This is a genomic window from Pseudomonas saponiphila (genome assembly GCF_900105185.1).
Taxonomy (GTDB): domain Bacteria; phylum Pseudomonadota; class Gammaproteobacteria; order Pseudomonadales; family Pseudomonadaceae; genus Aquipseudomonas; species Aquipseudomonas saponiphila.
Map to the genome: position 1 here is coordinate 1,369,906 of NZ_FNTJ01000002.1, position 53,827 is coordinate 1,423,732.

The 53,827-nt window shown below is 62.6% G+C and carries 58 protein-coding genes and 2 pseudogenes (2 of these 60 running past the window's edge); 32 read left to right on the forward strand and 28 right to left on the reverse strand.

Annotated features, from left to right (window positions below; all coding sequences use genetic code 11):
• The 3 genes in view from BLV47_RS28055 to tldD are tightly spaced (at most 58 nt apart) and all read left to right on the forward strand, a layout consistent with a single transcriptional unit that may run on beyond the window.
• Nucleotides 1–3,387: the 3' portion of a YhdP family protein gene (locus BLV47_RS28055; RefSeq protein ID WP_092319616.1), read on the forward strand. 417 nt of this gene lie to the left of the window's left edge; the window shows 3,387 of its 3,804 coding nt (coding positions 418–3,804); its start codon lies beyond the left edge, outside the window; its stop codon occupies nt 3,385–3,387.
• A gap of 58 nt (nt 3,388–3,445) precedes the next feature.
• Nucleotides 3,446–4,285 (forward strand): carbon-nitrogen hydrolase family protein, encoded by an 840-nt coding sequence (locus BLV47_RS28060; protein WP_092319618.1) that lies wholly within the window; start codon nt 3,446–3,448, stop codon nt 4,283–4,285.
• A gap of 26 nt (nt 4,286–4,311) precedes the next feature.
• On the forward strand, nt 4,312–5,754 hold the full coding sequence (tldD, locus tag BLV47_RS28065) for a metalloprotease TldD (RefSeq protein WP_092319620.1): 1,443 nt from the start codon (nt 4,312–4,314) through the stop codon (nt 5,752–5,754).
• 48 nt (nt 5,755–5,802) lie between these two features.
• On the opposite strand, the gene yjgA is transcribed toward tldD, so the two are convergent.
• Nucleotides 5,803–6,324: a ribosome biogenesis factor YjgA gene (yjgA, locus tag BLV47_RS28070; RefSeq protein ID WP_016966626.1), complete on the reverse strand. Its 522-nt coding sequence runs from the start codon at nt 6,322–6,324 to the stop codon at nt 5,803–5,805.
• Between the two features lie 108 nt (nt 6,325–6,432).
• Here yjgA and pmbA point away from each other — a divergent pair, with 108 nt between their 5' ends.
• The 9 genes and pseudogenes from pmbA (at nt 6,433) to BLV47_RS28115 (ending at nt 14,446) form a co-directional block, all read left to right on the forward strand.
• Nucleotides 6,433–7,779 carry a metalloprotease PmbA gene (pmbA, locus tag BLV47_RS28075; protein WP_092319622.1) on the forward strand — a complete coding sequence of 449 codons (1,347 nt, stop codon included), beginning with the start codon at nt 6,433–6,435 and terminating at the stop codon, nt 7,777–7,779.
• A 237-nt stretch (nt 7,780–8,016) separates the two neighbouring features.
• The gene (locus BLV47_RS28080) at nt 8,017–8,412 is read left to right on the forward strand and encodes a FagA protein (protein ID WP_092319623.1); all 396 of its coding nucleotides are present in this window, start codon (nt 8,017–8,019) and stop codon (nt 8,410–8,412) included.
• Nucleotides 8,405–8,569 (forward strand): annotated as a pseudogene (gene aspA, locus BLV47_RS28085) (aspartate ammonia-lyase); the annotation flags it as partial. The gene BLV47_RS28080 and the pseudogene aspA, both read left to right, overlap by 8 nt.
• Before the next feature lie 225 nt (nt 8,570–8,794).
• Complete coding sequence (gene istA / locus BLV47_RS28090; protein ID WP_062838241.1) at nt 8,795–10,480, forward strand: IS21 family transposase; 1,686 nt, start codon at nt 8,795–8,797, stop codon at nt 10,478–10,480.
• A complete protein-coding gene (gene istB / locus BLV47_RS28095) occupies nt 10,368–11,117 on the forward strand; it encodes an IS21-like element IS1474 family helper ATPase IstB (protein ID WP_062838242.1) in 750 nt (249 codons plus the stop codon). The genes istA and istB overlap by 113 nt, the downstream gene beginning before the upstream one ends.
• A gap of 90 nt (nt 11,118–11,207) precedes the next feature.
• A pseudogene (locus tag BLV47_RS28100) lies at nt 11,208–12,428 on the forward strand (class II fumarate hydratase); the annotation flags it as partial.
• A gap of 27 nt (nt 12,429–12,455) precedes the next feature.
• Nucleotides 12,456–12,905, forward strand: coding sequence for a hypothetical protein (locus tag BLV47_RS28105; protein WP_092319627.1), 450 nt, complete (start codon nt 12,456–12,458; stop codon nt 12,903–12,905).
• A 1-nt stretch (nt 12,906) separates the two neighbouring features.
• Entirely contained in the window at nt 12,907–13,518 is a 612-nt protein-coding gene (locus BLV47_RS28110; protein WP_092319629.1) for a superoxide dismutase, read from the forward strand.
• A 34-nt stretch (nt 13,519–13,552) separates the two neighbouring features.
• Nucleotides 13,553–14,446, forward strand: coding sequence for a ZIP family metal transporter (locus tag BLV47_RS28115; RefSeq protein ID WP_092319630.1), 894 nt, complete (start codon nt 13,553–13,555; stop codon nt 14,444–14,446).
• A 29-nt stretch (nt 14,447–14,475) separates the two neighbouring features.
• On the opposite strand, the gene BLV47_RS28120 is transcribed toward BLV47_RS28115, so the two are convergent.
• The 10 genes from BLV47_RS28120 to BLV47_RS28165 form a co-directional block, all read right to left on the reverse strand.
• The gene (locus BLV47_RS28120) at nt 14,476–14,748 is read right to left on the reverse strand and encodes an HPr family phosphocarrier protein (protein ID WP_092319632.1); all 273 of its coding nucleotides are present in this window, start codon (nt 14,746–14,748) and stop codon (nt 14,476–14,478) included.
• Nucleotides 14,749–14,764: 16 nt separating this feature from the next.
• Complete coding sequence (gene rapZ, locus BLV47_RS28125; RefSeq protein WP_016966640.1) at nt 14,765–15,622, reverse strand: RNase adapter RapZ; 858 nt, start codon at nt 15,620–15,622, stop codon at nt 14,765–14,767.
• A 2-nt stretch (nt 15,623–15,624) separates the two neighbouring features.
• Nucleotides 15,625–16,089 (reverse strand): PTS IIA-like nitrogen regulatory protein PtsN, encoded by a 465-nt coding sequence (ptsN, locus tag BLV47_RS28130; RefSeq protein ID WP_011059267.1) that lies wholly within the window; start codon nt 16,087–16,089, stop codon nt 15,625–15,627.
• Nucleotides 16,090–16,101: 12 nt separating this feature from the next.
• A complete protein-coding gene (gene hpf, locus BLV47_RS28135) occupies nt 16,102–16,407 on the reverse strand; it encodes a ribosome hibernation-promoting factor, HPF/YfiA family (RefSeq protein ID WP_016966642.1) in 306 nt (101 codons plus the stop codon).
• A gap of 128 nt (nt 16,408–16,535) precedes the next feature.
• On the reverse strand, nt 16,536–18,029 hold the full coding sequence (locus tag BLV47_RS28140) for an RNA polymerase factor sigma-54 (protein WP_092319634.1): 1,494 nt from the start codon (nt 18,027–18,029) through the stop codon (nt 16,536–16,538).
• A gap of 182 nt (nt 18,030–18,211) precedes the next feature.
• Entirely contained in the window at nt 18,212–18,937 is a 726-nt protein-coding gene (gene lptB / locus BLV47_RS28145) for an LPS export ABC transporter ATP-binding protein (protein ID WP_011059270.1), read from the reverse strand.
• Nucleotides 18,937–19,482 (reverse strand): lipopolysaccharide transport periplasmic protein LptA, encoded by a 546-nt coding sequence (gene lptA, locus BLV47_RS28150; protein ID WP_011059271.1) that lies wholly within the window; start codon nt 19,480–19,482, stop codon nt 18,937–18,939. The genes lptB and lptA overlap by 1 nt, the downstream gene beginning before the upstream one ends.
• Nucleotides 19,469–20,041, reverse strand: coding sequence for an LPS export ABC transporter periplasmic protein LptC (gene lptC, locus BLV47_RS28155; RefSeq protein WP_016966644.1), 573 nt, complete (start codon nt 20,039–20,041; stop codon nt 19,469–19,471). Before lptC ends, lptA begins: the two co-directional genes overlap by 14 nt.
• Nucleotides 20,042–20,050: 9 nt before the next feature.
• A complete protein-coding gene (locus BLV47_RS28160) occupies nt 20,051–20,575 on the reverse strand; it encodes a KdsC family phosphatase (protein ID WP_092319636.1) in 525 nt (174 codons plus the stop codon).
• Nucleotides 20,576–21,550, reverse strand: coding sequence for a KpsF/GutQ family sugar-phosphate isomerase (locus tag BLV47_RS28165; RefSeq protein ID WP_060837553.1), 975 nt, complete (start codon nt 21,548–21,550; stop codon nt 20,576–20,578).
• A 264-nt stretch (nt 21,551–21,814) separates the two neighbouring features.
• Between BLV47_RS28165 and BLV47_RS28170 the strand changes: the two genes are divergently transcribed.
• The 10 genes from BLV47_RS28170 (at nt 21,815) to hisC (ending at nt 29,803) form a co-directional block, all read left to right on the forward strand.
• Entirely contained in the window at nt 21,815–22,624 is an 810-nt protein-coding gene (locus BLV47_RS28170; protein WP_092319638.1) for an ATP-binding cassette domain-containing protein, read from the forward strand.
• Nucleotides 22,624–23,421, forward strand: coding sequence for a lipid asymmetry maintenance ABC transporter permease subunit MlaE (mlaE, locus tag BLV47_RS28175; protein WP_092319640.1), 798 nt, complete (start codon nt 22,624–22,626; stop codon nt 23,419–23,421). Before BLV47_RS28170 ends, mlaE begins: the two co-directional genes overlap by 1 nt.
• Entirely contained in the window at nt 23,421–23,888 is a 468-nt protein-coding gene (gene mlaD / locus BLV47_RS28180; protein ID WP_092319642.1) for an outer membrane lipid asymmetry maintenance protein MlaD, read from the forward strand. The genes mlaE and mlaD overlap by 1 nt, the downstream gene beginning before the upstream one ends.
• Nucleotides 23,889–23,899: 11 nt before the next feature.
• Nucleotides 23,900–24,553 (forward strand): MlaC/ttg2D family ABC transporter substrate-binding protein, encoded by a 654-nt coding sequence (locus tag BLV47_RS28185; RefSeq protein ID WP_092319643.1) that lies wholly within the window; start codon nt 23,900–23,902, stop codon nt 24,551–24,553.
• Entirely contained in the window at nt 24,550–24,855 is a 306-nt protein-coding gene (locus BLV47_RS28190) for an STAS domain-containing protein (RefSeq protein WP_092319645.1), read from the forward strand. The genes BLV47_RS28185 and BLV47_RS28190 overlap by 4 nt, the downstream gene beginning before the upstream one ends.
• A gap of 117 nt (nt 24,856–24,972) precedes the next feature.
• Nucleotides 24,973–25,212, forward strand: coding sequence for a BolA family protein (locus BLV47_RS28195; protein ID WP_016966651.1), 240 nt, complete (start codon nt 24,973–24,975; stop codon nt 25,210–25,212).
• Between the two features lie 22 nt (nt 25,213–25,234).
• Nucleotides 25,235–26,500 carry a UDP-N-acetylglucosamine 1-carboxyvinyltransferase gene (gene murA / locus BLV47_RS28200; RefSeq protein ID WP_011059281.1) on the forward strand — a complete coding sequence of 422 codons (1,266 nt, stop codon included), beginning with the start codon at nt 25,235–25,237 and terminating at the stop codon, nt 26,498–26,500.
• Nucleotides 26,501–26,629: 129 nt separating this feature from the next.
• Nucleotides 26,630–27,265 carry an ATP phosphoribosyltransferase gene (gene hisG, locus BLV47_RS28205; protein WP_016968619.1) on the forward strand — a complete coding sequence of 212 codons (636 nt, stop codon included), beginning with the start codon at nt 26,630–26,632 and terminating at the stop codon, nt 27,263–27,265.
• 154 nt (nt 27,266–27,419) lie between these two features.
• Nucleotides 27,420–28,748 (forward strand): histidinol dehydrogenase, encoded by a 1,329-nt coding sequence (gene hisD / locus BLV47_RS28210; protein WP_092319646.1) that lies wholly within the window; start codon nt 27,420–27,422, stop codon nt 28,746–28,748.
• Between the two features lie 2 nt (nt 28,749–28,750).
• The gene (gene hisC, locus BLV47_RS28215; protein ID WP_092319648.1) at nt 28,751–29,803 is read left to right on the forward strand and encodes a histidinol-phosphate transaminase; all 1,053 of its coding nucleotides are present in this window, start codon (nt 28,751–28,753) and stop codon (nt 29,801–29,803) included.
• 102 nt (nt 29,804–29,905) lie between these two features.
• Here the strand turns inward: hisC and BLV47_RS28220 are convergent, their stop codons facing one another.
• The 3 genes from BLV47_RS28220 to algW all read right to left on the reverse strand — a co-directional run bounded on the left by BLV47_RS28220 (nt 29,906) and on the right by algW (nt 33,992).
• Complete coding sequence (locus tag BLV47_RS28220; RefSeq protein ID WP_092319650.1) at nt 29,906–30,634, reverse strand: DUF4198 domain-containing protein; 729 nt, start codon at nt 30,632–30,634, stop codon at nt 29,906–29,908.
• A gap of 12 nt (nt 30,635–30,646) precedes the next feature.
• On the reverse strand, nt 30,647–32,752 hold the full coding sequence (locus BLV47_RS28225) for a TonB-dependent siderophore receptor (protein ID WP_092319652.1): 2,106 nt from the start codon (nt 32,750–32,752) through the stop codon (nt 30,647–30,649).
• An 85-nt stretch (nt 32,753–32,837) separates the two neighbouring features.
• Nucleotides 32,838–33,992, reverse strand: a complete 1,155-nt coding sequence (algW, locus tag BLV47_RS28230) for a Do family serine endopeptidase AlgW (RefSeq protein ID WP_092319654.1) — start codon at nt 33,990–33,992, stop codon at nt 32,838–32,840.
• 102 nt (nt 33,993–34,094) lie between these two features.
• Here algW and BLV47_RS28235 point away from each other — a divergent pair, with 102 nt between their 5' ends.
• The 4 genes from BLV47_RS28235 (at nt 34,095) to cysN (ending at nt 38,337) form a co-directional block, all read left to right on the forward strand.
• On the forward strand, nt 34,095–34,853 hold the full coding sequence (locus BLV47_RS28235; RefSeq protein ID WP_092319656.1) for a Nif3-like dinuclear metal center hexameric protein: 759 nt from the start codon (nt 34,095–34,097) through the stop codon (nt 34,851–34,853).
• Between the two features lie 169 nt (nt 34,854–35,022).
• The gene (cysD, locus tag BLV47_RS28240; protein ID WP_060837559.1) at nt 35,023–35,940 is read left to right on the forward strand and encodes a sulfate adenylyltransferase subunit CysD; all 918 of its coding nucleotides are present in this window, start codon (nt 35,023–35,025) and stop codon (nt 35,938–35,940) included.
• A 103-nt stretch (nt 35,941–36,043) separates the two neighbouring features.
• Entirely contained in the window at nt 36,044–36,385 is a 342-nt protein-coding gene (locus tag BLV47_RS28245; protein ID WP_092319658.1) for a four helix bundle protein, read from the forward strand.
• A gap of 53 nt (nt 36,386–36,438) precedes the next feature.
• Nucleotides 36,439–38,337, forward strand: a complete 1,899-nt coding sequence (cysN, locus tag BLV47_RS28250; RefSeq protein WP_092319660.1) for a sulfate adenylyltransferase subunit CysN — start codon at nt 36,439–36,441, stop codon at nt 38,335–38,337.
• A gap of 120 nt (nt 38,338–38,457) precedes the next feature.
• On the opposite strand, the gene BLV47_RS28255 is transcribed toward cysN, so the two are convergent.
• Genes BLV47_RS28255 through BLV47_RS28265 form a run of 3 tightly spaced genes read right to left on the reverse strand, consistent with a single transcriptional unit; the run spans nt 38,458 to nt 41,859 of the window.
• Nucleotides 38,458–39,363 carry an acyltransferase gene (locus BLV47_RS28255; RefSeq protein WP_092319662.1) on the reverse strand — a complete coding sequence of 302 codons (906 nt, stop codon included), beginning with the start codon at nt 39,361–39,363 and terminating at the stop codon, nt 38,458–38,460.
• Nucleotides 39,364–41,463, reverse strand: coding sequence for a phosphate acetyltransferase (gene pta / locus BLV47_RS28260; RefSeq protein ID WP_092319664.1), 2,100 nt, complete (start codon nt 41,461–41,463; stop codon nt 39,364–39,366).
• Between the two features lie 57 nt (nt 41,464–41,520).
• Nucleotides 41,521–41,859 (reverse strand): DUF3565 domain-containing protein, encoded by a 339-nt coding sequence (locus BLV47_RS28265; protein ID WP_092320581.1) that lies wholly within the window; start codon nt 41,857–41,859, stop codon nt 41,521–41,523.
• On the opposite strand from BLV47_RS28265, the gene BLV47_RS28270 reads away from it, so the two are divergent.
• The 3 genes from BLV47_RS28270 (at nt 41,828) to BLV47_RS28280 (ending at nt 44,234) form a co-directional block, all read left to right on the forward strand.
• Nucleotides 41,828–42,313 carry an FKBP-type peptidyl-prolyl cis-trans isomerase gene (locus BLV47_RS28270; protein WP_016964800.1) on the forward strand — a complete coding sequence of 162 codons (486 nt, stop codon included), beginning with the start codon at nt 41,828–41,830 and terminating at the stop codon, nt 42,311–42,313. The two genes, BLV47_RS28265 and BLV47_RS28270, sit on opposite strands and share 32 nt — an antisense overlap.
• A gap of 121 nt (nt 42,314–42,434) precedes the next feature.
• Nucleotides 42,435–42,917: a glutathione peroxidase gene (locus BLV47_RS28275; protein ID WP_092319666.1), complete on the forward strand. Its 483-nt coding sequence runs from the start codon at nt 42,435–42,437 to the stop codon at nt 42,915–42,917.
• Between the two features lie 213 nt (nt 42,918–43,130).
• Nucleotides 43,131–44,234, forward strand: a complete 1,104-nt coding sequence (locus BLV47_RS28280) for an NADH:flavin oxidoreductase (protein ID WP_092319668.1) — start codon at nt 43,131–43,133, stop codon at nt 44,232–44,234.
• On the opposite strand, the gene BLV47_RS28285 is transcribed toward BLV47_RS28280, so the two are convergent.
• Together BLV47_RS28285 and cysZ are read right to left on the reverse strand one after the other, a co-directional pair.
• A complete protein-coding gene (locus BLV47_RS28285) occupies nt 44,231–45,511 on the reverse strand; it encodes a glycosyltransferase family 4 protein (RefSeq protein ID WP_092319670.1) in 1,281 nt (426 codons plus the stop codon). The two genes, BLV47_RS28280 and BLV47_RS28285, sit on opposite strands and share 4 nt — an antisense overlap.
• 45 nt (nt 45,512–45,556) lie before the next feature.
• The gene (gene cysZ, locus BLV47_RS28290) at nt 45,557–46,306 is read right to left on the reverse strand and encodes a sulfate transporter CysZ (RefSeq protein WP_092319672.1); all 750 of its coding nucleotides are present in this window, start codon (nt 46,304–46,306) and stop codon (nt 45,557–45,559) included.
• Between the two features lie 310 nt (nt 46,307–46,616).
• On the opposite strand from cysZ, the gene trxB reads away from it, so the two are divergent.
• A complete protein-coding gene (trxB, locus tag BLV47_RS28300) occupies nt 46,617–47,579 on the forward strand; it encodes a thioredoxin-disulfide reductase (protein WP_060837566.1) in 963 nt (320 codons plus the stop codon).
• Between the two features lie 146 nt (nt 47,580–47,725).
• Here trxB and BLV47_RS28305 read toward each other — a convergent pair whose 3' ends face one another.
• The 6 genes from BLV47_RS28305 to BLV47_RS28330 form a co-directional block, all read right to left on the reverse strand.
• The gene (locus tag BLV47_RS28305) at nt 47,726–48,064 is read right to left on the reverse strand and encodes a HopJ type III effector protein (RefSeq protein WP_092319674.1); all 339 of its coding nucleotides are present in this window, start codon (nt 48,062–48,064) and stop codon (nt 47,726–47,728) included.
• On the reverse strand, nt 48,057–48,353 hold the full coding sequence (locus BLV47_RS28310; RefSeq protein ID WP_060837568.1) for a DUF1244 domain-containing protein: 297 nt from the start codon (nt 48,351–48,353) through the stop codon (nt 48,057–48,059). Before BLV47_RS28310 ends, BLV47_RS28305 begins: the two co-directional genes overlap by 8 nt.
• 94 nt (nt 48,354–48,447) lie before the next feature.
• Nucleotides 48,448–48,819 carry a dihydroneopterin triphosphate 2'-epimerase gene (gene folX, locus BLV47_RS28315; RefSeq protein WP_060837569.1) on the reverse strand — a complete coding sequence of 124 codons (372 nt, stop codon included), beginning with the start codon at nt 48,817–48,819 and terminating at the stop codon, nt 48,448–48,450.
• Nucleotides 48,820–48,821: 2 nt separating this feature from the next.
• Nucleotides 48,822–49,382: a GTP cyclohydrolase I FolE gene (folE, locus tag BLV47_RS28320; RefSeq protein ID WP_092319676.1), complete on the reverse strand. Its 561-nt coding sequence runs from the start codon at nt 49,380–49,382 to the stop codon at nt 48,822–48,824.
• Nucleotides 49,383–49,404: 22 nt separating this feature from the next.
• Nucleotides 49,405–50,115, reverse strand: coding sequence for a dihydromonapterin reductase (gene folM, locus BLV47_RS28325; RefSeq protein ID WP_092319678.1), 711 nt, complete (start codon nt 50,113–50,115; stop codon nt 49,405–49,407).
• A 136-nt stretch (nt 50,116–50,251) separates the two neighbouring features.
• Nucleotides 50,252–50,821, reverse strand: a complete 570-nt coding sequence (locus BLV47_RS28330; protein ID WP_092319680.1) for a putative antibiotic biosynthesis monooxygenase — start codon at nt 50,819–50,821, stop codon at nt 50,252–50,254.
• Nucleotides 50,822–51,033: 212 nt separating this feature from the next.
• On the opposite strand from BLV47_RS28330, the gene BLV47_RS28335 reads away from it, so the two are divergent.
• Nucleotides 51,034–51,993: a MerR family transcriptional regulator gene (locus BLV47_RS28335; protein ID WP_092319682.1), complete on the forward strand. Its 960-nt coding sequence runs from the start codon at nt 51,034–51,036 to the stop codon at nt 51,991–51,993.
• A gap of 18 nt (nt 51,994–52,011) precedes the next feature.
• Here BLV47_RS28335 and BLV47_RS28340 read toward each other — a convergent pair whose 3' ends face one another.
• Together BLV47_RS28340 and BLV47_RS28345 are read right to left on the reverse strand one after the other, a co-directional pair.
• On the reverse strand, nt 52,012–52,617 hold the full coding sequence (locus BLV47_RS28340) for a hypothetical protein (RefSeq protein ID WP_092319684.1): 606 nt from the start codon (nt 52,615–52,617) through the stop codon (nt 52,012–52,014).
• 69 nt (nt 52,618–52,686) lie between these two features.
• Nucleotides 52,687–53,145 (reverse strand): PAS domain-containing protein, encoded by a 459-nt coding sequence (locus BLV47_RS28345; RefSeq protein WP_092319686.1) that lies wholly within the window; start codon nt 53,143–53,145, stop codon nt 52,687–52,689.
• Nucleotides 53,146–53,300: 155 nt separating this feature from the next.
• Between BLV47_RS28345 and BLV47_RS28350 the strand changes: the two genes are divergently transcribed.
• On the forward strand, nt 53,301–53,756 hold the full coding sequence (locus tag BLV47_RS28350) for a flavodoxin (RefSeq protein WP_092319688.1): 456 nt from the start codon (nt 53,301–53,303) through the stop codon (nt 53,754–53,756).
• On the opposite strand, the gene BLV47_RS28355 is transcribed toward BLV47_RS28350, so the two are convergent.
• Nucleotides 53,737–53,827, reverse strand: partial view of a LysR family transcriptional regulator gene (locus tag BLV47_RS28355; protein WP_092319690.1) — the end only. It continues 806 nt past the right edge of the window; only the last 91 of its 897 coding nucleotides appear in the window; its start codon lies beyond the right edge, outside the window — the gene reads right to left on this strand; its stop codon occupies nt 53,737–53,739. The genes BLV47_RS28350 and BLV47_RS28355 overlap by 20 nt on opposite strands.

A 53,827-nucleotide genomic window follows, 5' to 3' on the forward strand; every position in this document is an offset into this window, starting at 1 on the left:
CAGGACCAGCCCATGGATCCGGAGCAACTGCTGACCCGCTTGCAGCAAGTCGCCGAACTCTCCTTGCTGGACAGCCAGGTCACCTTGCTGCCGCAGGATCATGCGCCGCTGGCCCTGACCTATGTCGGCCTCAACCTGCGCACCGGCCCCAGTCGCCAGCGTCTTGACCTGCGCCTGACCCTGCCGGATGGGCAGCCCCTGGCCGTCAACCTGCGCACGCGGATTCAGGCGCAGGCATGGCGCGACGCCCAGGCCGAGCTGTACCTGAGCCTGCCGCAAAGCGACTGGTCGCGCTGGCTGCCGGCGCGTGTCACTCAGCAATGGAAACTCTCCGAACTCAAGGCCGGCGGCGAGCTGTGGCTGAACTGGGCCAAGGGTGGCGTGCAGAGCGCCGCGCTGCGCCTGAACGCGCCCCAGCTCACTGGCGCCTATGCCGAGCGGACGCCGGTCACCCTGAAGAACCTGGCGTTGAACGCCTTCTTTCAGCGCAGCGATCAGGGCCTGCAGGTGCAACTCGACTCCCTGGCGCTGAGCCTTGGCGAGACTCGTTGGGAATCGCGCCTGCAACTGCAGCAAACCCAGGCCGGCGACAACCGCGAAGAACTCTGGCATCTGCAGGCCGATCGCCTGGACCTGACGCCGCTCACGCCGATCCTCAATGCCCTGGCCCCTCTGCCGGAAGGCCTGGCCACCACCATCGAGCGCTTGAAGGTCAGCGGCGGGCTGCGCAACGTGCTGCTCGACTATCGTCCGCAGAACACCGGCGACCAGCGCCTGAGCTTTGCCGCCAACCTGGATCGGGTCGGCTTCGACGCCTATCACGGCGCTCCGGCGGCCCGCAATGTCAGCGGCAGCATCAGCGGCGACCTGGGGCAGGGCGAGCTGCGCATGGACAGCAAGGATTTCTCCTTGCACCTGTATCCGATCTTCGCCAAGCCCTGGCAGTACATCCAGGCCAACGCGACCTTGACCTGGAAACTGGACCAGCAAGGTTTCACCCTGATCGCTCCGTACCTCAAGGTGCTGGGGGAAGAGGGCAAGATTGCCGGCGATTTCCTGATCCGGCTGCACTTCGACCACAGCCAGGAAGACTACATGGACCTGCGGGTCGGCCTGGTGGAGGGCGATGGCCGCTACACCGCCAAGTACCTGCCCCAGGTGCTCAGCCCAGCGCTGGATGAATGGCTGCGCACGGCGATTCTCAAGGGCGCGGTGGATGAGGGCTTCTTCCAGTACCAGGGCTCGCTGAACCATGACGCCATCGAAGCGGCCCGTAGCATCAGCCTGTTCTTCAAGGTGCATGACGCCGAATTGGCCTTCCAGCCAGGCTGGCCGCACCTGAGCAAGATCAGTGGCGATGTGTTCGTCGAAGACAGTGGCGTGCGCATCGTCGCCAGCAAGGGCCAGCTGTTGGATACCAAGGTGCGGGATGTCTTCGTCAACATTCCTCATGTGGCCAGCGGGCACAGCAGCCACATGCTGATCGACGGCAGTTTTGCCGGCGGCCTGGGCGACGGAGTGAAGATCCTGCAGGAGGCGCCGATCGGCACCGCCTCGACCTTTGCCGGCTGGCAGGGCGAGGGCGATCTGCAGGGCAAGCTGAATCTGGACATCCCGCTGGTCAAGGGCGAAGAGCCGAAGATCGTGGTGGATTTCAAGACCGACAAGGCGCGCCTCAAGCTCAGTGAGCCGTCGCTGGAGTTGAGTCAGCTCAAGGGCGACTTCCGCTTTGACAGCAGCAAGGGGCTCAGTGGCGAGGGCATCAGTGCCCAGGCCTTCGACCGGCCGGTGACCGCGCAGATTTTCGCCGATGGCAAGCCTGGCAAGCCCAATACGCGGGTGGTGGCCAAGGGGCAGGTGGCAATCAAGAAACTCACCGATTGGCTGCAGGTCAGCCAGCCGTTGCCGGTATCTGGCGAGCTGCCCTATCAGTTGCAACTGAACCTCGATGGCGCCGACAGCCAGTTGATGGTCAGTTCCAGTCTCAAGGGGGTGGCGGTGGACCTGCCGGCACCGTTCGGCATGAGCGCCAGTACTGGCCGCAACAGTGTGTTCCGCATGACCCTGCAAGGGGCCGAGCGTCGCTACTGGTTCGATTACGGCGAGCTGGCCGACTTCACCTTCGCCGCCCCCAGCGGCAAGTTCGGCGAGGGCCGTGGCGAACTGTTTCTCGGTGACGGCGCGGCCTTGCTGCCCACCAGCAAAGGGCTGCGGGTGCGGGGGATCTTGTCCGAGCTGGATGTCGAGCCCTGGAAGAACCTGGTGGACCGCTATGCGGGGAAGGACCCGGGGGGCAGCGCCAAGCAGTTGCTCAGCAGTGCTGACTTCAAGGTCGGAACCCTCAGCGCCTTTGGCACTCGCCTGGATCAGGTCAACCTGCAGCTGACCCGGCAGCCCGCCGCCTGGACGTTGCAGATTGACAGCCAGCAGGCCAAGGGCAATGTCGGCATCCCCGATGCCAAGGCGGCGCCGATGGCGATCAATATGCAGTACGTGCGTTTGCCGGCCGCGGACCCTACGGCGCAAGCCGACGAGAATGCACCCGATCCGCTGGCTTCGGTGGACCCCAAGAATGTGCCGCCGCTGGATATCGCCATCGAGCAGCTGTTCCAGGGCCCGGACCTGATCGGCCGCTGGGCGCTCAAGGTGCGTCCTACCGCCAAGGGCATGAGCTTCAACAGCCTGGACCTGGGGCTCAAGGGCATGCAGCTGCAAGGCGAAGGTGGTTGGGAAGGCCAGGCCGGTGCCAGCAATAGCTGGTACCGCGGGCGCATTGGTGGCAAGAACCTGGCCGACGTGCTCAAGGGCTGGGGCTTTGCACCCACGGTGACCAGCGAAGACTTTCATCTGGATGTTGACGGGCGCTGGCCCGGCTCGCCGGCCTGGGTCGGCCTCAAGCGCTACTCCGGCAGCCTGGACGCAACATTGCGCAAGGGCCAGTTCGTTGAAGTCGAGGGCGGCGCCCAGGCGCTACGGGTATTCGGCCTGCTGAACTTCAACTCCATCGGCCGGCGCCTGCGCCTGGACTTCTCCGATCTGTTCGGCAAGGGGTTGAGCTACGACCGGGTGCGTGGCGTGCTGGTGGCAAGTAACGGTGTCTATGTCACCCGCGAACCCATCACGCTGACCGGGCCGTCGAGCAATCTGGAGCTCAATGGCACCCTGGACATGGTGGCCGATCAGGTGGACGCCAAGTTGCTGGTGACCTTGCCGGTGACCAACAACCTGCCGATCGCCGCACTGATTGTCGGCGCGCCGGCGGTGGGTGGGGCGCTGTTCCTCATCGACAAGCTGATCGGTGACCGCGTGGCGCGCTTCGCCAGCGTCAAGTACAACGTCAAGGGGCCGTGGAAAGAGCCGAAAATCACCTTCGACAAGCCGTTTTGAGAATCCTCGATGCGTGCCCATGGAGTAGCATGGCGGCCTACCCAACACGGAGTGCGCCATGTCTCTTGCGGTGATTCAAATGGTCAGCCAGAGCGATGTTCTGGCCAATCTGCAGCAGGCCCGCAGCCTGCTCGAACGCGCCGCCGAAGGTGGCGCCAGGCTGGCGGTGCTGCCGGAAAACTTCGCCGCCATGGGCCGCCGCGACATGGCCGCCATCGGTCGCGCCGAAGCCCTGGGCGAGGGACCGATCCTGCCGTGGTTGAAACAGACCGCCCGCGACCTCAGGTTATGGATTGTCGCCGGCACCCTGCCGCTGCCACCCGAGCATCAGCCCGATGCCAAGTCCAACGCCTGTTCGTTGCTGGTGGATGACCAGGGACAGTGGGTGGCGCGCTACGACAAGTTGCACCTGTTCGACGTCGACGTGGCCGACAATCGCGGCCGCTATCGCGAATCCGATGACTATGCTCATGGAAACCGCGTGGTGGTGGCGGATACGCCAGTAGGACGGGTAGGGCTGACGGTTTGCTATGACCTGCGCTTTCCCGAGCTGTACAGCGAGCTGCGCGCTGCCGGTGCCGAGTTGATTACCGCGCCTTCGGCGTTTACCGCGGTCACCGGTGCAGCCCACTGGGAGGTGCTGATCCGGGCCCGGGCCATCGAGACCCAGTGCTATGTACTGGCGGCAGCCCAGGGCGGCGTGCACCCGGGCCCGCGGGAAACCTACGGCCACGCGGCGATCGTCGACCCCTGGGGGCGAGTGCTGGCGCAGCAGGATCAAGGTGAGGCTGTGCTGTTGGCCGAGCGCGACAGCAGTGAACAGGCGTCCATCCGGGCGCGGATGCCGGTGTTCAGTCACCGGCGCATTTTCTCGCAAGGCGTTCAACGGCTTGCATAAGTACGACGAATTTAAGGCCAAAGCATATGAGCGGGTTGTTGTCCTCAGTCAGTGAACATCTTCTAGCCCCTGGCGGCGTGACCATCGAAAGCCTGCAGGGCGTGCTGGGGGATCTGGCCGGCCCGGGCATCGACGCCGCCGACCTGTATTTCCAGGGGCAGATTTCCGAGTCCTGGTCCCTGGAAGACGGGATCGTCAAGGAAGGCAGTTTCAACCTTGATCAGGGGGTTGGGGTGCGCGCGCAGTCCGGTGAGAAGACCGGCTTTGCCTACAGCAACGCCATCACCCTGGAAGCCCTGGGCCTCGCCGCCCGAGCGGCGCGTTCGATTTCCCGGGCCGGGCAGAACGGCACGGTGCAGGCGTTCTCGACCCAGGACGTGGCTCAGCTGTACGCGCCGGACAATCCGCTGGAGGTCATCAGCCGCGCCGAGAAGGTTGAGCTGCTCAAGCGTGTTGACGCCGCGACCCGGGCCCTGGATCCGCGTATCCAGCAGGTTAGCGTGAGCATGGCCGGGGTCTGGGAGCGAATCCTGGTGGCTTCCACCGACGGCGGCCTGGCGGCGGATGTACGGCCGTTGGTGCGCTTCAACGTCAGTGTCATCGTCGAGCAGAACGGTCGCCGCGAGCGCGGTGGCCACGGTGGTGGCGGGCGGACCGATTACCGCTATTTCCTCAGCGAGGACCGGGCCATGGGCTATGCCCGTGAAGCGTTGCGCCAGGCCCTGGTCAATCTGGAAGCGATTCCGGCACCGGCCGGCACCTTGCCGGTGGTGCTGGGCTCCGGCTGGTCCGGAGTGCTGCTGCACGAAGCCGTGGGCCATGGCCTGGAGGGCGACTTCAACCGCAAGGGCAGTTCGGCGTACAGCGGGCGCATGGGCGAAATGGTGGCCTCCAGGCTTTGCACCATCGTCGACGACGGCACCCTGGCCGGGCGCCGTGGTTCCCTGAGCGTGGACGACGAAGGCACCCCGACCGAATGCACCACGCTGATCGAGAACGGCGTGCTCAAGGGCTACATGCAGGACAAGCTCAACGCCCGCCTGATGGGCGTGGCCCGTACCGGCAACGGGCGGCGCGAATCCTATGCCCACCTGCCCATGCCGCGCATGACCAACACCTACATGCTGGGGGGCGAAAGCGACCCGGCGGAAATCATTGCTTCGGTGAAGAAGGGCATCTACTGCGCCAACCTCGGCGGCGGCCAGGTGGACATCACCAGCGGCAAGTTCGTGTTCTCCACCAGCGAGGCCTACCTGATCGAAGATGGCAAGATCACCGCACCGGTCAAGGGCGCGACCCTGATCGGCAACGGACCCGAGGCCATGAGCCGGGTGTCGATGGTGGGCAATGACTTGTCCCTGGACAGCGGCGTCGGTACCTGTGGCAAGGATGGGCAATCGGTGCCGGTGGGCGTCGGCCAGCCAACCCTGAAGATCGATGCGATCACCGTGGGTGGCACTGGGGCATAGGGAAGGAGGGCGTCGGGTGAGCTGCCGGGCAGCTCACCCGTGGAAGGCTCAGCGCAGGCCGCGTTGAGTCTCGTCCAGTTCGCGGATGTACTTGAAGATTTTACGGCTGGAGGCCGGCGCCTTGTTATGGGCCACCTCATGCTGGGCCTGACGGATCAGGGAACGCAGCTGTTGGCGATCGGCATCCGGGTACTCGTTGACGAACTTTTCCAGGACGTCATCGCCGCCACCGATCAGGCGATCACGCCAACGTTCCAGGTTATGGAAGCGTTCGTTGTACTGCCGGGTGGAGGCATCGAGTTGGTCAAGCAGTTGCAGAATCGCGTCGGTGTCCTGGTCCCGCATCAGCTTGCCGATGAATTGCAGGTGGCGTTTGCGGGCGATATGGGCGACGTGCTTGGGCGCATCCGCCAGAGCCCGGCGCAAGGCGTCGGTCAGAGGCAGTTTGTTCAGCAGGTCGGGCTTGAGGGTGGTAAGGCGCTCGCCGAGATCAACCAGAGCATGCAGCTCGCGTTTGACCTGGGATTTGCTTTTCTCCCCATCGAGGGAGTCGTCGTAAGAATCAACCATGGTGGCAGTCCGCAAAGAAACGCCGCCATGATAACCAGTCGAGGGCCGCTTGTCCGGCTCGGTCGCTCGCCGGCCTTAATCGAAAGCAGAATTTGAGTGGAGAACAGCATGAGTGCAGCACAAAGCGTCGGCCCACAGGCTTTGCCGGCCCTGCAGGAGCAAGTCGAGCAGATTGTTGCCGAGGCCAAGCGCCAGGGGGCCAGTGCCTGCGAAGTGGCGGTGTCCCTGGAGCAGGGGCTGTCGACGTCGGTGCGCCAGCGGGAAGTGGAAACCGTGGAGTTCAACCGCGACCAGGGCTTTGGCATCACCCTTTATGTGGGGCAGCGCAAAGGCTCGGCCAGCACGTCCGCCAGCGGTCCGGAGGCCATTCGTGAAACCGTGGCCGCGGCTCTGGCGATTGCCAAGCACACTTCGGAAGATGAAGCTTCGGGCCTGGCCGATGCGTCCCTGATGGCCAAGGATCTGCCGGACTTCGATCTGTTCCATGCCTGGGACATCACCCCCGAGCAAGCCATCGAGCAGGCCCTGGCCTGCGAGGCGGCAGCCTTTGCCGCCGACAGCCGGATCAAGAATGCCGATGGCACCACCTTGAGCACCCACCAGGGGTGCCGGGTGTATGGCAACAGCCATGGTTTCATCGGCGGTTACGCCTCGACCCGCCATAGCCTGAGCTGCGTGATGATCGCCGAGGCCAACGGCCAGATGCAGCGTGACTACTGGTACGACGTCAATCGCCAGGGCCAGTTGCTGGCGGATCCGCAGAGCATTGGCCAGCGTGCGGCCCAGCGCGCGGCGAGCCGGCTGGGTGCCCGTCCGGTGCCGACCTGCGAAGTGCCGGTGCTGTTTTCCGCCGAACTGGCCGGCGGGCTGTTCGGCAGTTTTCTCGGGGCAATCTCCGGCGGCAACCTGTACCGCAAATCTTCGTTCCTTGAAGGCGCTCTGGGCCAGCAGCTGTTTCCCCAGTGGCTGACCATCGACGAGCGGCCGCACCTGATGCGCGCCATGGGCAGTTCGGCGTTCGATGGCGATGGCCTGGCCACCTATGCCAAGCCCTTCGTCAAGGACGGCGAGTTGGTGTCTTATGTGCTCGGCACTTATTCCGGGCGCAAACTGGGCATGCCCAGCACCGCCAATGCCGGCGGCGTGCACAACCTGTTCGTCACCCATGGCGATGAAGATCAGGCTGCGCTGTTGCGGCGCATGGGACGCGGCCTGCTGGTAACCGAGCTGATGGGCCATGGCCTGAACATGGTCACTGGCGACTACTCCCGTGGCGCGGCGGGCTTCTGGGTCGAGAACGGCGAGATCCAGTTCGCGGTGCAGGAAGTGACCATTGCCGGGAATTTGCGCGACATGTTCAAGCAGATCGTGGCCGTGGGCAGCGACCTGGAACTGCGCAGCAACATCCGCACCGGCTCGGTGCTGATCGAACGCATGACCGTCGCCGGCAGCTGACCGGTTCTGTGCCAGCCAAACGCGCCACCTTCCCCGGGTGGCGCGTTTTTTTATGCGCGCAATTCTCGTAGGAGCTGGCTTGCCAGCGAAGGCGTCCTGACGCTCGATACCAGGCTCAAGGGCTCATTCGCCGGCAAGCCGGCTCCTACGAGAGCTGGGCAAAAATCGTACAAGTCAGATTGATTTGATTCTCAATATCATTTAATAATGAAAATCATTATTCAATGAGCCCAGGTCATGAGTTCTGCCTTGCACGAGCAGCCCTACCTCGAAAGCTGGCGCTGGATGAGTCGCCAGATCCGTTGCGCGCTGGAGCCGGATGAGCCGCGTCTGATTGAGCACTACCTGGCCGAAGGGCGATATCTGGCGTGCTGCACCTCCATGTCGGCGTGGACCGTCGCTGAAACTTCCTTCCGTTTATTGATCGATACCGCCACCGATACCGCCTTGCCCTGGCACTGGCGCAGCCTGTGCCTGGACCAGGCCTGGCGCCCATTGCGCGATCTGGAGCGGTTGTCGTTGTGCAAGTGCCGGCTCAAGCGCTGGCAAAGCCATGCCTGGCAGTTGGCGACGGTGTCGCTGCTGCCTTCCATTCCCCTGATTGAACTGATGCAAGGATTTCCCGATGAGTAACTTTCGTATCGAACGTGACAGCATGGGCGAACTGCAGGTCCCGGAGCAGGCGCTGTACGGCGCGCAGACCCAGCGGGCGGTGGATAACTTTCCCATCAGTGGCCAGCGCATGCCGGCAGCCTTCATCCGTGCTCTGATCCTGGCCAAGGCCGCTGCGTGCGGATTTCGGAGCACCGTGACCGGCCGTTTCGGTTGATCGTGACCGGTCATTTCGCTAACGCGTGACCGCTCATTTCGGTAGCAACGTGACCGATTTTCCGCCTGTTCCGAAACAGGTGGTCACGGCTTACCGAAATCGCCGGTCACGACTTAGCGAAAGCCTTCCCCTTCGTTGCGCATGACCTGATGCGCCGCCATCCTCGACCGATTTCGGGAGAGGAAGATGGCGGCGCCGCGAGTAGCCATGCGAAACATCAAAGAATGTCTGCGCCTCAAGTTTGAGGCCGGCTTGTCCCACGAGAAGATTGCCCGTGCCTTGCAGCTGTCCAAGGGCGTGGTTAGCAAGTACATCGCGGCGGCGCGGGTGGCCGGGCTGGACTGGCCGGCGCTGGTGGCCATGGACGAGGCCGCGCTGGCGGCCGCCTTGTTTGCACCGACGTCGACGAACAAGCCGCGCGGTGAGCGAGTGCTGCCCGATGTGCTGAGCATCCACCGCGAGTTGCGACGCAAGGGCGTGACCTTGCAGCTGCTGTGGGAGGAATATCTCGCCGCGCATGCGGGCCAGCCGACCTACCGCTACACCCAGTTCGTCGAGCACTACCGGCGCTACGCCCAGACGCTCAAACGTTCGATGCGTCAGCTGCACCGTGCGGGCGAGAAGCTATTCATCGACTATGCCGGGCCGACGCTGCCGGTGGTCGACCCGGCCACCGGCGAAGTGCGCCGGGCGCACATCTTCGTCGCCGCCCTGGGCGCCTCGAATTACACCTATGCCTGCGCGACGCCAGGCGAAACCCAGGTGGACTGGCTGACCTCGCTGGGCCAGGCTCTGACCTACTTTGGCGGCGTGCCGGAAATGGTTGTGCCGGACAATCCGCGCGCCCTGGTCGCCCAGCCGGATCGCTACGAGCCGGGCCTGAACCGGGCCACGCTGGAGTGCGCGCGTCATTACCAGACGGTGATCCTGCCGGCACGGCCACGCAAGCCTCAGGACAAGGCCAAGGCCGAGGTGGCGGTGCAGGTGGTCGAGCGCTGGATCATGGCGCGGCTGCGCCATCGGCAGTTCTTCAGCCTGCATGCGCTTAACCAGGCCATCGCCGAGCTGCTGGAGGATCTGAATCGGCGCCCGTTCAAGCGGCTCGATGGCTGCCGGCGCGACTGGTTCGAGCGCCTGGATCGCCCGGCCTTGCGAGCGCTGCCGGTGCATCCCTACGAGGTCGCCACCTTCAAGCGCTGCAAGGTCAGCATCGACTACCACATCGAGGTCAATGGCAGCTTCTACAGCGTGCCCTCCGCCCTGGCCCGGCAGAACGTGGACGTGCGACTGACGGCACACACCCTGGAAGTGCTGCATGGCAACCGGCGGGTGGCCAGCCACCTGCTGCTGGGGCGACGCGGCGCTTACAGTACCCAGCGCGAGCACATGCCCGCGGCGCACCAGGCGCATCGCGAATGGACGCCACAACGCCTGCTCGACTGGGGCGCGCGGATCGGCCCCTACACGCGCCAACTGATCGATCACCAACTGACCCACAAGCCGCACCCGGAGATGGGCTACCGCGCCTGCCTCGGCCTGCTCTCGCTGGCCCGGCGCTATGGCAATGCACGCCTGGAAGCCGCTGCCGAACGTGCCGTACACCTGCGCGCCTTCACCGGGCGCAGCGTGCGCAACCTGCTCCAGCAAGGCCTGGATCAACAGCCGCTGCCCCAGCGTGCCGCCGAAACGACCTTACCCGGCGACCACGAGAACGTCCGTGGCGCCGACTACTACCAACCCCCGCAACAGGAGCTGTTCGATGATGCCGCAACACACCCTGAATCAACTGCACCAGCTACGCCTGGACGGCATGGCCCGCGCCCTGGAAGAGCAATGGACGCTGCCGGCCAGCCACAGCCTGAGCTTCGATGAACGCCTCGGCCTACTGCTCGACCGCGAACTGGCCTGGCGTGACAACCAGCGCCTGGTACGGCTGCGCAAGAAGGCCAAGCTCAAGTACGCCAACGCCTGCCTGGAAGATCTCGACCGCCGCACCGGACGCGCCCTGGACGAGCGTCTGATCGCCACCCTGGCCAGTGGCGACTGGATCCGCCAGCAGCACAACCTGCTGCTGACCGGCCCGACCGGTGCCGGCAAAACCTGGCTGGCCTGCGCCCTGGGCAACCAGGCCTGCCGCCAGGGCTATAGCACCCTGTACCTGCGCACCCCGCGCCTGCTGGAACAACTGCGCATCGCTCATGGCGACGGCAGCTTCGGCCGTACCCTGCAACAGCTGGCAAAGGTCGACGTCCTGGTGCTGGACGACTGGGCGCTAGCCCCGCTGGAGGAAGGAGCCCGGCATGACCTGCTGGAGGTGATCGACGACCGCGCTGGCAGCCGCTCCACCATCCTGACGAGCCAACTGCCCATCGAGCACTGGCACGGCTGGATCAACGACCCGACCCTGGCCGATGCCATCCTCGACCGCCTGGTGCACAACGCCTACCGACTGACGATGAAAGGCGAGTCGCTGCGCCGAAAAAAAGCCGAGGAACAAGCCGCATCGTGACCGATGCGATTACAATCCAGAACCCGCGCAACCGGGGTGGAAGCACCGGTCACGTATTAGCGAAACGCTCGGTCACGTTCACCGAAATCCGCAGCTGCGGCCCGGGCCAACGTCGAACTGGGTCAACTCAGCCAATCCCAGGGCAAGGCCATTGTCGATGCCGCTCAGGGCCTCCTGGAAGGCGACTTCATGCAGCACTTCCCGGTGGATGTCTTCCAGACCGGTTCAGGCACCAGTTCCAACATGAACGCCAACGAAGTGCTGGCGACCCTGGCCGGCCGCCTGTTGGGCGAGCCGGTCAATCCCAACGACCACGTCAACTGTGGTCAGAGCAGCAACGACATCATTCCCACCACCATTCACGTCAGCGCCGCCCTGACCCTGCACGAGCGCTTGTTGCCGGCACTGGTGCATCTGGTGGAGGTCATCGAACGCAAGGCGGTGCAGGTGCATCCCTTCATCAAGACCGGACGTACTCACCTGATGGACGCCATGCCGGTACGCATGAGCCAGGTGCTGGACGGCTGGGCGCAACAGCTCAAGGCCAACATCGCTCACTTGCAGGATCTGTTGCCGAGCCTGCAGGCCCTGGCCCAGGGCGGCACTGCTGTGGGCACAGGGATCAACGCCCACCCCGAGTTCGCCGCGCGCTTCTGCCAGCAGTTGAGCCACCTGACCCAGGTGCAGTTCACCCCGGGCAAGAACCTGTTCGCCCTGATCGGTTCCCAGGACACCGCGGTGTCGGTATCCGGCCAACTCAAGACCACCGCGGTGTCGTTGATGAAGATCGCCAACGACCTGCGCTGGATGAACTCCGGCCCGCTGGCGGGGTTGGGCGAGATTGAGCTGCAAGGGTTGCAGCCGGGTTCGTCGATCATGCCGGGCAAGGTCAATCCGGTGATTCCGGAGGCGGTGGCGATGGTTGCCGCCCAAGTCATTGGCAACGACAGCACCATCACCGTGGCTGGCCAGTCGGGCAACTTCGAGCTCAACGTGATGCTGCCGATCATTGCCCAGAACCTGCTGGGCAGTATCGAGCTGCTGGCCAGTTCCAGCCGGCTGCTGGCGGACAAGGCCATTGCCAGCTTCAAGGTCAATGAGCCCAAGCTCAAGGAGGCGCTGTCGCGCAATCCGATCCTGGTCACCGCCCTGAACCCGATCATCGGTTACCAGAAGGCCGCGGAAATTGCCAAGACCGCCTACAAGCAGGGACGGCCGGTGATCGATGTGGCGTTGGAGCTCACCGATCTGCCGCGTAGCCAGCTCGAAACTCTGCTGGATCCGGAAAAACTCACCGCAGGCGGCCTGTAACCCTCGACACCGTTTTGGAGGCGCACCATGGAGCACTGGAAACGCACGATCGAAAGGGCAAATCGTCTCTTTATGCGGGGTGAACTGGTGGATGCTCGCGAGTTCTACCTGCAGGCGCTGGCGCTGGCCCAGGTGTTGTTCGAGCGCTGGGCGGATGCCGACGAAGCGGTGGCGGCCTGCGTGATTTCCCATCACAACCTGGCGGACCTGCATCTACGCCTGAACCAGCCGGAGGAGAGCGCGCAATACCTCTGCGCCATCCATCAGCGCCTGCTGCAGACCATGCAGGACAGTCGCCTGACCCCGGCCTTGCGCGAAGCCGCCTGGCGCCAGAGCAGCAAGACCTACGTCGAGCTGCTGAATTTCATCGGCGAGCACGGTGAATACCCCCGCACCCATCGTCTGCTGGGCGGTAACGCCGCGGGCCTGTCGACCGACAGCCCGCGCGCCGGCGGCGCCATTTTCGGAGTTCATTGATATGTCCTTTACCTTGCCTGCACTGCCTTATGCCTACGACGCCCTGGAGCCGCACATTGATGCGCAGACCATGGAGATTCACTACAGCAAGCATCACCAGACCTACATCAACAACCTGAATGCCGCAGTGGAAGGCACCGAGTGGGCCGGTTGGGAGATCGAGAAGCTGGTGGCCAGCGTCCAGCAACTGCCCGAGCAACTGCGTGCCGCGGTGATTAATCAAGGTGGTGGTCATGCCAACCATTCCCTGTTCTGGGCGGTCATGACCCCGGCCGGCGGTGGCAAGCCCGAAGGTGCCTTGGGGCACGCCATCGAGCAGCAACTAGGCGGTTTTGAACGCTTCAAGGAGGCCTTCACCAAGGCCGCGCTGACCCGTTTCGGTAGTGGCTGGGCCTGGCTCAGCGTGACTCCGGAGAAAAAGCTGGTGGTGGAAAGCAGCGGCAATCAGGACAGCCCGCTGATGAACGGCAATACGCCCATTCTTGGTCTGGACGTGTGGGAGCACGCCTATTACTTGCGATATCAGAACCGGCGGCCGGAGTACATCAACGCGTTCTACAACGTGATCAACTGGCCGGAAGTGGCTCAGCGCTACCGGGCCGCGATGGTTTGATCCCTTCTCCTGAATACAAGATCTAAGGCCGATTATGGGCACTGAAACACTGGCGATCAGCAGCGGGCGAATGTTTCGTTATGCCTTCGGTTCGCTGTTGCTGTTGGCGGGTACTGCTTTGCTGGTGGCTCAAGGGCTGAGCTGGCTGAGCCTGGAGCCGCGCCTGCTGCGCGCCTTGCAGGGCGGTTCCATTTGCGCCCTGGGCACGGCATTGGGGGCGGTTCCGGTGCTGGTGATCCGGCAGATGCCGGTGGCGGTGAGCGACACCCTGTTGGGTTTTGGTGCCGGAGTGATGCTGGCGGCGACGGCGTTTTCACTGGTTGTCCCCGGCATTGCCGCAGCCCAGGATCTGGGCTTGTCTGCCTGGGGCTCCAGTGGCCTGATCTGTGCCGGCATCATGCTGGGGGCCTTTGTCCTGTTCCTGGTGGATCGCAAGATTTCCGGGGGCAGTCCGGAGCTGCTGGTGGGCACGTCGGAGCATCCGGTGATTGCCCCGCGTATCTGGTTGTTCGTCTTCGCGATCATTGCCCACAACATTCCTGAAGGGATGGCGGTGGGGGTGTCGGCCGGAGGCGGCATGCCCGATGCGGACGGTCTGGCCATGGGCATTGCCTTGCAGGATGTGCCGGAAGGGCTGGTGATTGCCCTGGTGTTGGCGGGGGCGGGGATGTCGCGGGTCAAGGCGTTCCTGATCGGCGCCGCTTCAGGCCTGGTGGAGCCGGTCTTTGCCTTGCTCTGTGCCTGGCTGGTGAGCCTGGCGCAGGTGCTGCTGCCCTTGGGGCTGGCCCTGGCAGCGGGGGCGATGCTGCTGGTGGTCACTCATGAAGTGATTCCGGAGTCGCGGCGCAATGGCCATGACAAGCTCGCCAGTCTCGGCCTGTGTATCGGTTTTTGCCTGATGATGGTGATGGACACGGCGCTTGCCTGAATGCCGCGTGGCGAGCGGCTCGCTCGTGTCTACTCGCCTTCGTCGAAGTAGTTGTTGATCAGGGCAACCAGCGCATCCATTGCTTCCTGTTCCTGCTCGCCTTCGGTCTTGAGGTAGATCTTGGTGCCCTTGCCGGCGGCGAGCATCATCATGGCCATGATGCTTTTGCCGTCGACCATGGATTCCGGGGTTCTGCCGGCGCGGATCTGGCAGGGGAACTGGCCGGCCACGCCGACGAACTTGGCCGAGGCGCGAGCGTGCAGGCCCAGTTTGTTGATGATCTCGATTTCCAGAGCTGGCATCGCGGGGTAGATCCTTTCAGCTAAGGTCGCGGTGGCGAACCTGGACGTTCTTCAGGGTTTTTTGCAACACCTTGCCCAGGCGCTCGGTCAGGTACACGGAGCGGTGGTGCCCGCCGGTGCAGCCAATGGCAATGGTCACGTAGGCGCGGTTGCTGGCGGCAAAGCGCGGCAGCCACTTGAGCAGATAGCTTTCGATGTCCTGGAACATCTCTTCGACATCGGGTTGCGCAGCCAGGTATTCCGCCACCGGGGCGTCCAGTCCGGATTGGGCACGCAGTTCGGGTTTCCAATACGGGTTGGGCAGGCAGCGAACGTCAAACACCAGGTCGGCGTCCACCGGCATGCCGCGCTTGAAACCAAAGGACTCCACCAGGAACGCGGTACCCGGTTCCGGCTGGTTCAACAGGCGCAGCTTGATGGTGTCTCGCAGTTGGTAGAGGTTCAGGTTGGTGGTGTTGACCTTGAGGTCGGCCAGATCGACGATCGGGCCCAGCAGTTGGGTTTCATCGTGGATGGCTTCGGCCAGCGAGCGATTGGCGCTGCTCAGCGGGTGACGACGACGAGTTTCCGAGAATCGCTTGAGCAGGGTTTCCTCGTCGGCATCCAGATAAAGAACGTCACACTGGATATGCCGGCTGCGCACTTCTTCCAGCAGTTCGGGGAAGCGTGAAAGGTGGCTGGGCAAGTTGCGGGCATCGATGGACACCGCTACCAGCGGTTGCGCCAGTTCAGTGTGAATCAATGCACGTTCGGCCAGCTCGGGCAGCAAGCCGGCGGGCAGGTTGTCGATGCAGTAGTAGCCGTGATCCTCGAGAACATCGAGGGCGGTGCTTTTACCTGAGCCGGATCGGCCGCTGACGATGATCAAGCGCATGATTACTGACCGTTTTGCTCGTCCAGGACAACCTGATACAAGGCTTCGTTGCTGGTGGCACTGCGCAGGCGATCGCGGACTTCCTTGCGATCGAGCATGCTGGCGATCTGCCGCAGCAGTTCCAGATGAGCATCGGTGGCGGCTTCCGGGACCAGCAGGACAAACAGCAGGTCGACCGGGGCGCCGTCGATGGCGTCGAAATCGATGGGAGCGTCCAGATGCATCAGTGCACTGATGGGCGACTCGCAGCCTTTGAGGCGGCAGTGAGGAATGGCGATGCCGTTGCCAAAACCGGTGGAGCCGAGTTTCTCACGGGCGATCAGGCTCTCGAAGACGTCCTGCATCTCCAGATCAGGCACTTCACGGCTGATCAGGTTGGCAATTTGTTCGAGGGCGCGTTTTTTACTGCCGCCCGGCACGTTCACCAGGGAACGGCCGGGGGTCAGGATGCTTTCAAGTCGGATCATGGGAGGGGAGTGTTAGCGACCCGTGCCTTGGAGAAGGTGGAGTTGCTTTTCCTTATGCTTTTTCAGTTGGCGGTCAAGCTTGTCCGTGAGCAGGTCGATTGCGGCATACATATCGTCATGTTCTGCATTGGCGACAACCTCCCCACCGTGGATGTGCAAGGTGGCTTCGATTTTCTGCTTCAATTTCTCGACAGCCATGGTGACCTGCACATTGGTAATCTTGTCGAAATGCCGCTCCAGCCGGTCGAGTTTTTCGCCGATGTAAGCGCGCAGAGGTTCAGTCACTTCGAGTTGGTGTCCACTGATGTTGACTTGCATACAGCTTCTCCTTCGTTGCCAGTGCATAACGCGGCAGGCTGAGATGCCTGCCACCTAGACCATGCCTGCAACCGGCTGGCTCAGCCAGCTTGCAGGCACACTCCGAAACGCTGTGGCCAGCCCGGCGGTTACATCAACCGCTTGCGTTCGCTGGAAGGCGCGATCCCAAGGGATTCGCGGTACTTGGCGACGGTCCGACGGGCTACCTGAATGCCTTGTGCCTCCAGTAAACCAGCGATCTTGCTGTCACTCAACGGCTTTTTCTGATTTTCCGCAGCCACCAGTTTTTTGATGATCGCGCGGATTGCCGTGGACGAGCATTCGCCGCCTTCCGAGGTGCTGACATGGCTGGAGAAAAAGTATTTCAGTTCATATATGCCCCGAGGGGTATGCATGAATTTTTGTGTGGTCACCCGGGAAATCGTTGATTCGTGCATGCCTACCGCTTCGGCAATGTCATGCAGAACCAGGGGTTTCATGGCTTCGTCGCCATATTCGAGGAAGCCCCGTTGGTGCTCGACGATCTGAGTGGCAACTTTCATCAGGGTTTCGTTGCGGCTCTGCAGGCTCTTGATGAACCAGCGGGCTTCCTGCAACTGATTGCGCATGAAGGTATTGTCGGCGCTGGTGTCGGCGCGGCGTACAAAACCGGCGTACTGGGCGTTGACCCGCAGGCGTGGCACGGATTCCTGGTTCAGCTCCACCAGCCAGCGTTCGTTGTCCTTGCGCACGATGACGTCTGGAACCACGTACTCGGCTTCGCTGGATTCGATCTGCGAGCCAGGACGCGGGTTGAGACTCTGCACCAGTTCGATGACCTGGCGCAGTTCGTCTTCCTTGAGCTTCATGCGACGCATCAACTGGCTGTAGTCGCGACTGCCCAGGAGGTCAATGTAGTCGCAGACCAGGCGCTGGGCCTCGCTCAACCAGGGAGTTTTCGCCGGCAACTGGCGCAATTGCAGGAGCAGGCATTCACCCAGGTTGCGTGCGCCGATACCGGCAGGTTCGAATTGCTGGATGCGATGCAGTACGGCTTCGATCTCGTCCAGTTCGATGTCCAGCTCCGGATCGAAGGCCTCAAGGATCTCCTCAAGGGTTTCGTCCAGGTAGCCCTGATTGTTGATGCAATCGATCAGGGTCACGGCGATCAGGCGATCGGTGTCCGACATCGGGGCCAGGTTCAGTTGCCAGAGCAAGTGGCTCTGCAGGCTTTCACCGGCCGATGTGCGGGTGGTGAAGTCCCACTCGTCGTCATCGCTGCTGGGCAGGCTGCTGGCGCTGGTCTGGTAGACGTCTTCCCACGCGGTATCCACCGGCAACTCGTTGGGGATGCGTTCGTTCCATTCGCCTTCCTCGAGGTTGTCCACCGTGGGGGCGGTTTCCTGGTAGGAGGGTTCCTGGATTTCGGTATTGGGTTTGGACTCGGTGTTGTCGGCCAGGGGGTCGCTGTTGTCGAAGTCGTCGCCGTCTTCCTGGCGCTCGAGCATCGGGTTGGACTCCAGGGCTTCCTGGATTTCCTGTTGCAGGTCCAGGGTCGACAATTGGAGCAGGCGGATGGCCTGTTGCAGCTGCGGTGTCATCGTCAGCTGCTGGCCCATTCTGAGGACTAGCGATGGTTTCATGGCAGGGGCTTAACACCTTATTTGCCGGCGCACATGCGCCATCCACTACAGGGCGCCGAAGCGCCAAACATAAGCAAATTATATGCCTGAAACTGAAGTGTTTGCCTAGAGCGCTGTAACAATAAAGTTTGTGGGGATTTATCGTTTGCGGCGCTCTGGCGTCTGGCCCGACACCTCAGCCGTTACAGGCGGAACTCATGGCCCAGATAGACTTCCTTGACCAGTTCGTTGGCCAGGATAGTCTCGGAGTCGCCCTCGGCGATCAGTTGCCCGTCGTTGACGATATAGGCGGTTTCACAGATGTCCAGGGTTTCCCGGACGTTGTGGTCAGTGATCAGCACACCGATGCCTTTGGCCTTCAGGTGATGGATGATCTGCTTGATATCGCCGACCGAGATCGGGTCGACCCCGGCGAAGGGTTCGTCCAGCAGGATGAACTTGGGGGCGGTGGCCAGCGCCCGGGCGATTTCCACGCGGCGGCGCTCGCCACCGGACAGGCTCATGCCGAGGTTGTCGCGGATGTGGTTGATGTGGAATTCCTGCAGCAGGCTTTCCAGCTCCTGGCGGCGGCCGGCCTTGTCGAGCTCCTTGCGGGTCTCGAGGATGGCCATGATGTTGTCTGCGACCGACAGCTTGCGGAAGATCGAGGCTTCCTGGGGCAGATAGCCGATACCGGCGCGGGCGCGACCGTGCATCGGTTGGTGGCTGACATCCAGGTCGTCGATCAGGACGCGCCCCTGATCGGCCTGGACCAGGCCGACGATCATGTAGAAGCAGGTGGTCTTGCCGGCGCCGTTGGGGCCGAGCAGGCCGACGATCTGCCCGCTGTCGATGGACAGGCTGACATCACGCACGACCTGGCGGCTCTTGTAGCTCTTGGCCAGGTGCTGAGCTTTCAGAGTTGCCATTACTGGGCCTTTTGCTCGTCGGTTTTCTTTTTCGGCTGGATGACCATGTCGATCCGCGGACGTGGCGCGGTGACCGAGCTGCCGTTGGCGCGACCGGCGTTAGCCACTTGCTTGACGGTGTCGTAGACGATTTTCTCGCCTTCGGTGGTATTGCCGTCGTTGATGACCTTGGCCTTGTCGATCAGCACGATGCGGTTCTGCTGGGCATGGTACTGGATGGTCACGGCGTAGGCCTGGACCGGTTTCGGGTCGGTCTGCTTCTGCAGCTGTTCGAAGTAGGCCAGGTTGCCCACCGACGTCACGACATCGATTTCGCCAGTCTTGGATCGGGTGATGGTCACGGTGTTGCCGGTGATCTTCATCGAGCCCTGGGTGATGATCACATCGCCCTTGTAGGTAGCCACGCCGTTCTTGTCGTCCAGCTGGGCGTCGTCGGCCTGAATGCGGATGGGCTGTTGGCTATCGTTCGGCAGAGCCCAGGCGCTCACGCTTCCCAGTGCTGCGCCCAGACTGAGCAAAATAGGGAGGGTTTTAACGAGCCTCATACTGTCCTCTTACGTTCGATAGCAGGTTCATCCTGCCGTCTTTCAAATACGCTTTCATTCCCTTGGCAGTGGTCACGCCGTCGGCGCCGTCGATTCTAACGGCTTGCTCGGTCTGCGCATATTGCTTCTGCGGGAATACTGTCATGCGGCTGGTGGTGATCAGCAGGTTGCGATTGTGCTCGTCGGTGCGGGAAACCCGAACCGAATCGATCAGCTCGACCTCGGTGCCGTCCGGATTGACTTCGCCGCGCTCGCTCTGGACATGCCAGGGATAAGTGGTGCCGCGGTACATCTGCAGGTCGGGCTTGGTCAGCAGTGTCACTTCGCTGGCCTTGATGTGTTCGACCTTGTCCGAGGTCATTTCGTACTGCAGTTTGCCGTCTGGCAGGTACTGCACGCTGCGGGCGTTGATCGCGTAATAGTCGATGGCGCTCTCGTCGACCTGCACCACAGGCTTGTCGAGGAAGCGTTCCGGGCTGATGTTCCAGTAACCGACCGCCGCGAACAGCAGGGCGATGGTCCCGAAGATCAGGATGGTGCGAATCTTTTTACTCAGCATGGGAGGGCTCTATAGATAAGCGGCATTGGCTGCTTCAAGACGATCCTGGGCGCGCAGGATCAGCTCGCAGAACTCCCGTGCGGCACCTTCGCCGCCGCGGGCAACGGTAATGCCGTGGGCGTGTTCGCGGACAAAGCCGGCGGCGTTGGCCACCGCCATGCCCAGGCCGACACGGCGGATCACCGGCAGGTCGGGCAGGTCGTCACCCAGGTAGGCGACCTGTTCATAGCTTAGGCCCAGTTGGGCCAGAAGCTCGTCCAGTACCACCAGTTTGTCTTCGCGGCCCTGGTAGAGGTGGGGAATCCCCAGGTTCTTGGCGCGGCGTTCGACCACCGGGGTCTTGCGCCCGCTGATGATCGCGGTCTGCACCCCGGCGGCCATGAGCATCTTGATGCCCTGGCCGTCGAGGGTATTGAAGGTCTTGAACTCGCTGCCGTCTTCAAGGAAGTACAGGCGACCGTCGGTCAGGACGCCGTCGACGTCGAAGACCGCCAGCTTGATGTGTTTACCGCGTTGCAGCAGGTCGGCACTCATTTACATCACTCCCGCGCGCAGCAGGTCGTGCATGTTCAAGGCGCCGATCGGCCGGTCTTCCTTGTCCACCACCACCAGGGCGCTGATTTTATGGTCTTCCATGATCTTCAGGGCTTCGGCGGCCAGCATATCGGCGCGGGCGGTCTTGCCATGAGGGGTCATGACCGAATCGATGGTGGCGTGGTGGATATCGATGGCGCGATCCAGGGTGCGGCGCAGGTCGCCGTCGGTGAAGATCCCGGCCAGGCGACCGTCGGCCTCCAGAATCACGGTCATGCCCAGGCCCTTGCGGGTCATTTCCATGAGCGCATCCTTGAGCAGGGTGCCCCGTTGCACCTGCGGCAGATCGTTGCCTTCATGCATCACGTTCTCGACCTTGAGCAGCAGGCGGCGGCCCAGGGCGCCACCGGGATGGGAGAACGCGAAGTCTTCGGCGGTGAAGCCGCGGGCTTCCAGCAGGGCCACGGCCAGGGCATCGCCCATGACCAGGGCCGCGGTGGTCGAGGAGGTGGGAGCCAGGTTCAGCGGGCAGGCCTCGTGCTCGACATGCACGTTGAGATTGACGTCGGCGGCCTTGGCCAGTGGCGACTCAGGGTTGCCGGTCAGGCTGATCAGCTGGATGCCCAGGCGCTTGATCAGCGGCAGCAGGGTGACGATTTCGTTGGTAGAGCCGGAGTTGGAGAGGGCCAGGATAACGTCGTCGCGAGTGATCATGCCCATGTCGCCATGGCTGGCTTCAGCTGGGTGGACAAAGAAAGCCGTGGTTCCGGTGCTCGCCAGGGTAGCGGCGATCTTGTTGCCGATGTGCCCGGATTTGCCCATGCCGACCACGACCACGCGGCCTTTGCTGGCCAGAATCATCTCGCAAGCGCGTACGAAATCTGCGTCGATATGGGGCAGCAAGCCTTCTACGGCCTGAAGTTCGAGGCGGATGGTGCGTTGTGCTGATTGAATCAGGTCGCTGGATTGGCTCATGTCTGAAATCGTATAGCCCGATGAAAAGGCGGCGATTATAGCGGTAATGAGCAAATCCCTCACGCAAGTTCGTCAGCCTTTATCCGGCCGGTATCAGGAATCCTCCGATTTTGCCTGTCCTGGACCTGAACGTTCACGGCTTCGGCCTTGGGGGCGTCGTATCAGCAGTGATATAGTTCGCCGCCAGTTCGGCCTGCCCAGGGGCACGTACTCCCGGCAGGGAGCCAAGCGTCCGAGTGATAGGCTGCATCGCAAGGAGTTTAGATGAGTGCCGATAACGCCTACGCGGTCGAGCTGAAGGGACTTTCCTTCAAGCGCGGTGCGCGCAGCATTTTCAATAACGTGGATATCCGTATTCCGCGAGGCAAGGTCACCGGCATCATGGGGCCTTCCGGCTGCGGAAAAACCACCCTGTTGCGCTTGATGGGCATGCAGTTGCGGCCCAGCAGCGGCGAAGTGTGGGTCAACGGCCAGAATCTGCCGAGCCTCTCGCGCAGCGATCTGTTCGATGCGCGCAAGCAGATGGGCGTGCTGTTTCAGAGTGGCGCCCTGTTCACCGATCTGGATGTGTTCGAGAACGTGGCTTTTCCGCTGCGGGTGCATACCGAACTGCCGGACGAGATGATTCGCGACATTGTCCTGCTCAAGCTGCAGGCGGTGGGCCTGCGGGGTGCCGTCGACCTGATGCCCGATGAGCTGTCCGGCGGCATGAAGCGCCGGGTCGCCCTGGCCCGGGCCATCGCCCTGGACCCGCAGATTCTCATGTACGACGAACCTTTCGTGGGGCAGGACCCGATTGCCATGGGTGTCCTGGTGCGGCTGATCCGTCTGCTCAACGATGCCCTGGGCATTACCAGCATCGTGGTGTCCCACGATCTTGCGGAAACCGCGAGCATTGCCGATTACCTCTATGTAGTCGGTGATGGCCAGGTGTTGGGCCAGGGAACTCCTGACGAACTGATGGACTCCGACAATCCGCGTATCCGTCAATTCATGAAGGGTGATCCCGACGGCCCGGTGCCGTTTCACTTTCCAGCGACGGATTACCGCGCAGATCTTCTGGGGAAGCGCTGATGCGCAAAATATCGCTAATCGAGAGGGTTCGCCTCTTCGGTCGCTCAGGCATCGATGTCCTGGCGGTACTGGGGCGTTCCACCCTGTTCCTGTTTCACGCGCTGCTGGGCCGCGGTGGCATCGGCGGCAGTTTCGGCCTGCTGATCAAGCAACTGCACTCCGTGGGCGTGATGTCCCTGGTGATCATCGTCGTGTCCGGAATCTTCATCGGCATGGTGCTGGCGCTGCAGGGCTTCAACATTCTCTCCAGCTACGGTTCGGAGCAGGCGGTGGGGCAGATGGTCGCCCTGACCCTGTTGCGTGAGCTGGGGCCGGTGGTTACCGCGCTGTTGTTCGCTGGTCGTGCAGGTTCAGCGCTGACTGCCGAGATCGGCAACATGAAATCCACCGAGCAGCTCTCCAGCCTGGAGATGATCGGGGTCGACCCGCTCAAGTACATCATCGCGCCACGCCTGTGGGCCGGCTTCATCTCCCTGCCGCTGCTGGCGATGATTTTCAGCGTGGTGGGGATCTGGGGCGGTTCCTGGGTTGCTGTGGACTGGCTGGGGGTCTATGAAGGTTCCTACTGGTCGAACATGCAGAACAGCGTGACCTTCAGCGGTGACGTACTCAATGGCGTGATCAAAAGTATCGTCTTTGCGTTTGTAGTGACCTGGATCGCCGTATTCCAAGGCTACGACTGTGAGCCCACTTCAGAGGGGATCAGCCGTGCCACTACCAAGACCGTGGTGTACGCCTCGTTGGCCGTACTGGGCTTGGACTTTATTCTGACCGCCTTGATGTTTGGAGATTTCTGATGCAAAACCGCACCCTGGAAATCGGTGTCGGCCTTTTCCTGCTGGCCGGCATCCTGGCTTTGCTGTTGCTTGCCCTGCGAGTCAGTGGCTTGTCTCCGAGCGCAAGCACCGATACCTACAAGCTTTACGCCTACTTCGACAATATCGCCGGTTTGACGGTCAGAGCTAAGGTCACCATGGCTGGGGTCACCATCGGCAAGGTTACGGCGATCGATCTGGACCGCGACAGCTTCACCGGTCGGGTGACCATGCAGCTGGAAAAACGTGTGGATAATCTGCCGACCGACTCCACTGCATCTATCCTGACGGCTGGCCTGTTGGGTGAGAAATACATCGGTATCAGCGTGGGCGGGGAAGAAACCTTGCTCAAGGATGGCGGGACCATCCACGACACCCAGTCGTCGCTGGTACTGGAGGACCTGATCGGTAAATTCCTGCTCAATACCGTTAGCAAAGACGCCAAATGAGGAGTTTTTCGATGATCTCTATCTTGCGACGTGGCCTGTTGGTGCTGCTGGCGGCCCTGCCGTTGCTGGCTAGCGCGGCCAGTGCACCTTCCGCCCACGATCTGGTGCAGGACACCACCACCCGCCTGCTGGCGGATCTGGCGGCCAACAAGGAAAAGTACAAGCAAAGCCCGAACGACTTCTACAACGCCCTGAACGGCATTGTCGGTCCGGTGGTGGATGCCGACGGCATCTCCCGCAGCATCATGACCGTGAAGTATTCGCGCAAGGCCACCCCGGAGCAGATGGCGCGCTTCCAGGAGAACTTCAAGCGCAGCCTGATGCAGTTCTATGGCAACGCCTTGCTCGAGTACAACAACCAGGGCATCACCGTTTCTCCGGCCAGGGATGAAAGCGGCACCCGTACCAGCGTGGACATGCAAGTCAAAGGCAACAACGGCGCTATCTATCCGGTGTCCTACACCCTGGAGAAGATCAACGACGAGTGGAAAGTGCGTAACGTGATCATCAACGGCATCAACATCGGCAAGCTGTTCCGTGATCAGTTCGCCGACGCCATGCAGCGCAACGGCAACAACCTGGACAAGACCATCGACGGCTGGGCCGGCGAAGTGGCCAAGGCCAAGGAAGTCACCGAAGACGCCGCCCATAAGGCTGCGCAATGAGTGAGTCGGCCGTACGCCTGGGTGACGCCGGGGAGCTGCTGATCAGTGGCGTGCTGGACTACCGCAGCGGCCCGGGCCTGCGCAAGCAGGGCCTGGCGCTGATCAAGTCGAGCCCGGGCACGGCCCTGGTGCTTGATTGCTCGGCGGTGGAAAAATCCAGCAGTGTCGGTCTGGCCCTGTTGCTGGCCTTCATTCGCGATGGTCAGGGGCTGGGCAAGACGGTGAGTGTTCGCGCTCTGCCCGAGGGCATGCGGGAAATCGCCGAGGTGTCCGGGGTCACCGAGATCCTCCTCCATCCGTAGTAACCCACATCTATATAGAAGCCCCCCGTCAGAGTCCTGCTATGCGGGGTTCGCAGGCGCGGGGCTTTTTTGTATGATGTCCGACCCGCGCGCACAGGGCGCCGATTGAGGTTGAGCATGCAGGCCAACGAAGTGAAGAGCTTTCTTGAGGGAAAGCTGCCCGGAGCTCAGGTAGAAGTTGAGGGCGAAGGCTGCAACTTTCAGCTGAACGTGATTAGCGACGAACTGGTGGCCTTGAGCCCGGTCAAGCGTCAGCAGAGCATCTATGCCCATTTGAATCCATGGATTGCCGATGGCAGCATCCACGCGATCACTATGAAATTTTTCAGCCGCGCGGCTTGGGCCGAGCGCACCTGAGCCCAAGGGCGTCGAGACTGTTATGGATAAATTGATTATTACCGGCGGCGTTCGCCTTGATGGCGAGATCCGCATTTCCGGGGCCAAGAACTCCGCGCTGCCGATTCTGGCGGCAACCCTGCTGTGCGATGGCCCGGTCACCGTGGCCAACCTGCCGCACCTGCACGACATCACCACCATGATCGAGCTGTTCGGTCGCATGGGCATCGAGCCGGTGATCGACGAGAAACTCAGCGTTGAAATCGACCCGCGCACCATCAAGACCCTGGTGGCGCCTTACGAGCTGGTGAAAACCATGCGCGCCTCGATCCTGGTGCTGGGCCCGATGGTTGCCCGTTTCGGCGAAGCCGAAGTGGCCCTGCCGGGTGGTTGCGCCATCGGCTCGCGCCCGGTTGACCTGCACATCCGCGGCCTGGAGGCCATGGGCGCAGTGATCGACGTCGAAGGCGGCTACATCAAGGCCAAGGCCCCTGAAGGCGGCCTGCGCGGTGCGAACTTCTTCTTCGATACCGTGAGCGTGACCGGTACCGAGAACATCATGATGGCCGCGGCGTTGGCCCGTGGCCGCAGCGTGCTGCAGAACGCCGCCCGCGAACCTGAAGTCGTCGACCTGGCGAACTTCCTGATCGCCATGGGGGCGAAGATTTCCGGCGCTGGCACCGACACCATCACCATCGATGGCGTTGAGCGTCTGCATTCGGCGATCTACAAGGTCATGCCCGACCGTATCGAAACCGGCACCTACCTGGTGGCGGCAGCCGTCACTGGCGGGCGGGTCAAGGTCAAGGACACCGATCCGACCATCCTTGAAGCCGTACTGGAGAAACTCAAGGAAGCCGGCGCCGAAGTGACCACCGGCAGCGACTGGATCGAGCTCAACATGCACGGCAAGCGCCCCAAGGCGGTCAACGTGCGTACCGCTCCGTACCCAGCGTTCCCGACCGACATGCAGGCTCAGTTCATTTCCCTGAACGCGATTGCCGAAGGCACTGGCGCGGTGATCGAGACCATCTTTGAAAACCGTTTCATGCACGTGTACGAACTGCACCGCATGGGCGCCAAGATCCAGGTCGAAGGCAACACCGCGATCGTCACCGGCACCGAAATCCTCAAGGGCGCGCCGGTCATGGCCACCGACCTGCGGGCCTCGGCCAGCCTGGTGATCTCGGCCCTGATGGCCGAAGGCGACACCCTGATCGACCGCATCTACCACATCGACCGTGGTTACGAGTGCATCGAAGAGAAGCTGCAGATGCTCGGCGCGAAGATCCGCCGCGTACCGGGCTAGTTGCATGACGGGCACAGGGAGGTGCCCACAGCCGAATCTGTTCCACGTCGAGCCTGTCTTCAGGCTCGACGCATGTCTGGCGCCGTTTGCGTCCGGGCATCAGTCGCCGCATAAGGACTTACGTTACTCATGTTGACCATCGCACTGTCCAAGGGCCGTATCCTCGACGACACGCTGCCGCTTCTGGCTGAAGCGGGCATCGTGCCGACCGAGAATCCGGACAAGAGCCGCAAACTGATCATCCCCACGACCCAGGACGATGTACGCCTGCTGATCGTGCGCGCCACCGATGTGCCGACCTATGTCGAACATGGCGCCGCCGACCTCGGGGTGGCCGGCAAGGACGTCCTGATGGAGTACTCCGGCCAGGGCCTGTACGAACCGCTGGACCTGCAGATTGCCCAGTGCAAGCTGATGACCGCCGGAGCCATCGGCGCCGTCGAACCCAAGGGGCGCCTGCGGGTAGCCACCAAGTTCGTCAACGTGGCCAAGCGTTACTACGCCGAACAGGGCCGCCAGGTGGACATCATCAAGCTCTACGGCTCCATGGAGCTGGCGCCGCTGATCGGTCTGGCGGACAAGATCATCGACGTGGTCGACACCGGCAACACCCTGCGGGCCAACGGTCTGGAGCCCCAGGAACTGATCGCCACCATCAGCTCCCGTCTGGTGGTCAACAAGGCATCGATGAAGATGCAGCACGCCCGTATCCAGGCGTTGATCGACACCCTGCGCAAGGCAGTGGAGTCGCGACACCGCGGCTGATTCACATGCGTGGCCTTGAGCCGCGCCCATCTATCCGCGTCATAGCCAGAATGCTCAGGTGCCCACGCGGATGGCTTGGTAGTCTTGCGGCGCCTGAGCTTTGCAAATCCAAGCTTGCCCTTTTGAGCACTCGCCAATTACTGAGGCCTTCGCTATGACCGCTCCGACTGCAATTCGCCGACTCAACGCTGCCGATCCGGATTTCGCCCGTCATCTGGATCATCTGCTGAGCTGGGAAAGTGTCTCTGACGATTCGGTCAATCAGCGGGTGCTGGACATCATCAAGGCCGTGCGCGAGCGCGGGGATGCGGCGCTGGTGGAGTTCACCCAGCGTTTCGACGGTTTGCAGGTGGCTTCCATGGCCGATCTGATCCTGCCGCGCGAGCGCCTGGAACTGGCCCTGACCCGAATCACCGTGGCCCAGCGTGAAGCCCTGGAAAAGGCCGCGGCGCGGGTGCGCAGCTATCACGAGAAACAGAAGCAGGATTCCTGGAGCTACACCGAGGCCGACGGCACGGTGCTGGGCCAGAAGGTCACGCCGCTGGACCGCGCCGGCCTGTATGTACCGGGGGGCAAGGCGTCCTACCCGTCGTCGGTGCTGATGAACGCGATCCCGGCCAAGGTGGCGGGCGTGGCTGAAGTGGTGATGGTGGTGCCGACCCCGCGTGGTGAAGTCAACGAACTGGTGCTGGCGGCGGCCTGCATTGCCGGGGTCGACCGGGTGTTCACCATCGGCGGCGCCCAGGCTGTTGCCGCGCTGGCCTACGGCACCGAAAGCGTGCCCCAGGTGGACAAGGTGGTCGGTCCTGGCAACATCTATGTGGCCACCGCCAAGCGCCACGTATTTGGCCAGGTCGGCATCGACATGATCGCCGGCCCCTCGGAGATCCTCGTGGTCTGCGACGGTCAGACCGATCCGGACTGGATCGCCATGGACCTGTTCTCCCAGGCCGAGCACGACGAAGACGCCCAGGCGATCCTGGTCAGCCCGGACGCCGAGTTCCTGGATAAAGTCGCTGCGAGTATCGCCAAGCTGCTGCCGACCATGGAGCGCGCGGAAATAATCAACACTTCGATCAATGGCCGTGGCGCCCTGATCCAGGTTCGCGACATGCAGCAAGCCATGGACGTGGCCAATCGCATTGCCCCCGAGCACCTGGAGTTGTCGGTGGCCGACCCGCAAGCCTGGCTGCCGCAGATCCGTCACGCCGGGGCGATCTTCATGGGCCGTCACACTTCCGAGGCGCTGGGCGATTATTGCGCCGGGCCGAACCACGTGCTGCCGACGTCCGGCACCGCGCGTTTCTCCTCGCCGCTGGGGGTGTATGACTTCCAGAAACGCTCGTCGATCATCTTCTGCTCCGAGCAGGGTGCGTCCGAGCTGGGCCGGACCGCCTCGGTGCTGGCCCGTGGCGAGTCGCTGACCGCCCACGCCCGCAGCGCCGAATACCGCATCGTCGACGACCAAGATCAGGGGCAATGAACATGAGCAAATTCTGGAGTCCGTTCGTCAAGAACCTGGTGCCTTACGTGCCGGGTGAACAACCCAAGCTGACCAAGCTGGTCAAGCTCAACACCAATGAAAACCCCTATGGCCCGTCGCCCAAGGCCCTGGCGGCGATGCAGGCCGAGCTCAACGACAACCTGCGCCTGTACCCCGACCCCAACAGCGACCTGCTCAAGCAGGCAGTGGCCAGTTACTACGGGGTGCAGGGCAACCAGGTGTTCCTCGGCAACGGTTCCGACGAAGTCCTGGCGCACATTTTCCATGGCCTGCTGCAGCAGGATCAGCCGCTGCTGTTCCCGGACATCAGCTACAGCTTCTACCCGGTGTACTGTGGGCTGTATGGCATCGATTACCAGGCGGTGCCCCTGGACGAACAGTTCCAGATCAACGTAGCCGACTACGCCAAGCCCAACGGCGGGATCATCTTCCCCAACCCGAACGCGCCGACCGGCTGCCTGCTGGCCCTGGAGGCGGTGGAGCAGATCCTCCAGGCCAGCCCGGATTCGGTGGTGGTCGTGGACGAAGCCTATATCGACTTCGGCGGCCAGACCGCCATCAGTCTGGTGGACCGCTACCCCAACCTGCTGGTGACCCAGACCCTGTCCAAGTCGCGCTCCCTGGCCGGCTTGCGGGTGGGCCTGGCGGTGGGCCATCCGGATCTGATCGAGGCTTTGGAGCGGATCAAGAACAGCTTCAACTCCTACCCGCTGGATCGCCTGGCGATCGTCGGTGCGGCGGCGGCCTTCGAGGACCGCGAATATTTCGCCAAGACCTGCCAGCTGGTGATCGACAGCCGCGAGTGGGTGGTGGCGCAGTTGCAGGCCAAGGGCTTTGAAGTGCTGCCATCGGCGGCCAACTTCATCTTTGCCCGCCACCCGCAGCACGATGCGGCGGGGCTGGCGGCCAAGCTGCGCGAGCAAGGGGTGATAGTGCGTCACTTCAAGCAGGAGCGGATCGCCCAGTTCCTGCGGATCAGCATCGGCACCCCGGAGCAGAACCAGGCACTGATCGACGGGTTGGGGCAGCTCTAAGTCGTGAGCTGCAAGCTGCAAGTTGGAAGCCCAGAGCAATGCCAGGAGCCTCTGACTTGCAGCTACAAGCTTGCCACTTGTAGCTGCAGCCCCCGGCTGCCCTCATTCGTGGTGCGGGTTGCCGAGGAAGGTCAGGGAGCTGAACAGGCCGCGTGAAGCCACATCCGGATCGTCCTTGAGCGGTACTTCAAGCTCTGCGGCAATCACGTTCAAGCCTTCATTTCTCACCAGCACTTGCGCGCGTCCCTGGGCATCGGTCTCGGTGCTCAGGGTGCTCGGTGCATTGCGATAATCGCCGATCAACTTGACCCCAGCCACGGGCTGCCCATCCAGCATTACCCGCACCGGCAGGCTGTTGCCCTGGCCCACCGTCAGCGGGTCGACTTCCGGCAGGATCAGCAGCTTGAGCTGTTCCAGCTTGGGCAGCTTCGCCCCCGCTTGATAGATCGCCAGGCTGTACTTGAAGGTGTGGGTCGAGGCGATCGCCCCCGGGACTTTACTGCGCCCCTGGTTGACCCAGCCTTTGTCCGCCGTTTGCGACCACGGACCGTTGTCCAGCGCCACGGCCAGCACCGCCGGTGGCTTGAGTGGTTGCAGGCGTGCGTGGTCGGCCAGGCGTTGTACGGTCACTGGAATCATTCTGGCGGCGCCGTCGTAGGCCCAGGCACCGCTGACCTTCTTGGCCTTGAAGGCATCGTCTTCGGCCCCGTGGCCGTAGATCACTTCGATATTCCCGCGTCGCTGTTCGGTCCACAGACCGTGGGCCGAGGCCTGGGTTGTACCCAGGGTGGCGAGCAGGCCCAGCAGGGCGATTGATTTGAGGTTGTGCATGGCGATTTCCGGCTACAGGTTGAGGGTCAGGCTGACGGTGAAGTTGCGCGGCTCGCCTGGAGTGACCCAGTAGTTGCTGTAGGAGCGCTCGTAGTACTTCTCGTCGAACAGGTTGTTCAGGTTCAGGCCCAGGGTCAGGTTGTCGCTGGCCTTGTAGTGGGCCAGCAGGTCCAGGGTGCGGTAGGCGGGCAACTCGAAGCTGCCTCCAGCCTCGCCCGAGCGATCGCCGACGTAGGTCAGGGCGGCGCCGACGTCCGAGCCTTTGAGTCGCCCGTCCTGAAACTCATAGACGCCCAACAGGCTGCCGCTGTGCTTGGCCACGCCGAGTATGCGGCTGCCGGACGGGATCGCCCGATCGCCCTTGGTGACCTCGGCATCGATCAGCGCATAGGCACCGATCACCCGCACCGCATCGGTCAACTGGCCGGTCACTTGCGCATCGAAGCCCTGGCTGCGGGCCTTGCCCACGGCGCGGCTGGAGTCGCTGCCGGGGTCCAGGGCCAGGACGTTTTCCTTGTCGATATGGAAGGCGGCCAGGGTCGCGCTCAGGCGTTCGTCGAACAGCTCGCTCTTGATCCCCACTTCATAACCGACACCTTCCTCGGGCTTGAAGGTCTTGCCGGCCGCATCCAGCCCGTTGTTGGGCTTGAACGAGGTGGAGGCGTTGGCGAACAGGCCCCACTGCGGAGTCAGTTGATACAGCAGGCCGGCGCGCTGGGTCAGGGCGTCGTGGCTCTGGCGGCTGCGTTTGCCGGTGGTGTGGTCGTCGATCTTTTGCTCGAAGTGTTCAAAGCGGGCGCCGAGCGTGCCGCGCAGGCGGTCAGTGAAGACGATCTGGTCCTGCAGGTTGAGGGCCCGGCTTTCGACATGCTCGAAAAAGTCCGTGCCGGAACGCTTGCCGTCAGGCTTGGCCTGGCCGTAGATCGGATCGTGGATATCAATGGCGTAAGGGCCGCCGGCGAAGGTGGTGACTCGTTCGTTCTTGCGGTAGTTCTCGTATTCGCTGCCGATCAACAGTTCGTGCTGCCAGCTGCCGGTATCGAACAGGCCGCGCAGTTCCAGCTGGGTGATGCTGTCGTGCCAGTTGTTGTCGCGCTCGCGGTAGCGCCGATTGACCGTCCGCTGGTCGGCATTCAGCGGACGGGCCTCCGAGGCGAAGCCCCACAACTTGCCTTCCTTGTAGTGGCTCGCCAGGCGCAGCTTCCAGCTGTCGTTGAGGTGATGTTCCAGGGCGGCCTGGAGCATGTTGTTGTGGTTGTCGATGTTGCCGTCGCTGGGTTCGCCGAGGAAGGTCTTGCGGGAGACGCCGCTCCAGCGGTTGTTGGGGGCGACGATACCGCGGTCGAAAGTCGAGCTGTGGCGCACGAATTCGCTTTCCACCAGCAGGCTGGTGTCCGGGTTCAATTGCCAGCTGAAGGAGGGCGCGACGAACACCCGGCGACTGTCGACGTGGTCGCGGAAGCTGTGGTTGTCCTCCACCGCCAGATTGACCCGGGACAGCAGATTGCCCTGAGCATCCAGCGGGGTGTTGAGGTCCAGGGCGGTGCGGTAGCGGTCCCAACTGCCGGCGCTGGTCTGCAGGGTGGTGAAGGCTTCGGGCTGGGGTTTCTTGGTCACGATATTCACCGTACCGCCGGGGTCGCCGCGACCATAGAGGCTGGCGGCCGGGCCCTTGAGTACTTCGATGCGCTCGATATTGGCCGCGTCCGGGGTGCTGGGGTAGCCGCGGTTGGCGCTGAAGCCGTCCTTGTAGAACTCCGAGGTGGTGAAGCCGCGCACGCTGTATTCATACAGAGTCAGGCCGCCGAAGTTGTTCTGCTTGGAGACTCCGCTGGCAAACTCCAGGGCGCGTTCGACGTTGCTGCTGCCCAGGTCCTTGAGCACGCTGGCGGGGATCACGCTGACAGATTGCGGGATGTCACGGATCGCCGTATCGGTCTTGGTGGCGCTGGCCGAGCGCGTGGCCCGGTAGCCTTTGACCGGCCCTGTGGCGGATTCGTATTCGCTGGTGATGCGGGTTGTTTCGAGCTCCAGGGGCTGCGGTTCTTCGGCGAGCAGGGGATCGGCCAGCAGGCCCAGGGCCAGGCCGGCCAGGGGGAGGATTTTTCGGGACGTCATGGGGCTGTTCCAATAGCAATATTGAAACAATATAACATGACCAATGAGAATGTATGCTGTTGGCCCGGCATCGCCGGGCCCAGCTTTACTCTGCTTCCTTGACCGGTGCGGGGGGCGGACGCAGGCCGATTTCCGCCGTCAGCTTGAGTTCCTTGCCATTGCGCATCACCAGGATTGCGACTTTTTCCATCGGCTTGATGCGCGCCACCTGGTTCATCGAGCGGCGGCCGTCGCCGGCAGGTTCGCCGTCGATGCTGAGGATCACATCCCCCAGTTGCATGCCGGCTTTCTGTGCCGGGCCATCGCGGAAGATCCCCGCCACCACGATTCCGGGACGTCCGGCCAGGCCGAAGGACTCCGCCAGTTCCTGAGTCAGCGGTTGCACTTCGATTCCTAGCCAGCCGCGGATCACTTGACCATGCTCGATGATCGACTTCATCACCTCCATGGCCAGCTTGATCGGAATGGCGAAGCCGATGCCCTGTGAGCCGCCGGACTTGGAGAAGATCGCGGTGTTGATCCCGGTCAGGTTGCCATTGGCGTCCACCAGGGCGCCGCCGGAGTTGCCCGGGTTGATCGCGGCGTCGGTCTGGATGAAATCTTCGTAGTTGTTCAGGCCCAGCTGATTGCGTCCAGTGGCGCTGATGATGCCCATGGTCACGGTCTGGCCGACCCCGAACGGGTTGCCGATGGCCAGGGCGACGTCGCCGACGCGGACGCTTTCCGAGCGGCCGACGGTGATCGAAGGCAGATTCTTCAGGTCGATCTTGAGCACCGCCAGATCGGTTTCCGGATCGCTGCCGATGACTCGGGCCAGGGTTTCCCGCCCATCCTTGAGCGCCACCACGATCTGTTCGGCGCCGGAAGTCACGTGGTTGTTGGTCAGCAGATAACCTTCGGGGCTCATGATCACCCCGGAACCCAGGCTCGACTCCATGCGCTGCTGCTTGGGCAGGTTGTCGCCGAAGAAACGCCGGAACTGCGGGTCTTCAAACAGCGGGTGGGCCGGCTTGTTGATCACTTTGGTGGTGTACAGGTTAACCACCGCAGGCGCGGCAATCAGCACCGCATCGGCATAGGACACCGGTCCCTGCCGGGTGCTGGTGGTTTGTGGCGCTTGCTGCAGGTTGACGTCCAGGCTGGGCAGGCCGACCCACTGGGGGTAGCGCTGAATAATCAGCAACGCGATGAGCACGCCGGCCAGAAGCGGCCAGCCAAAAAAACGCAGAGCCTTGAGCATTGAGCGAGTCCTGGGTGGTTACGAAGGGCTGCGCACGGCCCATAATGTCGCGCATTATACGAGGCCGCGCGCGCCTCTGAACGGGATATTTAGGAGTCTTTTATGGCCGTTGCCCTGAGTACATTGGTGGAAGAAGCGGACCGCTATCTGGGCAGTTCACGCATCGCCGACTACTGCCCCAATGGCCTGCAGGTCGAAGGGCGTCCGCAGGTGATGCGTATTGTCAGCGGCGTCACCGCGAGCCAGGCATTGCTGGATGCCGCCGTGGAGGCCAAGGCCGATCTGGTGCTGGTGCATCACGGCTACTTCTGGAAAGGCGAGAACCCCTGCATCACCGGCATGAAGCAGCGTAGGTTGAAAACCCTGCTCAAGCACGACATCAGCCTGTTGGCCTATCACCTGCCCCTGGACCTGCATCCCGAGGTGGGCAACAACGTGCAGTTGGCCCGGCAGCTGGAGATCACCGTGGAAGGCCCATTGGACCCGGAGAACCCCAAGGTCGTCGGTCTGGTCGGATCCCTCAGCGAACCCATGACCGCGCGGGACTTTGCCCGGCGGGTGCAGGAAGCGATGGGCCGTGAACCGCTGCTGATCGAAGGCAGCGAGATGATCCGCCGGGTCGGCTGGTGCACCGGTGGGGGCCAGGGCTACATCGACCAGGCGGTGCAGGCCGGCGTCGACCTGTACCTGAGTGGCGAGGCCTCGGAGCAGACCTTCCACAGTGCCCGGGAAAACGACATCAGTTTCATCGCCGCCGGCCATCACGCCACCGAGCGTTACGGCGTCCAGGCCCTAGGCGACTATCTGGCCCGGCGCTTTGCCCTGGAACACCTGTTCATCGACTGCCCCAACCCGATCTGATCCCGTGCATGGGCCGTCCGGGCAGGCGATTTTTCTGCCTAACCGGGCGGCATATTCATATATCGTTTCGTTCTAGTTGGCTTCCTGATTAGAAGCAGGTCGCTGTGCTAGCATGCCCCGCTCGAACACGGCCCGATGGCCGTCCATAAGAAAGCTTTCGTGAGTAGCCATGGTCGACAAACTGACGCATCTGAAACAGCTGGAGGCGGAAAGCATCCACATCATCCGCGAGGTGGCCGCCGAGTTCGACAACCCGGTGATGCTGTACTCCATCGGTAAAGACTCCGCCGTGATGTTGCATCTGGCCCGCAAGGCGTTCTTCCCCGGCAAGCTGCCGTTCCCGGTGATGCACGTCGATACCCAGTGGAAATTCCAGGAAATGTACAAGTTCCGCGACCGCATGGTCGAAGAACTGGGCCTGGACCTGATCACTCACGTCAACCCGGATGGCGTGGCCCAGGGCATCAACCCTTTCACCCACGGCAGTGCCAAGCACACCGATATCATGAAGACCGAGGGCCTCAAGCAGGCCCTGGACAAGTACGGTTTCGACGCCGCGTTCGGCGGCGCCCGTCGCGATGAAGAGAAGTCCCGCGCCAAGGAGCGCGTCTACTCGTTCCGCGACAGCAAGCACCGCTGGGACCCGAAGAACCAGCGCCCCGAGCTGTGGAACGTCTACAACGGCAAGGTCAACAAGGGTGAGTCGATCCGCGTGTTCCCGCTGTCCAACTGGACCGAGCTGGACATCTGGCAATACATCTACCTGGAAGGCATCCCGATCGTGCCGCTGTACTTCGCCGCCGAGCGTGAAGTGATCGAGAAGAACGGTACCCTGATCATGATCGATGACGAGCGCATCCTCGAACATCTGTCCGATGAAGAGAAAGCCCGCATCGTCAAGAAGAAAGTGCGTTTCCGTACCCTTGGCTGCTACCCGTTGACGGGCGCGGTGGAGTCCGAGGCCGAGAGCCTGACGGACATCATCCAGGAAATGCTCCTGACGCGAACTTCCGAGCGCCAGGGCCGGGTCATCGACCACGATGGCGCAGGCTCGATGGAAGATAAAAAACGTCAGGGTTATTTCTGAGTTTTAAGTTACAAGCGACAAGCTGCAAGTTGCCTGCGTGATGCGTAGCTTGTGGCTTGATGCTTGCGGCAGGTTGCTGTGAGCCGACACCGGATGACTCGTCATGGATTTCGAGAAACTGGTGGTCTGGCGTAGAAGCAAAGCCTTGGCGGTGGAGATCTACAGAGAGTTTGCGCGATGTGAGGATTTCTCCTTCCGGAGTCAGATCACGCGCTCAGCACTCTCGGTGCCCTCCAATATTGCCGAAGGCATGGAGCGGCGTAGCGCCAGAGAGAAAGTTCACTATCTCTGGATCGCCAAAGCCTCCAATGGCGAGCTGCGCACGCAGATCATCATCGGTCAGGAAATTGCCTACATCACACAACCGCTGGCTGAACACTGGATTACAGAAACTCGCGAGCTTTCGAAAATGCTCAGCGGCTTGATCAAAAAAATTTCTGACTAGCTGTACGCCGACAAGCTTGCCGCTTGAAGCTGACAGCTTGGAGCTTGAACGCTATGAGCCATCAATCTGATTTGATCAGCGAGGACATCCTCGCGTACCTGGGCCAGCACGAACGTAAAGAGCTGCTGCGCTTTCTCACCTGCGGCAACGTCGATGACGGCAAGAGCACCCTGATCGGGCGCCTGCTGCACGACTCGAAGATGATCTACGAAGACCACCTGGAAGCCATTACCCGGGATTCGAAGAAGGTCGGCACCACCGGTGACGACATCGACCTGGCATTGCTGGTCGATGGGCTGCAGGCCGAGCGCGAGCAGGGCATCACCATTGATGTCGCCTACCGCTATTTCTCCACCGCCAAACGCAAGTTCATCATCGCCGACACCCCCGGCCATGAGCAGTACACCCGCAACATGGCCACCGGTGCTTCCACCTGTGACCTGGCGATCATCTTGGTGGATGCCCGCTACGGCGTGCAGACCCAGACCCGTCGCCACAGCTTCATCGCCTCGTTGCTGGGCATCAAGCACATCGTCGTCGCCATCAACAAGATGGACCTCAAGGACTTCGATGAAGGTGTGTTCGAGTCGATCAAGGCCGACTACCTGAAGTTTGCCCAGGGCCTGAAGTTGCAGCCCACCAGCCTGCACTTCGTGCCGATGTCGGCGCTCAAGGGCGACAACGTGGTGAACAAGAGCGAGCGTTCGCCCTGGTACACCGGGCAGTCGCTGATGGAAATCCTCGAAACCGTGGAAGTGGCCGGTGACCGCAACTTCACCGACCTGCGTTTCCCGGTGCAGTACGTCAACCGTCCGAACCTGAACTTCCGTGGCTTTGCCGGCACCCTGGCCAGCGGCATCGTGCACAAGGGCGACGAAGTCGTGGTGCTGCCGTCGGGCAAGAGCAGCCGGGTCAAGTCCATCGTCACCTTCGAGGGCGAGCTGGAGCAGGCAGGCCCGGGCCAGGCCGTGACCCTGACCATGGAAGACGAGATCGACATCTCCCGTGGCGACCTGCTGGTGCATGCCGACAACGTGCCGCCGGTCACCGACAGCTTCGAAGCCATGCTGGTGTGGATGGCCGAAGAGCCGATGCTGCCGGGCAAGAAATACGACATCAAGCGTGCTACCAGCTACGTGCCGGGCTCGATTGCCAGCATCATCCACAAGGTCGATGTGAACACCCTGGAAGAGGGCGCGGCCAGCGCGCTGCAACTGAACGAGATCGGCAAGGTCAAGGTCAGCCTCGACGCGCCGATCGCCTTGGATGGCTACGACAGCAACCGCACCACCGGGGCCTTCATCGTCATCGACCGCTTGACCAACGGCACCGTCGGCGCCGGCATGATCATCGCCCAGCCAGTGGCCCATGGCAGCGCCACCCACCATGGCAAGCTGGCCCATGTCGCCACCGAAGAGCGTGCCCAGCGCTTCGGCCAGCAACCGGCCACCGTGCTGTTCAGCGGCCTGTCGGGCGCCGGCAAGAGCACCCTGGCCTACGCCGTGGAGCGCAAGCTGTTCGACATGGGGCGCGCGGTGTATGTGCTCGATGGCCAGAACCTGCGGCACGACCTGAACAAGGGCCTGCCCCAGGACCGTGCCGGGCGGACCGAGAATTGGCGCCGTGCGGCCCACGTCGCCCGTCAGTTCAACGAAGCCGGCCTGCTGACCCTGGCGGCGTTCGTGGCGCCGAGTGCCGAAGGGCGCGAGCAGGCCAAGGACCTGATCGGCAAGGAGCGTCTGCTGACGGTTTACGTCCAGGCATCGCCTGCGGTGTGCGCCGAGCGTGATCCGCAAGGGCTGTACGCGGCGGGCGGGGATAACATCCCGGGCGAATCCTTCCCTTACGACGTGCCGCTCAATGCCGATCTGGTGATCGACACCCAGGCGCTGTCGGTGGAAGAGAGTGTCAAGCAGGTGCTGGACCTGTTGCGTAGCCGCGGCGCGATCTAAGCCGTAGCCAAAAGCCCGCAGTCGAGTGATCGGCTGCGGGCTTTTTTGTGCGCTTGAATTAGCCTTCCCCGGCCAGGACGGTTCAGCTCCGTAGGAGCTGGCTTGCCAGCGAAGAGGCCCTCAAGGTTTTGCCGGATACTCTCGATGCAGCTTTTCCAGCAGCGCATCCTTGGCCTGCCACTGCTGGTTGATCCAGCCCTGGAATTCCTGACGATAGGCCGTGTCCTGCTCGTAGTTCCGGCCAATGAACTGCGGCGGAATCCGCACCTCCTCGAAGTGCACCACCACGTCCTTGACTCGGCCGCACAGCAGGTCCCAGAAACCGGGACGGCCAGCGGGATAGTGCAGGGTCACATCGATGATCGAGTGCAACTGCTCGCCCATGGCGTCGAGGACGAAGGCGATGCCGCCAGCCTTGGGCTTGAGCAGGTAGCGGAACGGTGATTGCTGCTGGGCGTGCTTGGCCTCGGTAAAGCGCGTGCCTTCGACGAAGTTGAAGATACCCACCGGGTTGTTGCGAAACTTCGCGCAGGTCTTGCGGGTGGTTTCCAGATCCTTGCCTTTCTTCTCCGGATGCTTTTCCAGGTAGGCCTTGGAGTAGCGCTTCATGAACGGAAAACCCAGGGCCCACCAGGCCAGGCCAATCACCGGCACCCAGATCAATTCTTGCTTGAGGAAGAACTTCAGCGGGCGGATGCGCCGGTTGAACACGTACTGCAGGACCATGATGTCGACCCAGCTCTGGTGGTTGCTGGTGACCAGGTAGGAGTGCTGGTAATCCAGGCCTTGCAGGTCCTGCACATGCCAGCGGGTGCGGCACACCAGCTGCATCCAGGCCTTGTTGTTGCTGATCCAGGCTTCGTGGGTGTGGTTCATCAGCCAGTGCGTCAGGCGCTGGGTGAGGGCGAAGGGCAGGGCCTTGCAGATCGCCACGCAGAACAGGAACGAGCACAGCAGGATGGTGTTCAGCGCCAGCAGGATCGAGGCGATGATCCCGCGCACGACGGCAGGTAGAAATTCCAGCATTTAGACATCCATGGGTCGGTTGGCGGCTTGAATCGCAGTCAGGGCGATGGTGTAGACGATGTCATCCACCTGGGCGCCCCGGGGCAGGTCGTTCACGGGCTTGCGCAGGCCTTGCAGCATCGGGCCCAGGCTGACGCAATCGGCACTGCGCTGCACCGCCTTGTGAGTGGTGTTGCCGGTGTTCAGGTCGGGGAACACGAACACTGTGGCCTTGCCCGCCACCTGGCTGTTGGGCGCCAGTTGTCGGGCGACGTTTTCGTTGGCCGCGGCGTCGTATTGCAACGGGCCGTCGATCAGCAGTGAGCGCTGGGCTTCGTGGGCCAGCAGGGTCGCCTCGCGGACTTTCTCCACTTCTTCGCCACTGGCCGAGTCGCCGCTGGAGTAGCTGATCATTGCCACCCGTGGGGTGATGCCGAAGGCCGCCGCCGAGTCGGCGCTCTGCAAGGCGATTTCCGCCAGCTCGCTGGCGCTGGGGTGCGGGTTCATCACGCAGTCGCCATAGACCAGCACCTGCTCGGGGAACAGCATGAAGAACACCGAAGACACCAGGCTACAGCCCGGGGCGGTCTTGATCAGTTGCAGGGCCGGGCGGATGGTGTTGGCGGTGGAGTGGATGACCCCGGAAACCAGGCCATCGACTTCATCCAGGGCCAGCATCACGGTGCCGATCACCACCGGGTCTTCCAGTTGCTGCTCGGCCATGGGCGCGTTCAGGCTCTTGCTCTTGCGCAGGGCCACCATGGGCTCCACGTAGCGCTCGCGGATCAGGTCCGGGTCGAGAATCTCCAGGCCTTCGGGCAAGTCGATGCCCTGGGCCCGGGCCACTGCATGCACTTCCTCCGGCTTGGCCAGCAGCACGCAGCGGGCAATGCCGCGAGCCTGGCAGATGGCGGCGGCCTGCACGGTCAGGGGCTCGCTGCCTTCGGGCAGGACGATGCGCTTGTCGGCCTGTTGGGCGCGCTGGATCAACTGGTAGCGGAACACCGCTGGCGACAGGCGCATTTCCCGCGGGGTGCCGCAGCGTTGGTGCAGCCAGTTGGCGTCCAGGTGGCTGGCGACGAAGTCGGTGATGATTTCCGCGCGCTCGCGGTCATCGATGGGGATTTCCTTGTTCAGGCCATTGAGCTGGTTGGCCGTGTCGTAGGAGCCGGTGCTGACCGACAGCACTGGCAGGCCGGCGTTCAGGGCGCCTCGGCACAGCTCCATGATCCGCGGGTCGGGCAGGGTGTCGCTGGTCAGCAGCAGGCCGGCCAGGGGCACGCCGTTGATGGCCGCCAGGCTCACGGCGAGGATGATGTCGTCGCGGTCCCCCGGGGTCACCACCAGCACGCCGGGCTTGAGCAGCTCCACGGTGTTGCGCATGGTGCGCGCGCAAATGATGATCTTGGTCATGCGCCGGCTTTCGTAGTCGCCGGCGTTGAGCACCTGGGCGCCCATCAGTTCCGCTACGTCGCGGGTGCGTGGGGCGTTGAGTTCCGGCTGGAAGGGAATGCAACCCAGCAGGCGGAAGTCACCGCTGCGCAGCAATGGCGAATGCTCCTTCAAGCGTGCGGAGAAGGCCTCCATGCTTTCATCGGTGCGCACCTTGTTGAGGATCACCCCCAGCACTTTCGGGTCCCGTGGGCCGCCGAACAGCTGTGCCTGCAGTTCGACCCGGCCGGACAGTTCGGTGAGTACTTCGTTTTCCGGGGCGGACACCAGGATCACCTCGGCATCCAGGCTTTTCGCCAGGTGCAGGTTGACCCGGGCGGCATAGCTGGCGCTGCGGGTCGGCACCATGCCCTCGACGATCAGCACGTCCTTGCCGATGGCGGCTTGCTGGTAGAGGGTGATGATTTCCTCCAGCAGTTCATCCAGCTGACCGTCGCCGAGCATCCGCTCGACATGGGCCAGGCCCAGGGGTTGCGGCGGCTTCAGACCGTGGGTACGGGCCACCAGTTCGGTGGAGCGTTCGGGGCCGGTATCGCCCGGATGAGGCTGGGCAATGGGTTTGAAAAAGCCGACCTTGAGGCCGGCCCGTTCCAGGGTACGCACCAGCCCGAGGCTGATGGAGGTCAGACCCACACCAAAATCGGTGGGCGCGATGAAAAAAGTTTGCATGCGAATTCTCGGAAGGTGCATGGCAAGGGCGACGGTCTAAGGCCGTCTGCCGAATCGTCAGGCGCTAAGGTTATCGCTTCCCGGGGCTTGAGCACACCAGCCGCAGGCAAAGGGCTGGCCTATTTTTTCTGTCCGCTGCTGTGGGTCCAGGACCCAGGCCCGGGATTGCCAGGGCGGCTGGTGGCGCAGGTGCTGGGTATGGCCGCAGGACAGCTCCGCCACCCAGTGGCCGTCTTCATCCTGATGAAATCCACGAATTGTCGACGGGGTTTTCCCGTTCCGTTGGTCCGGGTTCCGTTCGCTTTCGAGCGATTGCTTCGCTAAACTTCGACCCTCTTCATTCTTATGCAAAAGGTCCCACCCCATGCTGATCGCCGCCAATAAGGCTGTCTCCATCGACTATACCCTCACCAACGACGCTGGTGAGGTCATCGACAGCTCTGCCGGCGGCGCCCCGCTGGTTTACCTGCAAGGCGCAGGTAACATCATTCCTGGTCTGGAAAAGGCTCTGGAAGGCAAGCAAGTCGGTGACGAGCTGAACGTTTCCGTAGAACCTGAAGATGCCTACGGCGAATACGCTGCCGAACTGGTCAGCACCCTGAGCCGCAGCATGTTCGAAGGCGTCGACGAGCTGGAAGTGGGCATGCAGTTCCACGCTTCCGCTCCGGACGGCCAGATGCAGATCGTGACCATCCGTGATCTGGACGGCGACGACGTGACCGTCGACGGCAACCACCCGCTGGCTGGCCAGCGCCTGAACTTCCAGGTCAAGATCGTTGCCATCCGTGACGCCAGCCAGGAAGAAATCGCCCATGGCCACGTCCATGGCGAAGGTGGCCATCACCACTGATTTTCTGCGCTAAGCTCAAGCTTACTGGAGAGGCGCCCGAGGGCGCCTTTTTAGTCCGCGGCTTTTGGCTGTACTGTCGAGAGGCTGTCTTCTGTAGGAACACAGGAATTTGGAGTTCGTCATGAGTGCTTTTCACGACCTTAAATTGAAAGCCCTGGATGGTCAGGAGCTACCGCTCGCGCCCTTCAAGGGGCAAGTCGTGCTGGTGGTCAACGTCGCCTCCAAATGTGGTCTGACACCACAATATGCGGCGTTGGAAAATCTCTACCAGCAATACAAGGGCCAGGGGTTCAGCGTGCTGGGCCTGCCCTGCAATCAGTTCGCCGGGCAGGAGCCGGGAACCGAGCAGCAGATCCAGGAGTTTTGCAGCCTCAACTACGGGGTGACCTTTCCCTTGAGTGCCAAGCTTGAGGTCAATGGCCCCGAGCGTCATCAGCTGTACCGCCTGCTGGCAGGCGAGGGGGCCGAGTTTCCGGGGGACATCACCTGGAACTTCGAAAAATTCCTCCTGGGCAAGGATGGCCGGGTTCTGGCGCGCTTCTCGCCACGCACCGCGCCGGATGATCCCACTGTGGTCCAGGCTATCGAGAAGGCCTTGAGCTGAAGCGGCCAGCCGGGTCCACCCGCCCGGCCCATTGTTCCTGCCTGCCCCGCGCCGCTCTCATGCGGCGTTTTTGCATCTAAATCACTTAAATCAATAATGCTGTGCAGGGCTTTGGGGGACGAATATTATCCCCATCATAAGTGCGCCGGGGCAGGTATCCGGCGCGGTCTTGTGCGTCGAATATCGACTCAAGCCTTTTTGTCGGAGTGCAGCATGCCTGTTCAAGCCTTGTTCAAACCCTTTCAACTCGGCGCGCTGGAGCTGCCGACCCGTGTGGTGATGGCGCCCATGACCCGCTCGTTTTCCCCGGGTGGGGTGCCCAACTCCAAGGTCATCGAGTATTACCGGCGCCGAGCCGCCGCCGGCGTGGGCCTGATCATCACCGAAGGCACCACGGTCGGCCACAAGGCCGCCAACGGTTACCCCAACGTGCCGCAGTTCTATGGCGAAGCGGCCCTGGCCGGCTGGAAGAAGGTGGTGGACGCGGTGCATGCCGAGGGCGGCAAGATCGTCCCGCAGCTGTGGCATGTGGGCAATGTGCGGCGCCTGGGCACCGAACCGGATGCCAGCGTGCCCGGCTACGGCCCCAGTGAGAAGCTCAAGGATGGCCAGGTGGTGGTGCATGGCATGACCCACGAGGACATCCGGGAGGTGATCGCCGCCTTCGCCCAGGCCGCCAAGGATGCCCAGAGCATCGGCATGGACGGCGTGGAAATTCATGGCGCCCACGGCTATCTGGTGGACCAGTTCTTCTGGGAAGGCAGCAACCAGCGCAGTGACGAATACGGTGGCGACCTGGCCCAGCGTTCGCGTTTCGCCATCGAACTGATCCAGGCCGTGCGTGCCGCTGTCGGTCCGGAGTTCCCGATCATCCTGCGCTTCTCCCAATGGAAGCAGCAGGACTACAGCGCTCGCCTGGTACAAACCCCGCAAGCCCTGGGTGCCTTCCTCAAGCCGCTGGCGGATGCCGGTGTGGATATCTTCCACTGCTCGACCCGGCGCTTCTGGGAGCCGGAGTTCGAAGGATCGGATCTGAACCTGGCCGGCTGGACCCGCAAGCTCACTGGCAAGCCGACCATCACCGTGGGCAGCGTTGGCCTGGATGGCGAGTTCCTGCAGTTCATGGTCAACACCGACAAGGTGGCGCAGCCGGCCAGTCTGGAAAACCTGTTGCAGCGCCTGAACAACGACGAGTTCGATTTGGTGGCCGTGGGCCGGGCCCTGCTGGTGGATCCGGATTGGGCACAGAAAGTCCGCGAGGGCCGTGAGCAGGACATTCTGCCGTTCAGCCGTGAAGCCCTGATGACCCTGGTCTAACGCCCGGCTCCGGGCGGCGAGGGGGGCAGCCTCCTCACCGTCTGGAGTGTCTTGACCGCACTTGGCGTTTGCAGCGCCGTTTCGATCATTGCCTCGTAGTCCGCAGCCGGAACCGGCTGGCAGGCATTGCGCAACTGATCTTCAAACTGTTCGATCACGGCGGGCCACCCTTGGCGGCTGGCGTGTTGCCGGGCGTTGAGACGTACCCGGCGCAGGGTTTCCGCTTCCTCCAGCAGCCAGCCGGCAGCCTCGCAGAACGCACCCTCATCCCCGGGCATGGCCAGCACGCCGTTGTAGCCATGGCGGATGTGCTGGGCTGCAGCGGCCTGATCGTAAGCCACCACCGCCAACCCTGACGCCAGGGCTTCCAGCACTACGTTGCCGAAGGTTTCGGTCAGGCTGGGAAACAGGAACACATCCCCCGAGGCGTAGTGGGCCGCCAGCGCCTCGCCGCGCTGGCTACCGCAGAACAGAGCCTCGGGCAGGCTTTTTTCCAGGGCGGCACGTTGTGGGCCGTCACCCACCACGATCAACTTCATCCGACGCTGTGGATAACTGGCCTTGAGCTGTTCGAAGCAACGCTTGAGCAGCCCGAGATTCTTCTCCGGCGCCAGGCGCCCGACATGGATCACCGCCAGGTCGTCGTTGCCCAGGCCCCAATGGCTGCGCAGCTCATTGAGCCGCTTGGCCGGATGGAACAACTGGCTGTCGACGCCCCGGGACAGCAGGGCCAGGCGTTCGAAGTGGCGGCGTTCCAGCTCCAGGCGCTGGCTGGCACTGGGCACCAGGGTCAGCTTCGAACGGTTGTGGAACCAGCGCAGGTAGTGGGTCAGCAGGCGGGTCAGCAAACCCAGGCCGTACTGGCTGGAATACTGCTGGAAGTTGGTGTGAAAGCCGCTGACCACCGAGATCCCCAGGCGCTTGGCAGCCCGCAGAGCGGATAATCCCAACGGCCCTTCAGTGGCGATGTAGAGCACGTCCGGGCGCTGGCGTTTCCAGCGCCGCAGCAGTTTGTGCATCGACGACTGACCCCATTGCAGCCCCGGATAGCCCGGCAGCGGCCAGCCGCGGCACAGCAGCAGTGCTTCATCGCTGGGGCGACTCTGATCGCAGCCCTGGCGTGGGCGCACCAGCTCCACCTGATGCCCACGGGCGCGCAGGCCATCGCATAGGCGGCCAAGGGTATTGGCCACGCCATTGATTTCCGGTGGGAAGGTTTCAGTGATGAGGGTGATATGCAGAGCAGTCGTCATGGCCTCAGTGTCGGATGAGGCCATGTCGCCATTGTGACGTGCGGATGATGGATTTATGACGTCGTGGCCCTATTGGCCCGGCAGCTTCTCCACCCCGCGTTCACGCACCCAGAACAGCGTCGCCCCGGCCACGGCGGCCGGCATCATCAGGATGTTGACGAAGGGGATCATCAGCGCCAGGTAGACGATGCCGCCAAAGCCCAGGCTCTGCCAGCGCTTTTCCCGCAGCCAGGCGAGCATGTCCTGCCAGCTCATCTTGTGGTTGTCCGCCGGGTAGTCGATGTACTGGATGGCCATCATCCAGATGCCGAACAGCAGCCACAGCGGCGCGGCCACCAGGTTGACCACCGGGATCAGCGAGAGGATGAACAGGCCGATGGCCCGGGGCAGGAAATAGCCGAGCTTGCGCATTTCCCGGGACAGGGTGCGGGGGATCATGGCGATCAGCTCGCCCCAGCTGAAGGCCGGAAAATCATCGGTGCCGCGGACCACGGTTTCGACTTTTTCCGATAGAAAGCCGTTGAAGGGCGCGGCGATGATGTTGGCCAGCATGGTGAAGGTAAAAAACACCATCAGCGCCACCAGCACCAAGAACAGCGGCCAGAGGATGTAACTGAGAAAGCTCAGCCAGTCCGGCAGGGTCGGCATCAGGCTGTCGATCCACAGGCTGAACTGGTGGCCGGCGAAATAGATCAATCCGACGAACAGTATCAGGTTGATCGCCAGGGGCAGGAGCACGAACAGGCGCAGGCCAGGGCTGAGGACCAGCTTCAGGCCTTCGCGCAGGTATTGCGGTCCGGACAGTACGGGGGCGGGCATAGAACGCTCCGAGCAGGTGGAAAACGCGCCGACCTTACCGGCTTTGCCCAGGGGGTGAAAGCGGTGAGATCAGCTCGACATCAACGGTAACAAAGACCCTTTCAAATGAGTCCGCTGAGGATAGAGACCGCCTATGAGCTGGATTGTTAAACCGTATTTCCTTAATCTTCGCCCCCTCTATACGCTTCACCCATTATTTTTTGGACGGACGAGTCAAAGCCTTCCCCAAGGTATCGCCGTCCTTTTTTATTCCAGCCGGCAATCCGGCGTTCCGTGCCAGGTCACCCGGGCCGGTCGATAGGAGTGAGTCATGTCTGAAGTACGTCATTCGCGTGTGATTATTCTCGGTTCCGGCCCTGCTGGTTACAGCGCCGCCGTCTATGCCGCCCGGGCCAACCTGAAGCCGCTGCTGATCACCGGCATGCAGGCCGGCGGCCAGCTGACCACCACCACTGAAGTCGACAACTGGCCTGGCGACGTGCACGGCCTGACCGGCCCTGCGCTGATGGAGCGGATGCGCGAGCACGCCGAGCGTTTCGAAACCGAAATCGTCTTCGATCACATCAATGCCGTGGACTTCGCCGCCAAGCCTTACACCCTGACCGGCGACAGCGCGACCTACACCTGCGATGCCCTGATCATCGCCACCGGCGCCAGCGCCCGTTACCTGGGCCTGCCTTCGGAAGAAGCCTTCATGGGCAAGGGCGTTTCCGCCTGCGCCACTTGCGATGGTTTCTTCTATCGCAACAAGCCGGTGGCCGTGGTCGGCGGTGGCAACACTGCCGTTGAAGAGGCCCTGTACCTGGCCAACATCGCCAGCACCGTGACCCTGATCCACCGTCGCGAAACCTTCCGCGCCGAGAAGATCCTGATCGACAAGCTCAACGCCCGTGTGGCCGAAGGCAAGATCATCCTCAAGCTCAATGCCAACCTCGACGAAGTCCTGGGCGACAACATGGGCGTGACCGGTGCTCGCCTGAAGAACAACGACGGCAGCTTCGACGAACTGAAAGTCGACGGTGTGTTCATCGCCATCGGCCACACCCCGAACACCTCGCTGTTCGAAGGCCAACTGACCCTCAAGGACGGTTACCTGGTGGTGCAGGGCGGCCGTGACGGCAACGCTACCGCGACCAGCGTCGAAGGCATCTTTGCCGCCGGTGACGTGGCCGACCACGTGTACCGTCAGGCCATCACCTCGGCCGGCGCCGGCTGCATGGCGGCACTGGACACCGAGCGTTACCTGGACGGTCTGCAGAACGCTGCACACTGATTCCCAGGCAATAAAAAAACCGGCGCAAGCCGGTTTTTTTATGGGTGTTGCACTGTAGGAGCCGGCTTGCCGGCGAAGAGTCCTCCGAGCCCTGCGCTGCCTGCGCTGACGCCTTCGCTGGCGAGCCAGCTCCTACAGAGTACGGATCAGCGTCGGGTCAGCGGCTGGGCGGCGAACTTCACCCCGGCCAGGCCGTGGGCGATCAGGGCGCGGATATTGCCGTGATCAGTGCCCTCGGGAGTGGCCAGTACCGAGCGGTAGTGTTCGCCGAAGGCCAACAGGGCCTCTTTGTCGCTCAGGCCTTCCAGTAGGGCCAGGCCCAGGGTCTTGCATGAACCTTCGTTCTGCCCGGCAGCGTTTTCCACGCCGCCGTTGCTGAACGCCTGGGGCTGGTAGTGGTAGCCGGCGGCGATAAAGGCCAGGGTGTCGGCAAAGACGTGTTCACCGCTGTTGAGGCTGGCGCGCAGGGTGTTCAGATCAGTCATGGGGCTTTCCTTTGGCGAACGCCGCTTGTTGCTCGGCGCTGGCTTCTTTCTGGTAGAGATTTTTCCATTCGGCGTAGGGCATGCCGTACACCACTTCGCGGGCTTCATCGAGGCTGACCTCGATCTGGCGTTCATCGGCTTCGGCCTTGTACCACTTGGACAGGCAATTGCGGCAGAACCCGGCCAGGTTCATCAGGTCGATGTTCTGCACGTCCTTGCGGTTGTCCAGGTGGGCCACCAGGCGGCGAAAGGCCGCGGCTTCCAGTTCCAGGCGTTGTTGAGGGGACATAAGACTCACTGCACATAGAAAAATGGGAACAGCTGCAAGCTACAAGCTGCCAGCGGCAAGTGAAAGCCGAAACGCTTTGACGTGCCGCTTGGCGCTAGCGACTTGCCGCCAATGTGATCGACACCGATTCGGCAAAGCGCAGGGCGTGGGGCTTGTCGACCTCGACCTCGGCGTAGTGCACCGAGTCGTTGCTCATCACCAGGTCCAGCAGTTCCTGGGTCAGGCGCTCCAGCAGGGCGAAGCGGTTGCCTTCGACGTGAGCGATGATCGCCTTGGTGATGGTGCGGTAGTTCAGTGCGTGGTCGATGTCGTTGTCACGCACCGCCTCCTGGGCGGGGTACAGGATGGTCAGGTTGATCAGCACATCCTGCTTGTTGAGGATCTCTTCCTCGTTGATTCCGATGTAGGTCCGCAGGAGCAGGTCCTTGACTCGGATACGAGCCATTCCTGGCTGAAGTTGTGGCATTGCTACTTGCTCCGTCCAATCAATTGCAGGAATTCCTGGCGAGTGGTGCTCGAGTCGCGAAAGGCGCCGAGCATCACCGAGGTGTGCAGGGTGGAATTCTGTTTCTCGACGCCGCGCATCATCATGCACATGTGCTTGGCCTCGATCACCACCGCGACGCCGGCGGCCTGGGTTACGTTCTGCACGGCGTCGGCGATTTCCCGGGTGAGATTTTCCTGGATCTGCAGGCGCCTGGCGAACATGTCGACGATGCGGGCGATCTTCGACAGCCCCAGCACCTTGCCGGTGGGAATATAAGCCACATGGGCCTTGCCGATGAAGGGCAGCAAGTGATGTTCGCACAGGGAATACAGCTCGATGTCGGCGACTATCACCATTTCATCGCTGTCGGAGGCGAACAGCGCGCCATTGACGATGCCCTCCAGCGACTGGCTGTAGCCGTGACACAGGTACTGCATGGCTTTGGCTGCGCGCTTGGGAGTGTCGAGCAAACCTTCGCGCTCGGGGTCTTCGCCCAGATCCTTGAGGATCTCGCGGTAGTGCTGGGGCAGGGAAAGGCTCATGCATGGTCCTCACGGGGCCGGCTTACTTGATGTGTCGCCCGCCGTTGACGGTCAGGGTGGTGCCGGTGACATAGGGGTTGTCCAGCAGGTAGCGCAGGCTCTGGTAGATCACTTCGCTGCCGGGTTCGATGCCCAGCGCGGATTTGGCCAGGGTCTTGGCGCGGTACGCCGCGTCGTCGTCGGGATTGAACAATAGCAGGGCCGGAGCGATGCCGTTGACCTTGATGGTCGGGGCGTATTTCGCCGCGAAGGACAGGGTCAGGCTGTCCAGCCCGGCTTTGCTGGCGCAGTAGGCAATGTGCTTGCTGCTGCCTTTGCGGGTCACGTCGTCGCTGATGTGGATGATGTCCGCCGGGCTTGAGCGCTGCAGCAACTCTGCGCAGTGCAGGTTGATTAGGTAGGGCGCGAGCATGTGCACGCTGAACATCCGGGTAAAGGCGGTGCTTTCCTCGCCCGGGCTTTCTTCCAGCCACTCCGAGGCGTTGTGGACGATGGCGCGCAGGCGGTCGGTGTGGTTTTTCAGCTCGCTGATCAAGGCCAGGATTCCGGCTTCGCTGGACAGGTCGGCGAACAGCAGGGTCGCGCCTTTCTCACGCAGGGTTTCAAGGCCGGGGCGCAGGCTGCGGTAAGTGACGATCACCGGCTGTCCGTCTTCCAGCAGGCGCAGTGCGCAATGCAGGCCGACACGCTGGCTGGCACCAGTGATCAGGATCGGGGCGGGGGAGGCGTTCATGGAGGGCTCGCGTCGCGGGTAGGGGGAAACTATACCAGCGAGGGGCGGACCTGTGCCTGCAGGCAACGGGCTGGCCAGCTCCTGCGGTCGGCGCGAATGTTGCGCGTGGCGCTGTAGGAGCCGGCTTGCCGGCGAATCACGGATTCTGCGTCGAGGCGGCGCTCGGCAATGCGCGCGCCGGTGTGCTGTTGAGCCAGTTGGCCAGCAGGCGGGTGGACAGCGGAATGAAGAAATAGACCATCAGCGGGGTCAGCGCCAGGGTGCTGACAAACACCCGGGGCAGCAGGCTCAGATCACCGAGCAAGGGGCCGAGGACAAAGTTGAACAGCAGCGATACCGGGAAGAACGCCAGCCAGATGGCCACGGCCTGCTTCCAGCGTGGCGGCCGCTGTCCGGCGCCGCCGAACCAGCCGTCGATGCCACTGACCCGGTGCTCCGAAGGGTGGGCGAACAGGTCGCTGCCTCGGGCCAGCCAGGCGGTACGCGAGGCGGAGTGCTCCCAGGTGTGCAGGGTGTGTTCGTCGGCAAAGCGGAAGATGATCTGGAATTCGTCATCGTCGGGCGGTGGTGCAAGGACACCGGAACCCAGGTAGCCGGGAAAGTCGGTGGCCAGTTGTTCGCCTTCGCGCAGCCAGGCGATCAGGTCCTGGTAACGGCCGTCGGCAACGCGCCGGGCAACCATCAGGGTGACGGGTGAGGTAGACATTATGTATCTCCGTAAAACCAATGCGCTGCCTGGATAAGGCAGGCGCTTGACGTGGCTCCGGGGTAGTGGGCCGCGCCTGAAACAAGCAAGGATTATTCCTGATTGGCTGTGCGGGACCAACGACGCTGGTCGGTTTTTCCCAGGCTTGAAGCATTTACGCTGGGGAAGAGTAGAATGAGCGCCACTTTGTTTACCGGTGTGTTCTCCTCCAGATGCCCGTCATGACTGAACTTGCCCCTGTCACGCCCGCCCCTGACCCTGTCGCTCAGGACGAGTTGTTTCCGATTCGTGAGGTGGCGCGCCTGACCGGCATCAACCCGGTGACCCTGCGGGCCTGGGAACGACGCTACGGTCTGATTCAACCTACGCGCACCGAAAGCGGGCATCGCCTGTATTCCATGCACGATGTTGAGGCGGTGCGGGAGATTCTGGGCTGGATCGAGCGCGGCGTGGCGGTGAGCAAGGTCGGCAAGATCCTGGCCAAGAACCGCGCTGTCCAGGCGCAGGGCAAGGCGCCGCTGGACGATGCCCTGCAAGGCGAGTACGGCCAGTGGCGCGATCAGTTGAAGCTGGCGGTGAGCGCCTTCGATGAAGAGCTGCTGGAGCGTCTGTACGGGCAGATCTTTTCCAGTTACGCCCTGCCGGTGGTGTTCCAGGACATCTTCCTGCCGTTCTGGAAGCAGTTGCTGCAGGTGCGGGACGGTTTTGGCCAGACCAGCGAGTGGCTGTTTCTGGACGGTTTCCTGCGTGCGCGGATCACTCAGCGTCTGTTGTTGCAGCGGGCCGGGCAGAGCCGGCAATTGTTGTTGACGGCGCTCAACGAACAATGTCGCGAGCTGGAACTGTTGGTCGCGGCGCTGATGCTCGGGCATGACCAGCTCGGTGTGCGCCTGCTGGGACCGGGGGCGCCCCTGGAGGAGCTGACCCTGGTCTGCGAGAAGCTTCAGCCCGTGGCTTTGGTGGTGTTTTCCAATCATGCGCCCACCGCGGAACTGCCCAAGCGTCTCCAGCGCCTGGCACTGACCCTGGATTGCCCACTGATGCTGGCCGGAGATGCGGCGGACCTGGCGCAGGACAGTCTCAGCGGTTCGCCGGTGGCCTGTCTGGGTAATGAGGGGCGCCTGATGCAAAAGCGCTTGCGGCAGTTCCTCAGCGGCCGCTTGGATACCTGAAACCGCCGTTGGCCGCCCTCAAGCGTGCAGGGCCGGATGGCTGTGGCGGTGCTCCTGGAGGATGAACTGGCGCAGGCGCTCGGTTTCTTCCACATCACGCTGATCCAGGCGATAGGCGTAGAAACCGGCTTCGGTCTGGCGCTCGAAGCGCCCATGCAGGGCAATCCGCTCATACCCCGAGGGGCTGAACCACTGGGCGAACTGCTTGGGCGGCCGGGTTCGGTTGCGGATCTCAAGCAACACGCCCTTGAACGACACTTCCCGTACCCACAGGCGCCCCGGCTGGCCCTTGGCGTTTTCCAGGGCCACCGGCTCTTCCAGCGCCAGGCGCCAGGGCCGGACCATGGGCCCGTCTTCGAAGATGCTCGGCACCCCCAGGCGCAGATGCAGGGCATGGAACTCGTCTTCCACCAATTGCAGGGGAAAGGTCATCTGCTGGTTGTCGAAGTGCGCCTGGATGGTGAGCTTTTCATTGGCGGCCAGGCGAGTCAGCAAGTCACGGATCTGCGAGCCGCCATTGACCATCAGGCTGGATGTGCTGTCGCGCACATTGAGCTGCGGGTTGTGCTGCATGGTCCGGATGAAATCCAGTTCATCCTGAGTGAGGAGGGCGTCACGCTGCATGATGTTGCTCGAAGGGTGGAGTACAGATCGGCGGGGAATATCCCTACAGACCACGAAAGATGGATTTTATTAGTGCCCGTCGGTCGCCTTGAGCGCGGCCAGTTCGGCCTGGGCGGCGTCCAGCTGTTGTTCCAACTGGAGCAGACGCTGCTGAGCCTTGATCTGTGCGCTGACATCCTTTTGCACACCGATGAAATAGGTCAGCTGATCGCTGTCGTTGAACACTGGAGTGATCGACAGCTCGTTCCAGAAGTGGCTGCCGTCCTTGCGGTAGTTGCGCAGCACCTCGCGGCACGGCTGGCCCTTGCCCAGGGCCTGGCGAATCCGCTCCAGCCCCGGCTGGTCACGGTCACCCGATTGCAGGAAGCGGCAATCCTGGTACAGCACCTCGTCGGCGCTATAGCCCGTCAATCGCTCAAAAGCCGGGTTCACGTAAATCACGATGTTGTCTTCGCCTTCCTGTTCCGCGACCACAATCCCGTCGTTGGAGGCGTCGATCATCCGTTGCAACAGATGCGCGTTGATCATCCCGAAGTTCCGCTATCGATCAGTAGGTGCTGGATTCTAAGACATGCTGGCACGCTGTCCACTGGGGCTCTCCAGAGGCGTGGGATGCCAGGAAGGGGATTTTACTCCGTAGCTGGTAATATCCCAGTCTTTTAGTCAGCTTCAGGAACAGATTGATGAAAGTCGCCATCCTTTCCGGCTCGGTCTATGGCACGGCTGAAGAAGTCGCCCGGCACGCCGCCAAGCTCCTCAACGCTGCAGGCCTGGAGGCCTGGCACAACCCACGGGCCAGTCTGGCCGAGCTCCAGGCCTTCGCGCCGCAGGCGTTGCTGGCGGTGACCTCGACCACCGGCATGGGTGAACTGCCGGACAACCTGCTACCGCTGTATTCGAGCCTTCGCGATCAGTTGCCCGCCGCCTGGCGCGGGCTGCCGGGGGCGGTAATCGGCCTCGGCGATTCCAGCTATGGCGATACCTTTTGCGGTGGCGGTGAGCAGATGCGCGAGCTGTTCGCCGAACTGGGCGTGCGCGAAGTGCTGCCGATGCTGCGCCTGGACGCCAGCGAGAGCGTGACCCCGGAAACCGACGCCGAGCCCTGGCTGGCCGAGCTGATCAGCGCCCTGCGGGACTGACCGGCTGTTCCCGCAGCAGCGCGAGCCAGGCTTGCGCTGCCTTGGACAGATAAGCGCCCTGGCGCCAGATG

What these genes read in the sequence shown, in the direction of transcription:
- tldD (WP_092319620.1), top strand. Translation starts at nt 4,312, where the DNA reads ATGAGCGGGTTGTTGTCCTCAGTCAGTGAACATCTTCTAGCCCCTGGC.
- lptB (WP_011059270.1), bottom strand. Translation starts at nt 18,937, where the DNA reads ATGGCAACTCTGAAAGCTCAGCACCTGGCCAAGAGCTACAAGAGCCGC.
- murA (WP_011059281.1), top strand. Translation starts at nt 25,235, where the DNA reads ATGGATAAATTGATTATTACCGGCGGCGTTCGCCTTGATGGCGAGATC.
- mlaD (WP_092319642.1), top strand. Translation starts at nt 23,421, where the DNA reads ATGCAAAACCGCACCCTGGAAATCGGTGTCGGCCTTTTCCTGCTGGCC.
- BLV47_RS28270 (WP_016964800.1), top strand. Translation starts at nt 41,828, where the DNA reads ATGCTGATCGCCGCCAATAAGGCTGTCTCCATCGACTATACCCTCACC.
- BLV47_RS28110 (WP_092319629.1), top strand. Translation starts at nt 12,907, where the DNA reads ATGTCCTTTACCTTGCCTGCACTGCCTTATGCCTACGACGCCCTGGAG.
- hisG (WP_016968619.1), top strand. Translation starts at nt 26,630, where the DNA reads ATGTTGACCATCGCACTGTCCAAGGGCCGTATCCTCGACGACACGCTG.
- BLV47_RS28340 (WP_092319684.1), bottom strand. Translation starts at nt 52,617, where the DNA reads ATGCAGCGTGACGCCCTCCTCACTCAGGATGAACTGGATTTCATCCGG.
- hisD (WP_092319646.1), top strand. Translation starts at nt 27,420, where the DNA reads ATGACCGCTCCGACTGCAATTCGCCGACTCAACGCTGCCGATCCGGAT.
- BLV47_RS28080 (WP_092319623.1), top strand. Translation starts at nt 8,017, where the DNA reads ATGAGTTCTGCCTTGCACGAGCAGCCCTACCTCGAAAGCTGGCGCTGG.
- pmbA (WP_092319622.1), top strand. Translation starts at nt 6,433, where the DNA reads ATGAGTGCAGCACAAAGCGTCGGCCCACAGGCTTTGCCGGCCCTGCAG.
- BLV47_RS28335 (WP_092319682.1), top strand. Translation starts at nt 51,034, where the DNA reads ATGCCCGTCATGACTGAACTTGCCCCTGTCACGCCCGCCCCTGACCCT.
- BLV47_RS28225 (WP_092319652.1), bottom strand. Translation starts at nt 32,752, where the DNA reads ATGACGTCCCGAAAAATCCTCCCCCTGGCCGGCCTGGCCCTGGGCCTG.
- BLV47_RS28195 (WP_016966651.1), top strand. Translation starts at nt 24,973, where the DNA reads ATGCAGGCCAACGAAGTGAAGAGCTTTCTTGAGGGAAAGCTGCCCGGA.
- BLV47_RS28115 (WP_092319630.1), top strand. Translation starts at nt 13,553, where the DNA reads ATGGGCACTGAAACACTGGCGATCAGCAGCGGGCGAATGTTTCGTTAT.
- BLV47_RS28160 (WP_092319636.1), bottom strand. Translation starts at nt 20,575, where the DNA reads ATGAGTGCCGACCTGCTGCAACGCGGTAAACACATCAAGCTGGCGGTC.
- BLV47_RS28170 (WP_092319638.1), top strand. Translation starts at nt 21,815, where the DNA reads ATGAGTGCCGATAACGCCTACGCGGTCGAGCTGAAGGGACTTTCCTTC.
- BLV47_RS28310 (WP_060837568.1), bottom strand. Translation starts at nt 48,353, where the DNA reads ATGTCCCCTCAACAACGCCTGGAACTGGAAGCCGCGGCCTTTCGCCGC.
- ptsN (WP_011059267.1), bottom strand. Translation starts at nt 16,089, where the DNA reads ATGATCCGACTTGAAAGCATCCTGACCCCCGGCCGTTCCCTGGTGAAC.
- algW (WP_092319654.1), bottom strand. Translation starts at nt 33,992, where the DNA reads ATGCTCAAGGCTCTGCGTTTTTTTGGCTGGCCGCTTCTGGCCGGCGTG.
- trxB (WP_060837566.1), top strand. Translation starts at nt 46,617, where the DNA reads ATGTCTGAAGTACGTCATTCGCGTGTGATTATTCTCGGTTCCGGCCCT.
- lptC (WP_016966644.1), bottom strand. Translation starts at nt 20,041, where the DNA reads ATGCTGAGTAAAAAGATTCGCACCATCCTGATCTTCGGGACCATCGCC.
- pta (WP_092319664.1), bottom strand. Translation starts at nt 41,463, where the DNA reads ATGCAAACTTTTTTCATCGCGCCCACCGATTTTGGTGTGGGTCTGACC.
- BLV47_RS28190 (WP_092319645.1), top strand. Translation starts at nt 24,550, where the DNA reads ATGAGTGAGTCGGCCGTACGCCTGGGTGACGCCGGGGAGCTGCTGATC.
- BLV47_RS28350 (WP_092319688.1), top strand. Translation starts at nt 53,301, where the DNA reads ATGAAAGTCGCCATCCTTTCCGGCTCGGTCTATGGCACGGCTGAAGAA.
- BLV47_RS28185 (WP_092319643.1), top strand. Translation starts at nt 23,900, where the DNA reads ATGATCTCTATCTTGCGACGTGGCCTGTTGGTGCTGCTGGCGGCCCTG.
- folM (WP_092319678.1), bottom strand. Translation starts at nt 50,115, where the DNA reads ATGAACGCCTCCCCCGCCCCGATCCTGATCACTGGTGCCAGCCAGCGT.
- hisC (WP_092319648.1), top strand. Translation starts at nt 28,751, where the DNA reads ATGAGCAAATTCTGGAGTCCGTTCGTCAAGAACCTGGTGCCTTACGTG.
- folE (WP_092319676.1), bottom strand. Translation starts at nt 49,382, where the DNA reads ATGAGCCTTTCCCTGCCCCAGCACTACCGCGAGATCCTCAAGGATCTG.
- BLV47_RS28120 (WP_092319632.1), bottom strand. Translation starts at nt 14,748, where the DNA reads ATGCCAGCTCTGGAAATCGAGATCATCAACAAACTGGGCCTGCACGCT.
- BLV47_RS28330 (WP_092319680.1), bottom strand. Translation starts at nt 50,821, where the DNA reads ATGTCTACCTCACCCGTCACCCTGATGGTTGCCCGGCGCGTTGCCGAC.
- BLV47_RS28140 (WP_092319634.1), bottom strand. Translation starts at nt 18,029, where the DNA reads ATGAAACCATCGCTAGTCCTCAGAATGGGCCAGCAGCTGACGATGACA.
- BLV47_RS28165 (WP_060837553.1), bottom strand. Translation starts at nt 21,550, where the DNA reads ATGAGCCAATCCAGCGACCTGATTCAATCAGCACAACGCACCATCCGC.
- lptA (WP_011059271.1), bottom strand. Translation starts at nt 19,482, where the DNA reads ATGAGGCTCGTTAAAACCCTCCCTATTTTGCTCAGTCTGGGCGCAGCA.
- BLV47_RS28265 (WP_092320581.1), bottom strand. Translation starts at nt 41,859, where the DNA reads ATGGAGACAGCCTTATTGGCGGCGATCAGCATGGGGTGGGACCTTTTG.
- BLV47_RS28345 (WP_092319686.1), bottom strand. Translation starts at nt 53,145, where the DNA reads ATGATCAACGCGCATCTGTTGCAACGGATGATCGACGCCTCCAACGAC.
- istA (WP_062838241.1), top strand. Translation starts at nt 8,795, where the DNA reads ATGGCGGCGCCGCGAGTAGCCATGCGAAACATCAAAGAATGTCTGCGC.
- mlaE (WP_092319640.1), top strand. Translation starts at nt 22,624, where the DNA reads ATGCGCAAAATATCGCTAATCGAGAGGGTTCGCCTCTTCGGTCGCTCA.
- BLV47_RS28255 (WP_092319662.1), bottom strand. Translation starts at nt 39,363, where the DNA reads ATGCTGGAATTTCTACCTGCCGTCGTGCGCGGGATCATCGCCTCGATC.
- BLV47_RS28105 (WP_092319627.1), top strand. Translation starts at nt 12,456, where the DNA reads ATGGAGCACTGGAAACGCACGATCGAAAGGGCAAATCGTCTCTTTATG.
- BLV47_RS28245 (WP_092319658.1), top strand. Translation starts at nt 36,044, where the DNA reads ATGGATTTCGAGAAACTGGTGGTCTGGCGTAGAAGCAAAGCCTTGGCG.
- BLV47_RS28305 (WP_092319674.1), bottom strand. Translation starts at nt 48,064, where the DNA reads ATGACTGATCTGAACACCCTGCGCGCCAGCCTCAACAGCGGTGAACAC.
- cysZ (WP_092319672.1), bottom strand. Translation starts at nt 46,306, where the DNA reads ATGCCCGCCCCCGTACTGTCCGGACCGCAATACCTGCGCGAAGGCCTG.
- BLV47_RS28220 (WP_092319650.1), bottom strand. Translation starts at nt 30,634, where the DNA reads ATGCACAACCTCAAATCAATCGCCCTGCTGGGCCTGCTCGCCACCCTG.
- BLV47_RS28275 (WP_092319666.1), top strand. Translation starts at nt 42,435, where the DNA reads ATGAGTGCTTTTCACGACCTTAAATTGAAAGCCCTGGATGGTCAGGAG.
- hpf (WP_016966642.1), bottom strand. Translation starts at nt 16,407, where the DNA reads ATGCAAGTCAACATCAGTGGACACCAACTCGAAGTGACTGAACCTCTG.
- BLV47_RS28285 (WP_092319670.1), bottom strand. Translation starts at nt 45,511, where the DNA reads ATGGCCTCATCCGACACTGAGGCCATGACGACTGCTCTGCATATCACC.
- cysD (WP_060837559.1), top strand. Translation starts at nt 35,023, where the DNA reads ATGGTCGACAAACTGACGCATCTGAAACAGCTGGAGGCGGAAAGCATC.
- BLV47_RS28280 (WP_092319668.1), top strand. Translation starts at nt 43,131, where the DNA reads ATGCCTGTTCAAGCCTTGTTCAAACCCTTTCAACTCGGCGCGCTGGAG.
- istB (WP_062838242.1), top strand. Translation starts at nt 10,368, where the DNA reads ATGATGCCGCAACACACCCTGAATCAACTGCACCAGCTACGCCTGGAC.
- BLV47_RS28060 (WP_092319618.1), top strand. Translation starts at nt 3,446, where the DNA reads ATGTCTCTTGCGGTGATTCAAATGGTCAGCCAGAGCGATGTTCTGGCC.
- folX (WP_060837569.1), bottom strand. Translation starts at nt 48,819, where the DNA reads ATGCCACAACTTCAGCCAGGAATGGCTCGTATCCGAGTCAAGGACCTG.
- rapZ (WP_016966640.1), bottom strand. Translation starts at nt 15,622, where the DNA reads ATGCGCTTGATCATCGTCAGCGGCCGATCCGGCTCAGGTAAAAGCACC.
- BLV47_RS28235 (WP_092319656.1), top strand. Translation starts at nt 34,095, where the DNA reads ATGGCCGTTGCCCTGAGTACATTGGTGGAAGAAGCGGACCGCTATCTG.
- cysN (WP_092319660.1), top strand. Translation starts at nt 36,439, where the DNA reads ATGAGCCATCAATCTGATTTGATCAGCGAGGACATCCTCGCGTACCTG.
- yjgA (WP_016966626.1), bottom strand. Translation starts at nt 6,324, where the DNA reads ATGGTTGATTCTTACGACGACTCCCTCGATGGGGAGAAAAGCAAATCC.